This is a genomic window from Bradyrhizobium sp. NAS80.1 (assembly GCF_001908205.1).
In the GTDB taxonomy this organism is placed as follows: domain Bacteria; phylum Pseudomonadota; class Alphaproteobacteria; order Rhizobiales; family Xanthobacteraceae; genus Bradyrhizobium.
Genome location: NZ_LGHL01000111.1, coordinates 1 through 56,897, shown reverse-complemented (window position 1 = coordinate 56,897; position 56,897 = coordinate 1). Strand labels below are relative to the sequence as shown.

51 protein-coding genes and 2 pseudogenes are annotated in these 56,897 nt (G+C 63.9%); 35 read left to right on the top strand and 18 right to left on the bottom strand.

Annotation, left to right across the window (positions count from 1 at the left end):
* Positions 1-115: 115 nt before the first annotated feature.
* The gene (locus tag AC629_RS24240) at positions 116-1,252 is read right to left on the bottom strand and encodes a hypothetical protein (protein ID WP_084807473.1); all 1,137 of its coding nucleotides are present in this window, start codon (positions 1,250-1,252) and stop codon (positions 116-118) included.
* Positions 1,253-1,254: 2 nt separating this feature from the next.
* Positions 1,255-1,956 (bottom strand): FecR family protein, encoded by a 702-nt coding sequence (locus tag AC629_RS24235; protein WP_084807460.1) that lies wholly within the window; start codon positions 1,954-1,956, stop codon positions 1,255-1,257.
* Between the two features lie 200 nt (positions 1,957-2,156).
* Between AC629_RS24235 and AC629_RS24230 the strand changes: the two genes are divergently transcribed.
* A complete protein-coding gene (locus tag AC629_RS24230) occupies positions 2,157-3,437 on the top strand; it encodes a phospholipid carrier-dependent glycosyltransferase (protein WP_084807472.1) in 1,281 nt (426 codons plus the stop codon).
* A 51-nt stretch (positions 3,438-3,488) separates the two neighbouring features.
* On the opposite strand, the gene AC629_RS24225 is transcribed toward AC629_RS24230, so the two are convergent.
* Positions 3,489-4,130 carry an OmpA family protein gene (locus AC629_RS24225; RefSeq protein ID WP_084807471.1) on the bottom strand — a complete coding sequence of 214 codons (642 nt, stop codon included), beginning with the start codon at positions 4,128-4,130 and terminating at the stop codon, positions 3,489-3,491.
* A 294-nt stretch (positions 4,131-4,424) separates the two neighbouring features.
* Between AC629_RS24225 and AC629_RS24220 the strand changes: the two genes are divergently transcribed.
* Positions 4,425-4,670: a hypothetical protein gene (locus AC629_RS24220; protein ID WP_084807459.1), complete on the top strand. Its 246-nt coding sequence runs from the start codon at positions 4,425-4,427 to the stop codon at positions 4,668-4,670.
* Between the two features lie 117 nt (positions 4,671-4,787).
* Positions 4,788-5,948 carry a winged helix-turn-helix domain-containing protein gene (locus AC629_RS24215; protein WP_084807458.1) on the top strand — a complete coding sequence of 387 codons (1,161 nt, stop codon included), beginning with the start codon at positions 4,788-4,790 and terminating at the stop codon, positions 5,946-5,948.
* Here the strand turns inward: AC629_RS24215 and AC629_RS45575 are convergent.
* Positions 5,933-6,088, bottom strand: coding sequence for a hypothetical protein (locus AC629_RS45575; RefSeq protein WP_245331985.1), 156 nt, complete (start codon positions 6,086-6,088; stop codon positions 5,933-5,935). The genes AC629_RS24215 and AC629_RS45575 overlap by 16 nt on opposite strands.
* Before the next feature lie 80 nt (positions 6,089-6,168).
* Between AC629_RS45575 and AC629_RS24210 the strand changes: the two genes are divergently transcribed.
* The 10 genes and pseudogenes from AC629_RS24210 to AC629_RS24165 all read left to right on the top strand — a co-directional run bounded on the left by AC629_RS24210 (position 6,169) and on the right by AC629_RS24165 (position 20,416).
* Positions 6,169-7,512 (top strand): MFS transporter, encoded by a 1,344-nt coding sequence (locus tag AC629_RS24210; protein ID WP_084807457.1) that lies wholly within the window; start codon positions 6,169-6,171, stop codon positions 7,510-7,512.
* A 240-nt stretch (positions 7,513-7,752) separates the two neighbouring features.
* Positions 7,753-8,859 carry an efflux RND transporter periplasmic adaptor subunit gene (locus tag AC629_RS24205; protein ID WP_084807456.1) on the top strand — a complete coding sequence of 369 codons (1,107 nt, stop codon included), beginning with the start codon at positions 7,753-7,755 and terminating at the stop codon, positions 8,857-8,859.
* Between the two features lie 179 nt (positions 8,860-9,038).
* A pseudogene (locus tag AC629_RS24200) lies at positions 9,039-12,177 on the top strand (efflux RND transporter permease subunit).
* A gap of 31 nt (positions 12,178-12,208) precedes the next feature.
* A complete protein-coding gene (locus AC629_RS24195) occupies positions 12,209-12,808 on the top strand; it encodes a TetR/AcrR family transcriptional regulator (RefSeq protein ID WP_084807455.1) in 600 nt (199 codons plus the stop codon).
* Positions 12,809-12,976: 168 nt separating this feature from the next.
* Entirely contained in the window at positions 12,977-13,600 is a 624-nt protein-coding gene (locus AC629_RS24190) for a flavin reductase family protein (RefSeq protein ID WP_084807470.1), read from the top strand.
* A 336-nt stretch (positions 13,601-13,936) separates the two neighbouring features.
* Positions 13,937-16,204: an acyl-CoA dehydrogenase gene (locus tag AC629_RS24185; protein ID WP_084807454.1), complete on the top strand. Its 2,268-nt coding sequence runs from the start codon at positions 13,937-13,939 to the stop codon at positions 16,202-16,204.
* On the top strand, positions 16,204-17,487 hold the full coding sequence (locus AC629_RS24180; protein ID WP_084807453.1) for an acetyl-CoA C-acetyltransferase: 1,284 nt from the start codon (positions 16,204-16,206) through the stop codon (positions 17,485-17,487). The genes AC629_RS24185 and AC629_RS24180 overlap by 1 nt, the downstream gene beginning before the upstream one ends.
* A gap of 2 nt (positions 17,488-17,489) precedes the next feature.
* A complete protein-coding gene (locus tag AC629_RS24175) occupies positions 17,490-19,583 on the top strand; it encodes a 3-hydroxyacyl-CoA dehydrogenase NAD-binding domain-containing protein (protein WP_084807452.1) in 2,094 nt (697 codons plus the stop codon).
* A gap of 7 nt (positions 19,584-19,590) precedes the next feature.
* Positions 19,591-20,001: an acyl-CoA thioesterase gene (locus tag AC629_RS24170; RefSeq protein WP_084807451.1), complete on the top strand. Its 411-nt coding sequence runs from the start codon at positions 19,591-19,593 to the stop codon at positions 19,999-20,001.
* 223 nt (positions 20,002-20,224) lie between these two features.
* On the top strand, positions 20,225-20,416 hold the full coding sequence (locus tag AC629_RS24165) for a hypothetical protein (RefSeq protein ID WP_084807450.1): 192 nt from the start codon (positions 20,225-20,227) through the stop codon (positions 20,414-20,416).
* A gap of 123 nt (positions 20,417-20,539) precedes the next feature.
* On the opposite strand, the gene AC629_RS24160 is transcribed toward AC629_RS24165, so the two are convergent.
* Complete coding sequence (locus AC629_RS24160) at positions 20,540-21,007, bottom strand: nuclear transport factor 2 family protein (RefSeq protein WP_084807469.1); 468 nt, start codon at positions 21,005-21,007, stop codon at positions 20,540-20,542.
* A gap of 154 nt (positions 21,008-21,161) precedes the next feature.
* Between AC629_RS24160 and AC629_RS24155 the strand changes: the two genes are divergently transcribed.
* The 9 genes from AC629_RS24155 to AC629_RS24115 all read left to right on the top strand — a co-directional run bounded on the left by AC629_RS24155 (position 21,162) and on the right by AC629_RS24115 (position 30,877).
* Positions 21,162-21,836 carry an HAD family hydrolase gene (locus AC629_RS24155; protein ID WP_084807449.1) on the top strand — a complete coding sequence of 225 codons (675 nt, stop codon included), beginning with the start codon at positions 21,162-21,164 and terminating at the stop codon, positions 21,834-21,836.
* Positions 21,837-21,915: 79 nt separating this feature from the next.
* Positions 21,916-22,764: a DeoR/GlpR family DNA-binding transcription regulator gene (locus AC629_RS24150; protein WP_084807448.1), complete on the top strand. Its 849-nt coding sequence runs from the start codon at positions 21,916-21,918 to the stop codon at positions 22,762-22,764.
* A 339-nt stretch (positions 22,765-23,103) separates the two neighbouring features.
* Positions 23,104-24,654 (top strand): glycerol-3-phosphate dehydrogenase, encoded by a 1,551-nt coding sequence (gene glpD / locus AC629_RS24145; RefSeq protein ID WP_084807447.1) that lies wholly within the window; start codon positions 23,104-23,106, stop codon positions 24,652-24,654.
* Positions 24,651-25,727: an ABC transporter ATP-binding protein gene (locus AC629_RS24140; RefSeq protein ID WP_084807446.1), complete on the top strand. Its 1,077-nt coding sequence runs from the start codon at positions 24,651-24,653 to the stop codon at positions 25,725-25,727. The genes glpD and AC629_RS24140 overlap by 4 nt, the downstream gene beginning before the upstream one ends.
* Positions 25,728-25,739: 12 nt before the next feature.
* Positions 25,740-26,825: an ABC transporter ATP-binding protein gene (locus AC629_RS24135; RefSeq protein ID WP_084807445.1), complete on the top strand. Its 1,086-nt coding sequence runs from the start codon at positions 25,740-25,742 to the stop codon at positions 26,823-26,825.
* Entirely contained in the window at positions 26,825-27,799 is a 975-nt protein-coding gene (locus AC629_RS24130; RefSeq protein ID WP_084807444.1) for a carbohydrate ABC transporter permease, read from the top strand. The genes AC629_RS24135 and AC629_RS24130 overlap by 1 nt, the downstream gene beginning before the upstream one ends.
* A complete protein-coding gene (locus tag AC629_RS24125; RefSeq protein ID WP_084807443.1) occupies positions 27,799-28,605 on the top strand; it encodes a carbohydrate ABC transporter permease in 807 nt (268 codons plus the stop codon). The genes AC629_RS24130 and AC629_RS24125 overlap by 1 nt, the downstream gene beginning before the upstream one ends.
* A 69-nt stretch (positions 28,606-28,674) precedes the next feature.
* Positions 28,675-29,004 (top strand): DUF2160 domain-containing protein, encoded by a 330-nt coding sequence (locus AC629_RS24120; RefSeq protein WP_084807442.1) that lies wholly within the window; start codon positions 28,675-28,677, stop codon positions 29,002-29,004.
* 130 nt (positions 29,005-29,134) lie between these two features.
* On the top strand, positions 29,135-30,877 hold the full coding sequence (locus AC629_RS24115) for an ABC transporter substrate-binding protein (RefSeq protein ID WP_084807468.1): 1,743 nt from the start codon (positions 29,135-29,137) through the stop codon (positions 30,875-30,877).
* Positions 30,878-31,124: 247 nt separating this feature from the next.
* Here AC629_RS24115 and AC629_RS24110 read toward each other — a convergent pair whose 3' ends face one another.
* From AC629_RS24110 to AC629_RS24100, 3 genes are all read right to left on the bottom strand, one after another.
* Positions 31,125-32,225: an alkene reductase gene (locus tag AC629_RS24110; protein WP_084807441.1), complete on the bottom strand. Its 1,101-nt coding sequence runs from the start codon at positions 32,223-32,225 to the stop codon at positions 31,125-31,127.
* Positions 32,226-32,404: 179 nt separating this feature from the next.
* Positions 32,405-32,908, bottom strand: a complete 504-nt coding sequence (locus AC629_RS24105; RefSeq protein ID WP_084807440.1) for a DUF1993 domain-containing protein — start codon at positions 32,906-32,908, stop codon at positions 32,405-32,407.
* A 107-nt stretch (positions 32,909-33,015) separates the two neighbouring features.
* Entirely contained in the window at positions 33,016-34,317 is a 1,302-nt protein-coding gene (locus AC629_RS24100; RefSeq protein ID WP_084807439.1) for a lytic murein transglycosylase, read from the bottom strand.
* A 184-nt stretch (positions 34,318-34,501) separates the two neighbouring features.
* On the opposite strand from AC629_RS24100, the gene htpX reads away from it, so the two are divergent.
* Both htpX and AC629_RS24090 read left to right on the top strand, forming a co-directional pair.
* Positions 34,502-35,458, top strand: coding sequence for a zinc metalloprotease HtpX (gene htpX / locus AC629_RS24095; RefSeq protein ID WP_084807467.1), 957 nt, complete (start codon positions 34,502-34,504; stop codon positions 35,456-35,458).
* A 150-nt stretch (positions 35,459-35,608) separates the two neighbouring features.
* Positions 35,609-36,241, top strand: coding sequence for a tetratricopeptide repeat protein (locus tag AC629_RS24090; RefSeq protein ID WP_084807438.1), 633 nt, complete (start codon positions 35,609-35,611; stop codon positions 36,239-36,241).
* Between the two features lie 16 nt (positions 36,242-36,257).
* On the opposite strand, the gene AC629_RS24085 is transcribed toward AC629_RS24090, so the two are convergent.
* Together AC629_RS24085 and AC629_RS24080 are read right to left on the bottom strand one after the other, a co-directional pair.
* A complete protein-coding gene (locus AC629_RS24085; protein WP_084807437.1) occupies positions 36,258-36,611 on the bottom strand; it encodes a hypothetical protein in 354 nt (117 codons plus the stop codon).
* 186 nt (positions 36,612-36,797) lie between these two features.
* A complete protein-coding gene (locus AC629_RS24080) occupies positions 36,798-37,607 on the bottom strand; it encodes a hypothetical protein (RefSeq protein ID WP_084807436.1) in 810 nt (269 codons plus the stop codon).
* Positions 37,608-37,975: 368 nt separating this feature from the next.
* Here AC629_RS24080 and AC629_RS24075 point away from each other — a divergent pair, with 368 nt between their 5' ends.
* Positions 37,976-38,269 (top strand): antibiotic biosynthesis monooxygenase, encoded by a 294-nt coding sequence (locus AC629_RS24075; protein ID WP_074120044.1) that lies wholly within the window; start codon positions 37,976-37,978, stop codon positions 38,267-38,269.
* 223 nt (positions 38,270-38,492) lie between these two features.
* Here the strand turns inward: AC629_RS24075 and AC629_RS24070 are convergent.
* A pseudogene (locus tag AC629_RS24070) lies at positions 38,493-39,939 on the bottom strand (helix-turn-helix domain-containing protein).
* A gap of 494 nt (positions 39,940-40,433) precedes the next feature.
* On the opposite strand from AC629_RS24070, the gene AC629_RS24065 reads away from it, so the two are divergent.
* The 3 genes from AC629_RS24065 to AC629_RS24055 all read left to right on the top strand — a co-directional run bounded on the left by AC629_RS24065 (position 40,434) and on the right by AC629_RS24055 (position 43,043).
* Positions 40,434-42,065, top strand: a complete 1,632-nt coding sequence (locus AC629_RS24065) for an isocitrate lyase (RefSeq protein WP_084807435.1) — start codon at positions 40,434-40,436, stop codon at positions 42,063-42,065.
* 16 nt (positions 42,066-42,081) lie between these two features.
* A complete protein-coding gene (locus AC629_RS24060) occupies positions 42,082-42,294 on the top strand; it encodes a DUF4170 domain-containing protein (protein ID WP_074120036.1) in 213 nt (70 codons plus the stop codon).
* 194 nt (positions 42,295-42,488) lie between these two features.
* Positions 42,489-43,043 carry a hypothetical protein gene (locus AC629_RS24055; RefSeq protein WP_084807434.1) on the top strand — a complete coding sequence of 185 codons (555 nt, stop codon included), beginning with the start codon at positions 42,489-42,491 and terminating at the stop codon, positions 43,041-43,043.
* Positions 43,044-43,184: 141 nt separating this feature from the next.
* On the opposite strand, the gene AC629_RS24050 is transcribed toward AC629_RS24055, so the two are convergent.
* A complete protein-coding gene (locus tag AC629_RS24050) occupies positions 43,185-44,066 on the bottom strand; it encodes a metallophosphoesterase family protein (RefSeq protein WP_084807433.1) in 882 nt (293 codons plus the stop codon).
* 80 nt (positions 44,067-44,146) lie between these two features.
* Between AC629_RS24050 and AC629_RS24045 the strand changes: the two genes are divergently transcribed.
* Complete coding sequence (locus AC629_RS24045; protein WP_084807432.1) at positions 44,147-44,638, top strand: NUDIX domain-containing protein; 492 nt, start codon at positions 44,147-44,149, stop codon at positions 44,636-44,638.
* 128 nt (positions 44,639-44,766) lie between these two features.
* Positions 44,767-45,282 (top strand): GNAT family N-acetyltransferase, encoded by a 516-nt coding sequence (locus tag AC629_RS24040; RefSeq protein ID WP_084807431.1) that lies wholly within the window; start codon positions 44,767-44,769, stop codon positions 45,280-45,282.
* A gap of 115 nt (positions 45,283-45,397) precedes the next feature.
* Here AC629_RS24040 and AC629_RS24035 read toward each other — a convergent pair whose 3' ends face one another.
* On the bottom strand, positions 45,398-45,925 hold the full coding sequence (locus tag AC629_RS24035; protein WP_084807430.1) for a P-loop nucleotide/nucleoside kinase family protein: 528 nt from the start codon (positions 45,923-45,925) through the stop codon (positions 45,398-45,400).
* A gap of 153 nt (positions 45,926-46,078) precedes the next feature.
* Between AC629_RS24035 and AC629_RS24030 the strand changes: the two genes are divergently transcribed.
* On the top strand, positions 46,079-46,432 hold the full coding sequence (locus tag AC629_RS24030; protein ID WP_084807466.1) for a DUF2200 domain-containing protein: 354 nt from the start codon (positions 46,079-46,081) through the stop codon (positions 46,430-46,432).
* A gap of 156 nt (positions 46,433-46,588) precedes the next feature.
* Here AC629_RS24030 and AC629_RS24025 read toward each other — a convergent pair whose 3' ends face one another.
* The 4 genes from AC629_RS24025 to aspD form a co-directional block, all read right to left on the bottom strand.
* Positions 46,589-46,918, bottom strand: coding sequence for an asparaginase domain-containing protein (locus AC629_RS24025; protein ID WP_084807429.1), 330 nt, complete (start codon positions 46,916-46,918; stop codon positions 46,589-46,591).
* Positions 46,919-46,963: 45 nt separating this feature from the next.
* The gene (locus tag AC629_RS24020; protein ID WP_349531234.1) at positions 46,964-47,269 is read right to left on the bottom strand and encodes a hypothetical protein; all 306 of its coding nucleotides are present in this window, start codon (positions 47,267-47,269) and stop codon (positions 46,964-46,966) included.
* Positions 47,270-47,390: 121 nt separating this feature from the next.
* On the bottom strand, positions 47,391-47,612 hold the full coding sequence (locus tag AC629_RS24015; protein WP_084807427.1) for a hypothetical protein: 222 nt from the start codon (positions 47,610-47,612) through the stop codon (positions 47,391-47,393).
* Positions 47,613-47,708: 96 nt separating this feature from the next.
* Positions 47,709-49,325 carry an aspartate 4-decarboxylase gene (aspD, locus tag AC629_RS24010; protein WP_084807426.1) on the bottom strand — a complete coding sequence of 539 codons (1,617 nt, stop codon included), beginning with the start codon at positions 49,323-49,325 and terminating at the stop codon, positions 47,709-47,711.
* Positions 49,326-49,681: 356 nt separating this feature from the next.
* On the opposite strand from aspD, the gene aspT (AC629_RS24005) reads away from it, so the two are divergent.
* The 4 genes from aspT (AC629_RS24005) to AC629_RS23990 all read left to right on the top strand — a co-directional run bounded on the left by aspT (AC629_RS24005) (position 49,682) and on the right by AC629_RS23990 (position 54,637).
* Positions 49,682-51,373: an aspartate-alanine antiporter gene (gene aspT, locus AC629_RS24005; RefSeq protein ID WP_084807425.1), complete on the top strand. Its 1,692-nt coding sequence runs from the start codon at positions 49,682-49,684 to the stop codon at positions 51,371-51,373.
* Between the two features lie 16 nt (positions 51,374-51,389).
* Entirely contained in the window at positions 51,390-53,084 is a 1,695-nt protein-coding gene (aspT, locus tag AC629_RS24000) for an aspartate-alanine antiporter (protein ID WP_084807424.1), read from the top strand.
* A 205-nt stretch (positions 53,085-53,289) separates the two neighbouring features.
* On the top strand, positions 53,290-54,273 hold the full coding sequence (locus AC629_RS23995) for a lytic transglycosylase domain-containing protein (protein WP_168195573.1): 984 nt from the start codon (positions 53,290-53,292) through the stop codon (positions 54,271-54,273).
* A gap of 106 nt (positions 54,274-54,379) precedes the next feature.
* Positions 54,380-54,637 carry a hypothetical protein gene (locus AC629_RS23990; RefSeq protein WP_084807422.1) on the top strand — a complete coding sequence of 86 codons (258 nt, stop codon included), beginning with the start codon at positions 54,380-54,382 and terminating at the stop codon, positions 54,635-54,637.
* 112 nt (positions 54,638-54,749) lie between these two features.
* On the opposite strand, the gene AC629_RS23985 is transcribed toward AC629_RS23990, so the two are convergent.
* On the bottom strand, positions 54,750-56,897 hold a 2,148-nt coding region (locus AC629_RS23985; protein ID WP_084807421.1), incomplete at its 5' end, for a TonB-dependent receptor.

The following is a 56,897-nucleotide window of genomic DNA, read 5'->3' as shown; positions in this document are numbered from 1 at the left end:
ATAAGCCGCGGCGTACTGGATGCCCCGGCGGAGCCTGTCATCGGGCTCGCCAAAGGCGAGACCCGGTGGCGGGGCATGACAGCGCAAGTTGAGGCTGCTTTACACGAGCCGTCTGCTAATAATTGATCCGTAGCCCCACGCCGCCATGAATGGTATTTCCAACCGGCTGCGGGCCCAGCGTGCCGTTGGCGAAGAGGTCCACGATCCAGCCCTTGGTCACGCGGAAGCCGAGACGGCCGCCATATTCGAACCAGCCCTGGTTGCCCATCGTCGGCACCACCATGCCGTCGCCAGTCACGGTGGCAACGATGCCGCTGTGACTGGCGAACGACTGCACCCAGCCGCCATTGATGTTGGTCTCCAGGTTGCTGCCGATGAGATGCGTCCACTGGCCGCCGATCTTGACCAGGCTGGTGCGGTCGGTGCCGGTCGCAATCGTGGCGTCGAACGGATTGAACGCCACCGCGGCGTCAGTGTAGCCGGACACACGCTGCCAGAGCTGCCAGACCTCGATCGAGGCCGCGACCTCGTCGCGGGGTGACAACCGGCTCATCCAGCCCGCACGGCCGTAGACGGCGTAATTCGAGGCGTTTGTCGAGCTCGTGACGCTCACCGGGCCGAGGCTGGTGTCGTAGCTGCGGGTGTAGCGCGCCTTCTCCCACGGCGTCAGGATCGTGCCGACGTCGAAGAACGGGCGTGAGGAGCCCCAGTCGGTGAAGTCGTAGCGCAACGCGAAGGCGCCGATCGGCGCGCTGGTGATGTTGTAGCCGCCCTCGTTGTATTGCGTGTAGGCGATGCCCGCGAGCAGCGACAGGTTGTTGGTCAGCTCCTTGCGGCCATGGATGCCGGCCGAGAACGAGCCAGCCGAGCCGAACGCGCTGATGCAGTCGCTGCAATTGACCTGCTCATTGACGCCGAGCAGCACCGTGCCGAGCACCCTGTTGGTGATCATCTGGTTGAAGCGCTGGTTGGCGAGGCCACCGATCGAATTGCCGCTGGAATCGGCGCCGGTCGGGGCCGGTGGTGGGCTCGAGCTTGGCGAGGACGTCGGATACGGGCTCGGCGACGGTGACGGATAGGGGCTGGGAGAGGGGGAAGGTGAAGGCGACGGGGAGGGCGTCGGCTCGCCGCACTCGGCCCCGCAACCGGTCTGTGCTGCCGCCGGCTTGGCATCGAATACGACGAAAGCAAACGCAGCGAATGCGGCCATTGTGGCTGCAATAATGAAGCGCCTGACGTTGAATTTCGTCATTGTCACCGCCCGCACAGCATACCGTCGTCGTGGACGGCGGGCGTGATGGTCGGAGACGCGTCGGCATATTGGTTGACCGAGCACAGCCCGGCGCTTGCGGCGCAGTTCGCGGCAAACGTCCAGGGCGGCGTATTGGTTTTGGTGATGCTGACCTTGCCGCCGGTCGAGGTGATCACCGCGGTGTCGCCGGGCTGGGTGAGCTGCACGCACTGGGAGTTCGTCGCGCAAACGCTGGCCGTACCGTCCTGGAGCACGACGACGGAGCGTCCGCGCTGGGAGAGGATGTCGAGCGTGGTGCCGCGCACGCCGATGGTCGCGAGCGGCGTCGTAATCTTGTAGGCGGTCTTCTCCGAATGTCCGGTGACGAAACGGAGTGCGCCGGTGGTCATGCGGATCGCGACGTCGCGATAGCTGTGCTCGTCGTTGAAGACGGTGCGGTCGAGCTTGAGCGTGGCGCTCGGCCCCAGCGACAGATTGGTGCTGTCGGCCATGACGAAGCGCGCCGCGCTGTCAGCACCGGTGCGGACGGTCTCGTCGCGCAGCATGCTGTCGCCGACGCTGATCGGCGTCGTGGTTGCAGCCACGCGCACCACTTCGTTCTGGATCACGACGGCTTCGCCGACGCGCGTCTGCGCCAGCGCGCAAGGCGCCGCGCACAATGCGGCTGACAAGAGTGTGGGGAAAAACAAGAAACGCAAATTCATTTCGCAACCGATCGATGTGTCCCTGATCGTACCGGATCTCGCGCGCTTCGATGTGACGAAATTATCACTAGCGGCGCGGGACGTGCGTTATCCTTAGTGACAGTTGCGGCAGAATGCGTTCAATGAGAAGTGCGATTTTCGTTTTTGTCCACGGTGACGCAAATTTGCCACGCAAAACCTCATCAAAACAGCCGCTCGAATTGTCCGCCGTTCCGAGGGTGTCGCGGAGCGCAGTGATTGCTGTCGCGATTTTCCTGATCACGCATCTCGCGCTGCTCATCGGCCTGACGACGCCAGAGAAGTTCGTTTTCGACGAGGTGCATTACGTGCCGGCAGCGCGGCAGATGCTGGCGCCCGCGATGTCGCAGCCGATGCTCAATCCGATGCACCCGCCGTTGGCCAAAGAGCTGATCGCGACGTCGATCGCGGCTTTCGGCGACAACGCGTTTGGCTGGCGCTATCCCGCGACATTGTTCGGCGCACTCGCGATCGTCGCGATCTACCTGTGCGGTCTCGCGCTGTTCTCCGCGCAAGCGCCCGCGATCGCCGCTGCGATGATCGCGGCCTTCAACCAGATGGCTTACGTGCAGGCGCGTATCGCGATGCTCGACATCTTTGCGCTCGGCTTCGGCCTGCTCGCGATGGCCGCCTTCATGCACGGATTTCGAAAGGAGCGGCCGCATGCACGGTTCGCGCTGGCGGGGGCTCTGTTCGGTCTTGCTGCGGCCTGCAAGTGGAGCGGCCTGTTTCCGCTCGGCGTCTGCATCGTCATCGTCGCGGCGATCCGCCTGATGCAGGGTTGGCGCACGCTGTTTGCCGACGCGAAGCCAGACGACTGGTACCGGCCCGATCTGTGGCCCGGTTTCAGGTTGCATCACGCCGTGGTCTGCTTTGCCGTCCTGCCGGCCGCAACCTATCTTGCCGCCTTCGTCCCGCTCTACGGATTGTCGCTGTCGGATCTGATCGAGGCGCAGCGCCGTATCTTTGCCGACAACACCACCACCGCGATTGCCGGCCACACCTATATGAGCTCGTGGCCATCCTGGCCGCTCCTCGCCCGCCCGGTGTGGTTCCTGTTCGACAAGACGGCGCAGGACAGCATCTCCGCGATCGTCTTCCTCGGCAATCCGCTCGTGCTGTGGCCGGCGCTGCCCGCGCTCGCCATCGTACTGCGCGACTTCATCGTCGCGCGCCGCTGGGATGCCTTCCTGATCGCGGCGTTCTATTTCGGCTCCTGGCTCGCCTGGGCGTTGCTGCCGCGGACGCTCGGCTTCATCTATTATTATCTGCCGGCAGCGACTGTCGCATCGCTTGCACTGGTCTATGTGCTACGAAGGGAAGGGGTACCTCGCTGGCTGCTGTGGGCCTATGTCGGCGTCGCCGCCATCGGCTTTGCCGTGATGTTACCGATCTCGGCGGCCTTCGTCGGTACGTCGATGCAGACCTTCAACCGACTGATGCTGTTCCAGAGCTGGATCTGACAGCAGAAAACCGCCCGCCACTCACGTGGCAGGCGGTTGTCGATTGTGGCGTTATTTCGACGCGGTCTTGGTGTCCATGTTCACGACCTGGACGCGACGGTTGATCGGGTCGGCGCCGTTGGCGGCATCCTTCAGCTTGGTCTTGCCGTAGCCGACGGTGACGAGATCGGTGCCGTTGAGGCCGTAGTTCTGCACCAGGTACTTCTTGATGGTGTCGGCGCGCCGTTCGGAGAGCCCTTGATTGTACTCTTCGCCGCCGATCGCATCGGTATGGCCGGCGACCACGAAGGTCGAGCCCTTGAGCGCCGGATCGGACAGGGCCTTGCCGAGCGCCTGCACCGACGGCACCGACGTCTTGGCGATGTCGGCCGAGTTGTAGTCAAACTGGATTTCCAGATCGATCTTCGGCTTGGACGCCGCAAGCTCGGCGATCTGCTCGCGCTCGCCCATCGAGAGCGAACGAGTCGAGCGATTGCGCACGGTGTTCAGGAATGTCGCCTCCTTGGCTTGCGCGGTCGGATCGGCCTGCGGGCCGACGGACAGGCCGCGGGTCACCGGCTTCGGCTTCAGCGCATCCAGGATCTGGCTGGTGGAGACATTGTTGTCGCCGGCCAAGGCCAGGCCCGCCGTCATCGACAGCGCGGCCGAAAGGGTGATCGCCTTCAGTCCAAAATACTTGGTAAAATGGGTCATTGTCGTATCCTCGCTGTATCGCCTGATGACGATTTGATGCTGCGAGCATAGGGCAGGTTCAAAGGCCGTCATGTGATTTTGGTCACGGTGGAAGCGGGGGCTTCCGCTGCCAGGCGGAGGGGCGCGGGAGGGCTTCCTGCGAGCCTGATGTCGCGACCGGCAGCGTCGGGGAGCGCCCAAAAGCCGCACGCTAGGACGAGCGAAAGTCTCTTCTCTACGAAGCCTTGTCTCGGAAAAATGGTTGCTGCGTTGGCCGGCATAAAGCCGGCTTCGTTTTCCGGAGGATGAAACTTGATGAAGACCCTGTTGCTCGCAGCCGCATTCGCAGCACTTGCTCTGTCTCCCGCATCCGCTGCCAAGATGTCGTGCACCAGCGCGAACATGGCAAAGCTCGTTGTCGGGATGGGCGGTGAAGACACGCCGGGCAAGATCGCGGCAAGGAAGTCGATGGCCTCGGCCAATTCCGACATGAGCAAAGGCAACATGCGCAGCGCCTGCAAGCACTACATGAACGCCGAGAAGGCGATGGCGATGAAGTAGGCCTCGGCCGCATCATCCGGCCGTGCTGTCAGCAGTTGGCAGCGCGGCCTTTTCTTGTGATCGCTTCTTTGCAGCCTCCTTTTTCCCGGCGCGAATCTCGCTACATTGCACCTTGCAATGTCACGCGCGCCCGAACCCCTTCCACTCACCACGACGCAGGCCCGGCAGATCTGGCTGCATGCCCAGCGGCTGGATGAGCGCGCGCCGTTCGGCGAGGGGGCGCAGGCCGTTGCGGATGCGATCGCCCATCTCGGTTATGTGCAGATCGACACCATCAACGTGATCGAGCGCAGCCACCACCACATCCTGTTCAGCCGCATCCCGTCGTACCGGCGTGCCGATCTGCGCCACGCCCAGAGCGTCGACAGAAGCGTTTTCGAATACTGGACGCATGCGCTGTCCTACATCCCGGCCAGCGACTTCCGCTTCTTCCTTCCGGCGATGCGCGAGCATCGCCGTGACGGGCACAAATGGTATGCCTCGGTCACGCCGGCCGACATGCGCAAGGTGATGCGGCTGGTGCGCGCAGGCCCGCTGACGATCCGCGACATCGAGGACGACGTGCTCACCGAGAAGGAGCACCTGTGGCAGAGCCGAAAACCCTCAAAGCGGGCGTTGCAGCTTGCCTTCTATACCGGCGTCGTGACCATCAGCGCGCGCCAGGGCATGCTCAAGACCTATGAGCTGATGACGAGGCATTTCGGCTGGGACAAGCTGCCGAAGCCGGCCTCGACAAAGGACATCACCGCCTATCAGCTCGACCGCGCGCTGCGGTCGCAAGGCGTGGTGAGCCTGGATTCGATCTGCCATCTCGATGCGCCGCGCAAGAAGGCGGTAGCTAACCTGATCGCCTCGCGCGTCCGCCGCGGCGAGCTCGTGCCGGTCGCGATCGAGGACGCCGGCAAGCAGGAGCATTGGGCCACGCCTGCGGCGCTGGAGCCGGGCGAGGTGTCGCCCGAACTCGTCCACATCCTCTCGCCGTTCGACCCCCTGATCATCCAGCGCAAGCGCACCAACCTCTTCTTCGGCTACAACCATCTGTTCGAAGCCTATGTGCCGAAGGCCAAGCGCAAGCTCGGCTATTTCGCGCTGCCGGTGCTGGTCGGCGACGAAATCGTCGCCGCGCTCGACCTCAAGACCGACCGGCAAAGCAAGAAGCTCTTGATGCAGAAATGGACCTGGGTCGGGCAGGGGAAGAGGACAGCGGGGCGCAAGGAGCTCAAGCGGAAGATCGAGGACGAGCTCGATCGCTTCGAGCGTTTTCAATTGGCGGAGTGAACCACGAAGGCGGGAAGCGCGAGCGGAAAGCCGTACCACCGCAAGCACAACCCGCAGGCGATCACGACCAGCGCCAGGGCGGCGCGGGGCAGCAACCGCTGTCGCAGCGCAATGGGGTCCACCGGCTGCGCCCCGTGCATTGCTTGCTCCATTGACTCTTTGCCCGCGATGCTGAAAACCGCCCACTAGCCCATAAAAGCAGCAACCCCGGGGGGAGGCCATGAGCCAGACCACGACCTATGCCGGTTCCGCCGGCACAGCCAAGAACTCTAACAAGAGCGAAATCGAGACCTCGACCATCCGCGCCATTTCCTGGCGCCTGATCCCGTTTCTGGTGCTGGCCTACTTCTTCTCCTATCTCGACCGGGTCAATCTCGGCTTCGCCGCGCTGACCATGAATGCTGAGCTGAAGTTCACGCCGCTGATCTTCTCCTGGGGCGCCGGCATCTTCTTCATCGGCTATTTCATCTTCGAGGTGCCGAGCAATTTGGCGCTGGAGAAGTTCGGCGCCAGCCGTTGGATCGCGCGCATCATGGTGACCTGGGGCATCATCTCGGCGCTGATGGCGCTCGTGAACGGCGTGACGAGCTTCTACGTGCTGCGCTTCGTGCTGGGCGTCGCCGAAGCCGGCTTCTTCCCCGGCATCATCCTCTATCTCACCTACTGGTACCCGGCCGAATATCGCGCGCGCTTCCTCGCCGCCTTCGCCGTCGCCGTGCCGGTCTCGACCGTGATCGGCGCGCCGATCTCGGGCCTGTTGCTCGGGCTCGACGGCGTGATGGGTCTGAAGGGCTGGCAGTGGCTGTTCATTCTCGAAGGCATCCCGTCGGTGCTGCTCGGCATCGTCACCTGGTTCTATCTCACCGATCGGCCGGAGAAGGCGGACTGGCTGACGGCTGAACAGAAGGGCTGGCTCAAGGCGAAGCTCGATTCCGAGATCGCGGCCAAGCAGGCCGTAAAGCATCTCTCGCTCGGCCAAGCCCTGTCCTCGCCGAAGGTGATCACGCTGAGCCTGATCTATTTCGGCTTCGTGGCCGCACTCTACGGCATGCAGTTCTGGCTGCCCCAAATCGTCAAGGCGTTCGGCCTCACCAATGCGCAGACCGGCTTCGTCACCGCGATCCCGTACCTGTTCGGCACCATCGCCATGATCCTGTGGGCACGGCACTCGGACGCGACGCGCGAGCGGGTGTTCCACGTCGGCGCGCCGTTGATCCTGATCGCGATCGCGCTTGCCGTCTCCAGCTACATCACCGACCCCACCATGACGATGGTGGCGCTGACGGTTGCTGCGATCGGCGTGTTCTGCGTCTTCGGCGTGTTCTGGACGTTGCCGACCGCCTGGCTCTCCGGCATGGCCGCCGCCGGCGCCATCGCCATGATCAACTCGATCGGCAACCTTGCCGGCTTCGCCGGGCCCTACCTGATCGGCTGGGTCAAGGAAGCCACCGGCCAGACCTCGACCGGCCTCCTCGTCCTCGCCGTCCTGCCCCTGATCGCCGGCATCCTGGCCTTCATCGGCGGCCACGAGACCAAGCACGAGTTCGTCGAACAGGGTCGGTGAGATCTCGAAATCAAGGGTGGGCAAAGCGAAGCGTGCCCACCGATAGTTTTGCGTATCGATATTGCGCGGTGGTGGGCACGGCGCTGGCGCGCCTCTGCCCACCCAACGGCGTCCGTCTCGGGCTTTCTTCCAATCCTTACCACCCCTTAACGATCACGCTTTCCTGATGACTGACGATTATTGACTTTTATCAGTGATTATTCGACATTCCTCGCAGTCGAGATGCAGGAGTGTCCTCCGATGTTGGTCCGGTCAATTTTATCGAGCTATTCCAAGCTCTTGGCAGGTGCGTCGCTGGCCCTGATGGCGGTTTCGCTGGCTGGGTGCAATGACACCGTTGCCCAGAAGGCCGAGCCGCCGCGGCCGGTTCTAGTCGCGACCGCGCACTATGATGCCGAGACGCCCGAGCGTAGCTTCGTCGGCACCGTCAGGCCCCGGATCGAAAGCGATCTCGGCTTCCGCGTCGCCGGCAAGGTCGCCAAGCGCCTGGTCGAGGTCGGCCAGACCGTCGAGGTTGGTCAGCCGCTCGCGACCCTCGACGAGGTCGATCTGAAGCTTCAGGCTGAGCAGGCCGTTGCCGAGCAGACCGCCGCGACCGGTGTGCTGGCCCAGGCCGCCGCCGCCGAGCAGCGCGCCAAGGATCTGAAGGCCAAGGGCTGGACCACCGACGCCCAGCTCGACCAGAGCCGCGCTTCCGCCGACGAGGCCCGCGCGCGCCTCGACCGCGCCGTGCGCTCGGTCGAGCTGACCAAGAATTCCCTTTCCTACGCGACGCTTGTTGCCGACGCCCGTGGCGTCGTCACCGCAACGCTGATCGAGCCCGGCCAGGTGGTCGCCGCGGGCCAGGCCTCGATCCGTGTCGCCCGCTTTGCCGAGAAGGAAGCGGTCGTCGCGATCCCTGAGACGCTGGTTGGACGCGCTAAGTCGGGCGTCGCCAGCGTCACTCTTTGGTCGGAGCCGGACAAGAAATATACGGCCAGGCTGCGCGAGATCGCGCCGGCAGCCGATCCGGCCACGCGCACCTATCTTGCGAAATTCTCGCTGCCCGAGGCCGACGACAAGGTCGCGCTCGGCATGACCGCGACCCTGACGCTGTCGGACGCCGCCACTCAGCGCGTCGCGCGACTGCCGCTGTCGGCGCTGTTCAACGAAGGCGGCAAGCCGTCCTTTTACGTCGTCGACGACAACGGCGCGGTCACGCTGAAGCCGGTGACGGTGAAGTCCTACGAGAGCAACGACGTCGTCATTACCGGCGGAGTCGAAGAGGGCGCCAAGATCGTCGCGCTTGGCGTGCAGAAGCTCGATCCGAACCAGAGGGTGCGGATCGTCTCGTCGCTGTCTTTCTAACGAGCGTTTACGAGTCCGTCGTTGCGAGGTGAGTTTCGGCCCGAGCGCAAATGCGAAGGCTGAAGCGGCGAAGCGATCCAGAACCTGCCCAGCCCCCTGGATTGCTTCGCTGCCTGGCAATGACCGGTTGAACAGGGCGGCTGTCGTTTTTGCAACTGGATCGTCTTTCGGAGAGTGCGATGAAGCGCTTCAACCTTTCGGCCTGGGCCGTCAGCCATCCGACGCTGGTTCTCTTCCTGATGATCGTGCTCGGCGCCGCCGGCCTCTTCTCCTATGAGAAGCTCGGGCGCGCCGAGGATCCGTTCTTCACGGTGAAGGTGGTCAACGTCTCCGTGATGTGGCCGGGCGCGACCGCGCAGGAAATGCAGACGCAGGTCGCCGATCCCATCGAGAAGAAGCTGCAGGAGCTGCCCTACTTCGAGAAGGTGCAGACCTATTCCAAGCCCGCCTTCACCGCGCTCCAGGTCACCTTCCGCGACAACACGCCGCCGAAGGATGTGCCCTATCTCTTCTACCTCCTGCGCAAGAAGCTGGTCGACGTGCAGGGCCAGCTGCCCGCAGGGATTCTGGGACCCGTCGTCAACGACGAATTCTCCGACGTCGATTCCATCCTCTACATGATGACCGGCGACGGCGCCGACTATGCCCAGCTCAAGAAGGTCTCGGAAGGCTTCCGTCAGCGCCTCCTGAAGGTGCCCGGCGTGACCAAGGTCGACGTCTACGGCAACCAGGATGAGCGCATCTTCGTCGAATTCAGCCACGCCAAGCTCGCCACCCTCGGCATCACGCCGCAGGCGCTGTTCGATTCGCTCGCCAAGCAGAACAACGTGACCCCGGCCGGCACGGTCGAGACCTCGTCGCAGCGCGTGCCGCTGCGCGTGACCGGGGCGCTCGATGGCGCCAAGGCGGTGGCCGAAACGCCGGTCGAGAGCAACGGCCGCGTCTTCCGCCTCGGCGACATCGCCACCGTCACCCATGGCTTTGTCGATCCGCCGAGCTTCGTCGTGCGCCAGGAAGGCAAGCCCGCGATCGGCATCGGCGTCGTCACCGCCAAGGGCGCCAACATCCTCGACCTCGGCAAGGAGGTCGAGAAAGCGACCGCGGAATTCATGCAGGCGGTGCCGCAGGGCATCGACGTCCGGCTCATCGCCGACCAGCCCAAGGTGGTCGAGCACGCCGTCGGCGAGTTCGTGCATTCCTTCATGGAAGCACTCGTCATCGTGCTGTTCGTCTCGTTCCTGGCGCTCGGCTGGCGCACCGGCATCGTGGTCGCGCTATCGGTGCCGCTGGTGCTCGGCATCGTCTTCATCGTCATGAACGCGATGTCGCTCGACCTACACCGCATCACGCTTGGCGCGCTGATCATCGCGCTCGGCCTGCTCGTCGACGACGCCATCATCGCGGTCGAGATGATGGTGGTGAAGATGGAGCAGGGCTGGGACCGGATGCGCGCGGCGTCCTTTGCCTGGGAATCCACTGCGTTTCCGATGCTCACGGGAACGCTGGTCACGGCCGCTGGCTTCCTCCCCATCGGCTTTGCCAATTCCGCGGTCGGCGAATATGCCGGCAGCATCTTCTGGATCGTGGCGATCGCGCTGGTCGCCTCCTGGTTCGTGGCGGTGATCTTCACGCCCTATATCGGCGTCAAGCTGCTGCCGGAGATGAAGGCGCACCACAATCACGATCCGCATGCGGTCTACGAGACCCGCATGTACCGAGGCCTGCGCGCCATCGTGCAGTGGTGCGTCAATCACCGCATCACCGTGGTGGCGGCGACCGTCGGCGTCTTCATCGCCTCGATCGTCGGCTTCGGCCATGTCCAGCAGCAGTTCTTCCCGCTGTCCGAGCGGCCCGAGCTGTTCTTCCAGCTCCGCCTGCCTGAGGGCACAGCCTTCAACGTGACCGAGAAGGCCGTGAAGAAGGCCGAGACGCTGCTGAAGGACGACAAGGACATCGAGACCTATACGGCCTATGTCGGCCAGGGCTCGCCGCGCTTCTGGCTCGGCCTCAACCCGCAGCTTCCGAACGAGGCGTTCGCCGAAATCGTCATCGTCGCCAAGGGCGTCGAGGCGCGTGAGCGCGTCAAGGCCAAGATCGAGAACGCGGTCGCCGATGGCATGCTGACCGAGGCCCGCGTGCGCGTCGACCGCTTCAACTTCGGTCCGCCGGTCGGCTTCCCCGTCCAGTTCCGCGTGATCGGCCCCGACGCCAACAAGGTGCGCGAGATCGCCTATCAGGTTCGCGACGTCATGCGGCAGAACAAGAACGTCAAGGACGTCCAGCTCGACTGGAACGAGCAGTCACCGTATCTCAAGCTCGTCGTCGACCAGGATCGCGCCCGCGCCATGGGCCTCACCCCGCAGGATGTGTCGCAGGCACTCGCGATGCTGATCTCGGGCGCGCAGGTCACGACCATCCGTGACGGTATCGAGAAGGTCGGCGTGGTCGCCCGTGCGATCCCGTCCGAGCGTCTCGACCTCGGCGGCGTCGGCGACCTCACCATCACCTCGCGCAACGGCGTTGCGGTGCCGCTGCAGCAGATCGCCAAGATCGAGTATTCCCACGAGGAGCCGATCATGTGGCGGCGCAACCGCGACATGGCGATCACCGTGCGCTCCGACGTCGTCGACGGCGTGCAGGCGCCCGACGTCACCAACCAGATCACGCCGAAGCTGCAGGCCATCAAGGACTACCTCGAGCCGGCCTACCGCATCGAGCCGGGCGGTGCGTTCGAGGAATCCGCCAAGGGCAATGCCTCGATCTTCGTCCTCTTTCCGATGATGGTCATGGTGATGCTGACGCTGCTGATGATTCAGCTCCAGAGCTTCTCACGCCTGTTGCTGGTGTTCCTGACCGCGCCGCTCGGCATCGTCGGCGCCTCCCTCGGGCTCAACGTCGCCAACGCCCCGTTCGGCTTCGTGGCGCTGCTCGGCCTGATCGCGCTCGCCGGCATGATCATGCGCAACACGGTCATCCTGGTCGACCAGATCGAGACTGACGTCTCGCACGGCTTGACCCGGCGCGAGGCGATCGTGGAGGCGACAGTCCGCCGTGCCCGCCCCGTCGGTGCTGACGGCGCTCGCGGCGATCCTTGCCATGATCCCGCTGTCGCGCTCGGCCTTCTGGGGCCCGATGGCGATCACCATCATGGGCGGCTTGTTCGTTGCGACCTTCCTCACGCTGCTGTACCTGCCGGGCCTCTATGCCCTGTGGTTCCGCAAGAGCCTGGATGAGGCGGGCACCAGCCAGCAACCTACCGCGCCGCAGCATGGGAGCGATGAAGATCCTGCAATTCCGCTTGCTGAAGCGGCTGAATAAATGAAGAGTGCTGACTAACGAGTCCTGACAGATGACACTGGTTTCGGAACATATCGAAGGCGACACCCGGGAGCGCATCCTCGAGGTGGCCGAGCGGCTGTTCCGGCAGATCGGCTACCTCAAGACCACGGTCGGGGACATCGCCAAAGAGCTCAAGATGAGCCCCGCCAACGTCTATCGCTTCTTCGAGTCGAAGAAGGCGATCCATCAGGCGGTGGCACGCAGCTTGATGGGCGAGGTCGAGCTTGAGGCGCAGCGGATCGTGGCGAGGCCCGGTCCGGTGTTGGAGCGCTTCCGCGAGTTGCTCACCACCATCCATCGCATGAACACCGAGCGCTATGTCGGCGACTCCAAGCTGCATGAGATGGTCGAGATCGCGATGCAGGAGGACTGGGACGTCTGCGTCGCCCATATGGAGTGCATTGCCGGGGTGATCGGCCAGATGATCGCGCAGGGAGCCGCCTCCGGCGAGTTCGAGGCGCCGGACCTGGAGCTGGCCTCGCTCTGCGCCTGCACCGCCATGATGCGCTTCTTCCACCCCCAGATGATCGCCCAGTGCGCCACCAAGCCGGGCCCGTCCATCGACCAGATGATCGATTTCGTCATCGCGGGTCTGTCGCCGCGCCACTGACGGGCCGGGGAATTTCTCCTATAAACGCCTTCGCCGTCTTTGACGGGCAATACGGACCGGTTCATTCCGTCATTGCGAGGAGCGCAGCGACGAAGCAATCCAGGCCGTTTCAGCGGAAGGGCTCTGGATTGCTTCGCTTCGCTCGCAATGACGAAAGGAAACAGCGGCGTGACCGACAAAGATCTACACTTCTACGAGCCCTCCAAGGGCCACGGCCTCAAGCACGATCCCTTCAACGCCATCATCGCGCCGCGGCCGATCGGCTGGATCTCCTCCCGCGACACCAGGGGCCACGTCAATCTCGCGCCCTACAGCTTCTTTAACGCGTTCTGCTACGTACCGCCGATCATCGGCTTCTCCTCCACCAACTGGAAGGACTCGGTCGAGAACATCCAGCAGACCGGCGAGTTCGTCTGGAATCTCGCCACGATGGATCTGGCCAAGCACATGAACGCGACCGCCGCGCATGTCGCGCCTGAGGTCGACGAGTTCGAGATTGCAGGGCTCACGGCTGTGCCCGGCAAGCTGGTCAACGTCCCGCGCGTCGGCGAGAGCCCGGTCGCCTTCGAGTGCAAGGTGTCCGACATCGTCCGTCTCAAGGGCGCCGACGGTAAGGAGGCTGATGCCTGGCTGACGCTGGGCGAGGTGGTCGCCGTCCATATCGACAAGGCCATGATCAAGGACGGTGTCTACCAGACCGCCACCGCCCGCCCCATCGTCCGCGCCGGCCGCCGCGGCGACTATTTCGAGATCAAGCCGGAAAACATGTTCGAGATGGTCCGGCCGGACTGATCCGGGCGCGCCTGTAGCCGGATGCGGTGCGCTCTTTCCCGGCCATCGCTCCCTCAATCTCGTCATTCCGGGGCGCACCGCAAGGCGCGAGCCCGGAATCCATACTCCCGATGGTGGTTATGGATTCCGGGCTCGACGCTTGCGCGTCGCCCCGGAATGACGGCGAGTAGGCGCCGCGACTCTTCCCCTCCCGGAACTGCCACCGTACCCCGGCCGTTATGGTTCCTGGGCGGCCCGGCCGCGTCAATTCGATTCTTTTTGCAGGCGAAGTGTTCACTTCCGCCAGCCACTTTCCGCTAAAATGCCCGGCAACCGCGCCGATGCATGAGGCCCGCCATGAGCTTCCGCCGCGACACCATCACAAAACCGATCTTCTCCTGGGCCCGCGGCGTGCTGCCGGCGATGTCCGACACCGAGCGCGAGGCGCTGGAGGCCGGTGACGTCTGGTGGGATGCCGATCTCTTCACTGGCAATCCTGATTGGTCGAAACTGCTGAGGGTCCCGCAGGCGAGGCTGACCGATGAGGAGCAGGCCTTCCTCAATGGGCCCGTCGACGAGCTCTGCGCCATGCTCGACGAGTGGAAGATCTTCTGGGAATGGCGGGACCTGCCGCAGGACGTCTGGCACTTCGTCAAGCGCGAGAAATTCTTCGGCATGATCATTCCGAAGGAATTCGGCGGCCTCGGCTTCTCGCCTTATGCGCATTCGGAAGTCGTGCGCAAGATCTCGACCAGATCGATCGCAGCGGCCGTCACCGTGATGGTGCCGAATTCGCTCGGGCCCGGCGAGCTCTTGATGCGCTTCGGCACCAGGGAGCAGCAGGAGCGCTGGCTGCCGCGTCTTGCCGACGGCCGCGACATTCCCTGCTTCGGCCTCACCAGCCCCGAGGCCGGCTCCGACGCCGCCTCGATGGTCGACGCCGGCATCATCTGCAGAGGCATTTTCGAGGGCCGCGAGGTCGTCGGCCTCAGGCTCAATTGGCACAAGCGCTACATCACGCTCGGCCCCGTCGCGACGCTCCTTGGCCTCGCCTTCAAGGCCTATGATCCCGAACGTCTCGTTGGGAGCCAGGAAGAGCTCGGTATCACCGTGGCGCTGATCCCGACCAATCTGCCCGGTGTCGAGATCGGCCATCGCCATCTGCCGTCGATGCAGGCCTTCCAGAACGGCCCGAATTGGGGCCGCGACGTCTTCATCCCGCTCGACTATGTCATCGGCGGCCAGGAAAGGCTGGGCCAAGGCTGGAAGATGCTGATGACGGCGCTCGCCGCCGGCCGCGGCATCTCGCTACCGTCGTTGTCGGCGGCAGGAGCCGTCTATGCCGCGCGCACCACCGGCGCCTATGCCCGCATCCGCGAGCAGTTCGGCATCTCCATCTCCAAGTTCGAGGGCGTCGAGGAGCCGCTCGCGCGCATCGTCGCGACCGCCTATCAGCTCGACGCGGCACGTCGGCTCACCTGCGCGGCGCTGAATGCCGGCGTTCATCCCGCGGTGATCTCCGGCATCATGAAGCTGCACGCGACCGAGCGGATGCGGACCGCGGTCGACGACGCCATGGACATCCATGGTGGCAAGGCCGTGATCGACGGGCCGCAAAACTATCTCGGCAATCTGCACCGCGCCGTCCCTGTCGGCATCACGGTGGAGGGGGCCAACATTCTCACCCGCAACCTCATCGTGTTCGGGCAGGGCGCGATCCGCGCGCATCCCTATCTGCTCGACGAGATGAATGCGCTCGCGGACAGCGACCGCGAGCGCGGACTGACCGCCTTCGACAGTGCGTTCTGGAAGCATGTCGGCTACAGCGTCAAGACGCTGTTTCGCGCCTTCGGTCGGAGCTGGACCTTTGGTGCGTTTGCGCCGGCGCCTGACGCGGGCGAGGCGACAGAGTTCTATCGGCAGCTCTCGCGCTATTCCGCGACCTTCGCGCTCTGCGCCGACATGGCGCTGCTCACGCTCGGCGGCGCATTGAAGCGCAAGGAGATGCTGTCGGCGCGCTTCGGCGACATCCTGTCCGAGCTGTATCTGTTGTCGGCGGCGCTGAAGCGCTGGCAGGACGAGGGCCGGCAGAAGGAGGACTTTGCCGCGCTCGAATGGTGCATGGCGACCGGCTTCAGGACGATCGAGAACAGGCTCGCCGAAATCCTCGCCAATCTGCCGAACCGCTTTGTCGCAGGCTTCCTCAAGTTCGTGGTTCAGCCCTTCGGTGCCCACGTGCTTGGTCCGTCCGACCGCGTCGTGCACCAATGCGCTAGCCTTGTGCTGGAGCCGTCGGCGGCGCGCGAGCGCCTCACGCCCGATCTTGCCCATGTCGACGACGACGGCGGCTTTGCCCGGCTGGAGCGCGCGTTCAAGCTGGCCACCAGCACGGACGCGATCGCCAAGCGCGTGCGCGCCGCGCATATCCGGGACTGGAAGGAGGGAGTGACCAAGGGCGTGATCACACAGGCCGAGGGCGAGCAGCTTGCCGCGGCCCGCGAAGCTGTCACAAAAGTGATCGAGGTCGATGATTTTGCGCCGGAGGCGCTGTCGCCGATTTACAAGAAAACCGGCGACGTGCATCAGTTCTTCCAGGAACTCGGTGAACAGAGGGCGGCGAGCTGATGGCACGACCGGTATTCATCGTCGACGGCAGCCGGACACCGTTTCTGAAAGCGCGCTCCGGGCCGGGTCCGTTCACGCCGGTCGATCTCGCCGTGCAGTGCGGCCGGCCGCTGCTGGCGCGCCAGCCGTTTGCGCCTGATGATTTCGACCAGGTCATCCTCGGCTGTGTCAACGTGATCGCGGACGAGATGAATCCCGCCCGTGTCGCCGCGCTCCGGCTCGGCATGGGCGAGGACATGGTCGCTTTCACGATGCAGATCAATTGCGGCTCCGGCATGCAGTCGATCGACACCGCCTACCGCTACATCCGCGAAGGCCATGCCGACATGATCCTCGCTGGTGGCACCGAGGCGCTCAGCCACGCGCCACTGGTCTGGCCGAACGCCGGCGTGCGCTGGTTCGCTGGCCTTGCGACCGCCAAGGGCGTGGCCGCGAAGCTGACCGCCGCCTTTAAATTGCGGCCGCGCTACCTCAAGCCGATCATCGGCCTCGAGCGCGGGCTGACCGATCCGATCACCGATTTGAACATGGGCCAGACCGCTGAGGTCGTCGGCCATCTCTTCGGTATCACCCGCGCGCAATCCGACGCCTACGCCGCTGAGAGCCATCGCCGGCTCGCGCATGCGCAAGCCGAAGGTTTTCTGAAGGGCGAGGTCGAGACCGCCTTCTCCCGCGACGGCAAGTTTTTCGACCACGATGACGGCGTACGCCCGGACTCCACGGCCGAGACGCTGGCGAAATTGAAGCCGGTGTTCGAGCGCCCGTGGGGCCAGGTCACCGCCGGAAATTCCTCGCAGATCACCGACGGCGCCTCCTGGGTGATCCTCGCCTCCGACGAGGCGGTGGCAAAATACAAGCTGACACCGAAGGCGGTCATCATCGACAGCAACTGGGCCGCGCTCGATCCGAGCATCATGGGGCTCGGCCCGGTGATGTCGGCGACACCGCTGCTCCAGCGCAATGACCTCACCATCAAGGACGTCGAGACCTGGGAATTGAACGAGGCGTTCGCCACCCAGGTGCTCGGCTGTCTCGCCGCCTGGAACGACGACAAATTCTGCCGCGAGATTTTAGGGCTCGACGGTGCCGCCGGCGAGATCGACCGTGAAAAACTCAACGTCGATGGCGGCGCGATCTCGCTCGGCCATCCCGTCGGCACCTCCGGCAACCGCATCGTGCTGCATCTCGTCAACGCCATGAGGCGGCTCGGCACGCGGCGTGGCGTTGCCACCGAATGCATCGGTGGTGGGCTCGGCGGTGCCATGCTGATCGAGGCGGTGTAACCATGGACAAGGTCATGACCGCGCTCGGCGACCGCGTGCTGACGCTCGGGCCTCAGCCCGCGGCAGACGGTCCCTACAGGCACTTCAAGCTGACCCGCGATGCCGACGGGGTCGCCTGGCTCCTGTTTGACCGTGCCCACGCCAGCGCCAACACTCTCTCCTCGGATGTGATGGAGGAGTTCGACGCCGCGCTCGCAGCGATCGAGACCGAGCGGCCCGCTGGTCTCGTGATCCGCTCCGCAAAACCGTCCGGCTTCATTGCCGGCGCCGACGTCAACGAATTCCGTGGCGCCAGCGATCCCGAGATGGTGGAAACGCGCATCCGCGCCGCGCATGCGGTGGTCGATCATCTGGAAGTCCTGAAGCTGCCGACTGTCGCCGTCATCCACGGCTTCTGTCTCGGCGGCGGCCTCGAAGTCGCGCTCGCCTGCCAGTCGCGCATCGCCATCGATGGCGCGCGCTTCGGCTTCCCCGAGGTGATGCTCGGACTGCATCCCGGGCTCGGCGGCACCGCGCGTTTCACTGCGCTGGTCAATCCGACCCAGTCGATGGCACTGATGCTGACCGGCCGCACCATCGATGCGCGCCGCGCCAAAGCGCTCGGTCTTGTCGACGCCGTGACGCAGGAGCGCCACGTCCGCAATGCAGTGAAGGACGTGCTGTTCGGTCGGTTGAAGCGGGCCAAACCGGGCCTGCTCACGCGTGCAGCCAGTCTCGGGCCGGTGCGCGGGCTGCTTGCCAAGCGGATGCGCTCCGAGGCCGCGAAGGCTGCACCCCGTGAGCATTATCCGGCGCCTTACGCGCTGATCGATCTCTGGGAGGCCAATGGCGGCAGCAAGGCTGCGATGCTCAAGGCCGAGCAGGCTTCCTTCGCCAAATTGATGGTGACGTCGACCGCGCAGAACCTGATCCGCGTGTTCTTTCTGCGTGAGCAGATGAAGAAGGCCGCCGGCAGCGGCAACACCATCAGGCACGTCCACGTCATCGGCGCCGGCGCCATGGGCGGCGACATCGCGGCCTGGTGCGCGGGGCAGGGGCTGCGCGTCTCGCTCGCCGATATGAAGGCCGAGCCGATTGCGGGGGCCGTGAACCGCGCCGCCGAGCTCTACGGCAAGATCATCCGCAAGCCGACCGAGGTGCGCGACGCACTCGACCGCCTCATCCCCGAGTTGGACGGCGAGGGCGTCCGCAACGCCGATCTCATCATCGAGGCGGTGCCGGAAAAGCTCGAGCTGAAGCGAAAGGTCTATGCCGGCCTCGAGCCGCAGATGAAGCCGGGTGCGATCCTCGCGACCAACACGTCGAGCATTCCGCTTCAGGACTTGCGAACGACGTTGGTGCGGCCGGAGCGGCTGGTTGGCCTGCATTTCTTCAACCCGGTGTCGCGGCTGCAGCTTGTCGAGGTCGTCAGTCACGACGGCAACGATTCGCAGGTGCTGAAGAAGGCGCTCGCTTTCGTCGGTGCGATCGATCGGTTGCCGCTTGCCGTGAAGAGCTCGCCCGGCTTCCTCGTCAACCGCGCGCTGACGCCTTACATGCTGGAAGCAATCGTGATGCTGGACGAGAAGACCGACCAGCGTCTGATCGACGCCGCGGCCGAACAGTTCGGCATGCCGATGGGGCCGATCGAGCTTGCCGACCAGGTCGGGCTCGATATTTGCCTCGACGTCGGCGACATGCTGCGCACCAAGTTCGGCGATCTGTTGCCGCCGACGCCGGCCTGGCTACGCGAGAAGGTCGCCAAGGGCGAGCTCGGCCGCAAGACCGGCAAGGGCTTTTACGTCTGGAAGGACGGCAAGGCGGAAAAGGCACCGTTGCCGGAAACCGGCCCGCGCGTCACCGACCAGATGATCGATCGCCTGGTTCTGCCGATGTCCAACGTCTGCGTCGCCGCACTTCGCGAAGGCATCGTCGACGATGCCGATGCGGTCGATGGCGCCATGATCTTCGGCACCGGCTACGCGCCCTTCCGCGGCGGCCCGTTGAACTACGCGCGCACGCGCGGCGTGGAGAACATCGTTTCCACCTTGCGTGCGCTGGCCGAGCGGTTCGGCGGACGTTTCGCGCCCGATCCGGGCTGGGACAATTTCAAGTGAGAGACACATGACTCAAAAGGCCAACAAAGAGCCGCGAGGCGATCTTTGCATCCGCACGCTCGCAATGCCTGCCGACACCAATGCGAACGGCGACATCTTTGGCGGCTGGCTGCTGAGCCAGATGGACGTCGGTGGCGGCGTGTTCGCATCCAAGGTCGCGAAGTCGCGCACTGTCACGGTGGCGATCGAGGCGATGAATTTCCGCAAGGCGGTCTATGTTGGCGATCTCGTCTCCGTCTACGCCAATCTCGTCCGTGTCGGGCGCACGTCGCTCACCGTGCATCTCGAAGCCTGGGCGCTGCGTCGCGGCGAGGAGCATCCGTTCCCCGTCACCGACGGCAATTTTACCTATGTCTCGATCGACGAGCACGGGCGCCCGCAGGAGGTTCGCTCGACTGACACGCAGATCGCGACGTAATCGCGCGCGGCGTCGTTCCCCATGTCACGAAGGTGTGTGGCGTTAGCCAAACAAGGCGCGCATGAGTCAACGCGTCGCGCCTTTGCCAAGAACAAGTCATAAAACGGATGAGGTCCCGGCGTACTCAATTTGCGTGTCGATTCGGGGTGGAAACCGGTTGATTTGCCCTAGGAACCTTTGGGCAGACATGCCGTTGTCTGCCCGCACTAAGGAATCAACGGGCATGCCGGACAGCTACATCATCGAAGTGAATTCGCAGACCGCGGGTATCGTGGTCCGCTCTCCGGGAGGCTACTGCTTCTTCGCCTCATCCCACCGCTTCAATCGCCTTGAAGGCCAGCTCTTCCGCAACGCACGCGAAGCCGAGCGCGCTGCGCGCAAGCTGATTAGCGGCGATTTGGAGGAGGCGGCGTAGTAGATCGACAAGTCATTCCGGGGCGTGCAAAGCGCGAACCCGGAATCTATCTTGCTGCGGAGCTCGTCGATGAATGGATTCCGGGCCCGCGCCTTTCGGCGCGTCCCGGAATGACGTCCTTGATCACAACTTCGTCGCGGCGCGCGAGAGCAGCTTCCACTCGTCGCCCTGCTTCTGCCAGTTCATCAGGATGTGAAGGTTGGTCGGCACTTTTTTCCCATCGGCCGCCATCTCCTGTTCCGCGACCCAGTGGAAGCGCACAATCGCGGCGGGGCCGACGACCTTGATTGTCGGGTCCTTGTATTCGATCGACAGGAATTTCGACTTGCCGTCGGTGGCGTTCGCGATGAAGGTCGCCTTGTCCTCGACCTTGCCGCTGGAGTGGCTGTAGCTGAGATCGTCCCAGCACAGCGCGCCGAGCGCCTTGGGGTCGGCCGCGATCTGGGCGAGGCGGAAGGCCTCGACTTTCTTCGCGACGGCTTCTTCGTCGGCCGAGGCGGCGAGTGCCGATGCTGTGAGAGCGAGCGCGGAGACCGCAAGAGTCGAAAGAGCCAAGCCCGATATAGATAACTCGCGCCGGTTGATCGTCATCGTTTCCTCCTTTTTGATCTTGCGCGGAGTGTTGCAGCCGCGCGCGACTTTGTCGAGTGTCACGTCGATGTCATGCGCGTGCGTCATTGCGCGATTGGAGCTGTATTGATACGCCTTTCGCATTGATGCGCCGCGCATTCGGGAAAGTACGGAAATGATAGATTCTACCGGCAGGGCTTTGCTGTTCGACATCGATGGCACGCTCGCCAACACCGACCCGCTTCACCTCAAGGCGTTCAACCAGGTGCTCGGTCCGCGCGGCCATGTCTTCGATCACGCGCGCTTCTCGAAGGAGCTGCAGGGCTTCTCCAACGCGTCGATCGGTGAGCGTTTCCTGGCGGACGAAGCGCTTGAGCGGCGGGCCGCGATCCTCGGCGAGAAGGAGGAAATCTTTCGCACGCTCGTGGCGGGGCAGATCGAGCCTGTGCCGGGCCTGATGGCGGTGCTCGACCAGGGAGATAGCGCCGGCATTCCGATGGTCGCCGTGACCAACGCGCCGCGCCTCAACGCGGAGCTCCTGCTCTCTGGCCTCGGCATCACGCACCGCTTCAAGGCGATCGTGATCGGCGACGAGCTACCGCACGGCAAGCCGCATCCGTTGCCTTATCAGGAAGGACTGCGCTTCGTCGACGCCAGCGCGGCAGCTTCGATCGCGTTCGAGGATTCCCGGTCCGGCGTCCAATCGGCTACCGCGGCCGGCATTCCGACCGTCGGCATCCGGACGAGCCTCAGCCATGCTGACCTTGTCGCCGCCGGAGCGGTCGCCTCCGCGAGCGCCTTCGACGATCCGGACCTGCTCGCTCGCCTCGCTGCCGCGATGGCGTGGTGAGGGGGCTTCATCCGTTAACCGCATTGACCGAACGCGCGAACCGCCGCACCATGTCTCTTTCTGATTTGAGGCCATCGTCGTGACCGGATTGACCCATCGCCAAGCCGAAATCCTCAACATCGCGCGCACTTCGGGCCGCGTCATGGTCGAGGAGCTCGCGCGCCGGTTCGAGGTCTCGGCGCAGACCATCCGCAAGGATCTCAACGATCTCTGCGAACGCCGCTCGCTGACCCGCATCCATGGCGGCGCGATCATTGCCTCCGGCGTCGAAAACCTCGCCTACGAGGCGAGGCGCTTCGTCGCGGCCGACGAGAAGAAGGCGATCGGGGCTGCCGCCGCTTCACTGATCCCGAACGGCTGCTCGCTTTTCATCAACATCGGCACCACGACCGAGGAGGTGGCGAGCGCGCTGACCTCGCATGAGGATCTCCTCGTCATCACCAACAATCTCAATGTCGCGATGCTGCTCTATCGCCATCCCCGCATCGAGGTGGTGGTTGCCGGCGGCACGGTGCGGCGCGCCGACGGCGCCGTGGTCGGTTCGACCGCGACGCAGCTCATCGGCCAGTTCAAGGTCGACTACGCCATCATCGGCGCCTCCGCGATCGACGAGGAGGGCGCGCTGCTCGACTTCGACTATCGCGAGGTGCAGGTGGCGCAGGCCATCATCGCCAACGCCCGCAGCGTCATGCTGGTGGCGGACTCGACCAAGCTGCGCCGCAGCGCGCCCGTCCGCATCGCGCATATGACGCAGATCCAGACCTTCGTGACCGACCAGGAGCTTCCCGAACGCCTTGCCACGATCTGCCACAGCAAGGGCATCGAGGTGGTCGAGGCGATGCCGAAGGCGGCTGGGGATGTCGAGGACCCTCAGGCCGAGGCGCAGGACGCCGCCCCCGGAGCGGCGCCGGTGGTGAGGCTGCGATAGCGGGCGCTTGGGGCGCGAAAGCTTCCACATCGTCATGGCCGGGCGTAGCCGTTCGAAGGACGGCGTCGCTTCCGCTCGCCTATGTCCCGGCCATCCACGCCTTGCTCAGCAGGACGAAGAACGTGGATGCCCGGGACAAGCCCGGGCATGACGGCTTCGGCCGAATGCGTCGGCGGCCCTCCAGGGCCGTATGCTGCTGCCTACTCCTTCACCTCGCTGCCCACAGAAAATGTTCCACTTTCGCTTCCGTTCGCCTCTCTTTCATCTTGCTTTCGTTTTTGGGTGTGATCTAATCAAAAACGAAAGTAACCGCTCGGAGGAACGGGCGGTCGCCGGGGGATGCGTCTGTTGGAGCGTATTTTCGACCTCGCCATCATCGGAGGCGGTGTTAACGGCTGTGGCATCGCGCGTGACGCGGTAGGCCGCGGCAACACGGTTTTCCTTTGCGAAATGAACGATTTGGCGAGCGGGACGTCGTCCTGGTCGACCAAGCTGGTACATGGCGGCCTGCGCTATCTCGAATATTACGAGTTCCGCTTGGTCCGCGAGGCGCTGATCGAGCGCGAGATCCTCTGGGGCATCGCGCCCCACATCATCCACCCCCTTCGTTTCGTTTTGCCGCATCACGCCGGCCTGCGGCCCGCCTGGCTGCTGCGTCTCGGTCTCTTCCTCTATGACCACATCGGCGGCCGGCATCTGTTGCCGGCGACGCGCTCGGTCGATCTCCGGCGCGACGAGGTCGGCCGCCCGCTGATCCCAAACCGCTACAGCCGCGCATTCGAATATTCCGACTGCTTCGTCGATGACGCCCGCCTCGTCGTGCTCAACGCGCGCGATGCCGCGGACAAAGGCGCCGAGATCCGCACCCGCACCCGCGCCACCGACATCCGCCAGTCCGATGGCATCTGGACCGTCAACATGGTCGACACGCTGACCGGCGCGCGCTCGTCCATTCAGGCCCGCGCGCTGGTCAATGCCGGCGGCCCCTGGGTCGAGGACGTGCTCGGCCGCGGCGTCGGCGTGAACGCGAAAGCCAAGGTTCGCCTGGTGCAGGGCTCGCACATCGTGGTCAAGAAGCTCTACGACCACGATCGCGCCTACATGTTCCAGAACGCGGATGGCCGCATCATCTTCGTCATTCCGTATCAGGACGACTTCACGCTGATCGGCACCACCGATCGCGACTATGACGGCGATCCCTCCAAGGTGAAGGCGACGGCCGAGGAGATCCAGTATCTCTGCGCCGCCGCAAGCGAATATCTGGCCAAGCCGGTGACGCCCGAGGAGGTGGTCTGGACCTATTCCGGCGTGCGGCCGCTCTACGACGACGGCGCCAGCGAAGCCAAGGCCGCGACCCGCGACTACGTGTTCGAGCTCGATACGCCCGGCGGCGCACCGCTGCTCTCGATCTATGGCGGCAAGATCACGACCTATCGCCGCCTCGCCGAAGAGGCGCTGGAACGGCTCGCGCCGTATCTTCGCAGTGCGAAAGCACGCGAGGGCTGGACCGGAAAATGGCCGCTGCCCGGCGGCGACATGGGGGTGTCCGACGTCGATGGCCTGATCGCCGAGCTCCAGCGCGGCTATCCCTTCCTCAGCCACGAGCATGCGCGGCGCCTTGCGCGCGCGTACGGCACAAGGGCCATCAAGCTGCTCGGCGATGCCAAATCGGCCGCCGATCTGGGCAAGGCTTTCGGGGCGACGCTGACCGAGCGCGAGGTCCGCTATCTCATGGCCAACGAATGGGCCGTCACGGCCGAGGACATCGTCTGGCGCCGCTCCAAGCTCGGCCTGCGACTATCTGCCGACGAGATCGCGGCACTGAACGACTGGATCGTAACCCACGGTGTGCCGCAAAGTCCCCTCCTGGAAGCAGGAGGACGCTCATGAGCGTGACACTCGATCAGGTAACGCGGACTGTCGACGGGATCCCGCATATCCGCGACGTCTCGCTGACGCTCGAGAGCGGCACCCTCAACGTGCTGCTTGGGCCGACGCTGTCCGGCAAGACCTCGATCATGCGGCTGCTGGCCGGCCTCGACAAGCCGACGTCGGGCAGGGTGCTGGTCAATGGCAGGGACGTCACCGGAGCCGACGTGCGCCAGCGCTCGGTAGCGATGGTCTATCAGCAGTTCATCAATTACCCCTCGCTCACGGTCTATGAAAACATCGCCTCGCCCTTGCGCGTGCAGGGCAAGCCGCGCGAGGAGATCGAGAAGCGCGTGGCGGAGGCCGCAAGACTGCTGCGGCTCGAGCCGTTTCTCAAGCGCACGCCGCTCCAGCTTTCAGGCGGCCAGCAGCAGCGCACCGCGATCGCGCGGGCGCTCGTGAAGGGCGCGGATCTCGTGCTGCTCGACGAGCCGCTCGCCAATCTCGACTACAAGCTCCGCGAGGAGCTGCGCGCCGAGTTGCCGCGCATCTTCGAGGCCTCGGGCGCGATCTTCGTCTACGCCACCACCGAGCCGAGCGAGGCGCTGCTGCTCGGCGGCAACACGGTCTGCATGTGGGAGGGCCAGGCGCTGCAGATCGGCGAGACCGCCAACGTCTACCGCCGGCCGCAGACCCTGCGGGTCGCGCAGGTGTTCTCCGATCCGCCGCTCAACCTCGTCGGCATCGAGAAGAAGAACGGCTGCGTGCAGTATGCCGGCGGCACGGCGTCGCCGGCCTCGGGCCTCTATTCATCGCTGGCCGACGGCGCCTATCGTGTCGGCTTTCGCGCGCATCAGCTCGGGCTTGCCAATGGCGAGGCCGACCGTCATGCCTTCCACGCCACGGTGACGGTGACCGAGATCACCGGTTCGGAGAGTTTCGTGCATCTGACCCGCGACGGCTTGAACTGGGTTGCGGTCTTGCACGGCGTGCACGAATTCGAGCCCGGCCAGACCATCGACGCTGTGCTCGATCCGAATGATGTCTTCGTGTTCGACGCGGCTGATCGCCTCGTTGCGGCACCTGGTTCTTGAGGGGGATGCGACATGGCCCGCATTGACCTCGTCGATCTCGCCCATTCCTACGGCGGCAATGATGCTGCCCCGGAAAGCTTTGCGCTGAAGCCGGTGACGATGACCTGGCGACAGGGCGGCGCCTACGCGTTGCTCGGGCCGTCCGGCTGCGGCAAGACCACGCTGCTCAACGTCATCTCCGGCATCATCACCCCGTCGCGGGGGAAAATCCTGTTCGACGGCAAGGACATCACACCGCTGTCAACCCAGAAGCGCAACATCGCCCAGGTGTTCCAGTTTCCGGTGATCTACGACACGATGACGGTGGGGCAGAACCTGGCGTTTCCGCTGAAGAACCGCGGCGTACCGAAGGCCGAGATCGACAAGCGCGTCGCCGAGATCGGCCGCCTGCTCGACCTCGAACCCTATCTGAACCGCAAGGCGACGCGGCTCACCGCGGACGCCAAGCAGAAGATCTCGCTCGGCCGCGGTCTCGTCCGATCCGACGTCGCCGCCGTGCTGTTCGACGAGCCGCTGACGGTGATCGATCCCGAGCTGAAATGGCAGCTCCGCTCCAAGCTGAAGGCGCTGCATCGCGAGCTCGATCTCACGATGATCTACGTCACGCATGACCAGACCGAGGCGCTGACCTTCGCCGACACCGTGGTCGTCATGCATGACGGCCGCGTGGTGCAGAGTGGCACGCCGGCCGAGCTGTTCGACAAGCCGGCCCATACGTTCGTCGGTTATTTCATCGGCTCGCCCGGCATGAACATCCTGCCGGCCGAGGTGAGGGGACGCGAGGCGCGGATCGATGGCCATGCCATCACGCTCAACCGCAGCTACGACAATCTGCCTGCTGGCGCCAAGATCGAGATCGGCGTGCGGCCTGAATTCGTGGAGGTCGTCACGTCCGCGCCCGGCCTGCTCAGCGCAAAGATCGAACGCATCGACGATCTCGGCCGCATCCGCTTCGCGCGTACGCGCCTCGGCGACGCAAAGCTCGCCGCGCGCGCGCCGGCGGGCTTCACCAGCTCAGACGGTACGGCCGGGCTGAAATTCGATCCGTCGCATATCCACGTCTATGCCGACAGCCTTCTGGTGGAGGGAGCCGCCTGATGGACAAGACCATCAACCAAAAAGCCTGGTTCCTGGTGCTGCCGGTATTCCTGGTGGTCGCCTTCTCGGCGGTTCTACCGCTGATGACGGTGGTGAACTATTCGATGCAGGACACGTTCGGCAACAACCAGTTCTTCTGGAACGGCGTCGGCTGGTTCAAGGAGCTGCTCGATCCCTCGACCGATCTCGGCGGCCGCTTTTTTGCTTCGCTCGGCCGCAACCTGTTCTTCTCACTTGTGATCCTTGCCATCGAGGTGCCGCTCGGCATCGTCGTGGCGTTGTCGATGCCGCGCCAGGGCTGGACGGTCGCGGCCTGCCTCGTCATCCTCGCGCTGCCGCTGCTGATCCCGTGGAACGTGGTCGGCACCATCTGGCAGATCTTTGGCCGGCCTGACATCGGCCTGCTCGGCTATACGCTCAATGCAATGGGCCTCGACTACAACTACGTGTCCAACCCCATCGACGCCTGGGTCACCGTCATCGTGATGGACGTCTGGCACTGGACCAGCCTCGTTGCGCTGCTCTGCTATGCCGGCCTGAAGTCGATCCCGGAGGCCTATTACCAGGCGGCGCAGATCGACGGCGCCTCGCGCTGGGCCGTGTTCAAGGCGATCCAGCTGCCGAAGATGAATCGCGTGCTGCTGATCGCGGTGCTGCTGCGCTTCATGGACAGTTTCATGATCTATACCGAGCCGTTCGTGGTGACGGGCGGCGGGCCCGGCAACTCGACCACCTTCGTGTCGATCGAGCTCGTCAAGATCGCGCTCGGCCAGTTCGACCTCGGCAAGGCGGCCGCGCTCTCGCTGGTCTACAACCTGATCATCCTGATCGTCTGCTGGATCTTCTACACCGTCATGACCAATGCCGGCGTCGAGCGGAAGGCCCAGGCGGAAGAGGAGCCGGCGGCGGAGCGCATGCCCGCTGGCGTGCTGCAGCCCGCCATGGCGCTCAAGCAGAAGGAAGGGGTGGCCTGATGCACTCGATTCCCGGACGTCGCGTCATCATGGCGCTGTTCCTGCTCTTCCTGCTGTTGCCGATCTACTGGCTCGTCAACATGAGCTTCAAGACCAACGCCGAGATCGTCTCGACGATGACGCTGTGGCCGCATACGCCGACGCTCCAGCACTACAGGCGCATCTTCACCGACGAGAGCTGGTATTCCGGCTACATCAACTCGCTGGAATACGTCGTCCTTAATACCGTCATCTCGATCTCGGTGGCGCTGCCGGCGGCCTACGCTTTCTCGCGCTACCGTTTCCTTGGCGACAAGCATCTGTTCTTCTGGCTGTTGTCGAACCGCATGGCGCCGGCCGCGGTCTACGCGCTGCCGTTCTTCAACCTCTATTCGGCGATCGGCCTGTTCGATACGCCGTGGGCGGTCGCGCTCGCGCACTGCATCTTCAACGTTCCGCTCGCGGTGTGGATCCTCGAAGGCTTCGTGTCCGGTGTGCCGCGCGAGATCGACGAGACCGCGTTCCTCGACGGCTATTCCTTCCCGCGCTTCTTCATCAAGATCCTGGTGCCGCTGATCGCGAGCGGCATCGGCGTCGCCGCCTTCTTCTGCTTCATGTTCTCCTGGGTCGAGCTGCTGCTTGCGCGCACGCTGACCTCGGTGCACGCCAAGCCGATCGCCGCGATTATGACGCGCACGGTGTCGGCGGCCGGCATGGACTGGGGCCTGCTGGCTGCTGCCGGCGTACTCACTATCATTCCGGGCGCGCTCGTGATCTGGTTCGTCCGCAATTACATCGCGAGCGGTTTCGCGCTCGGTCGGGTCTAGGGAGAGGGCGCATGATCCCGAAAAGTGGAATCCGGTTTTCGGACCAGATCATGCGCAAGGAGTAAGAGCATGGAATCCATCGCATGGATGGCCTGGACGCTGCCGACAGCGATCTTCTTCGCCGCGCTCGCCTGCACGCTTCTCGTGATGACCTGGCTCGCCGCGGTCTATCCCGAAGCCGAGCGCGTCGGTGTCCTCCGCATTCCGACCACGCGCGGCGATCGCCTTTTTGTCTCGCTGATTACCGCAGCCGTCATCCACCTCCTGTGGATCGGTCTCGTCGGCACGGACGCGATCGCCACGCTGCCGATCGGCGAGGATGGCTTTGAGATTTCGAGCCTGTGGCTCGCAAGTGGGATTTCGCTGGCCACGGCCGTGCTCATTTTTCGCACGGTCTGAAGCCCGCGAAGGGACGGCCAGATCCGGGGGCAACCCGGGCCTGTATAAAAGTTTGTCGCTGCAACGGAGGAACAACATGCGACAGTTTAGGAGAAGGAAAGGTCCATTGACCAAGAATAGCTTTCTGACCATGTCCAGTGCCGCCGCGATTTTGGCGGTGTCGTTCGCCGTCTCGGCGCCGGTTCGCGCCGCCGACGACGCCACGATCCAGAAGTGGATTGCGGAGTTCCAGCCCTCGACGCTGTCGAAGGACGAGCAGAAGAAGGAGCTGGAGTGGTTCGCAAAGGCGGCCGAGCCCTTCAAGGGCATGGAGATCAACGTCGTCTCCGAGACCATCACGACCCACGAATACGAATCGCAGACGCTGGCCAAGGCGTTCTCCGAGCTCACCGGCATCAAGCTCAAGCACGACATCATCCAGGAAGGTGACGTCGTCGAGAAGCTGCAGACCCAGATGCAGTCCGGCAAGAACGTCTATGACGGCTGGATCAACGACTCCGACCTGATCGGCACCCACTTCCGCTACAACCAGACCATCGCCCTGTCGGACTACATGACCGGCGAGGGCAAGGAAGTCACCGACCCGATGCTCGACGTCAACGACTTCATCGGCAAGTCGTTCGGCACCGCGCCGGACGGCAAGCTCTACCAGCTGCCCGACCAGCAGTTCGCGAACCTCTATTGGTTCCGCTACGACTGGTTCACCAACCCCGACTATAAGGCCAAGTTCAAGGCCAAATATGGCTACGACCTCGGCGTGCCCGTGAACTGGTCCGCCTATGAGGACATCGCCGAGTTCTTCACCAACGACATCAAGGAGATCAACGGCGTCAAGGTCTACGGCCATATGGACTATGGCAAGAAGGACCCGTCGCTCGGCTGGCGTTTCACCGACGCCTGGCTCTCGATGGCGGGCAATGGTGACAAGGGCATCCCGAACGGTCTGCCGGTCGACGAATGGGGCATCCGCATGGAAGGCTGCCGTCCCGTCGGCTCCAGCGTTGAGCGCGGTGGCGACACCAACGGTCCGGCTGCGGTCTACTCGATCACCAAGTACCTCGACTGGATGAAGAAGTATGCTCCGCCGCAGGCGCAAGGCATGACCTTCTCCGAGTCGGGCCCGGTGCCTGCGCAGGGCAACATCGCCCAGCAGATCTTCTGGTACACCGCCTTCACCGCCGACATGGTGAAGCCTGGCATTGCCGTGATGAACGCGGACGGTACGCCGAAGTGGCGTATGGCTCCGTCGCCGCACGGCGCGTACTGGAAGGAAGGCATGAAGCTCGGCTACCAGGACGCGGGCTCGCTCACGCTCCTGAAGTCGACCCCGGCGGATCGCCGCAAGGCAGCCTGGCTCTATCTCCAGTTCATCGTCTCCAAGACGGTGTCGCTGAAGAAGAGCCATGTCGGTCTCACCTTCATCCGTGAATCCGACATCTGGGACAAGTCGTTCACCGAGCGTGCGCCGAAGCTCGGCGGCCTGATCGAGTTCTACCGCTCGCCCGCGCGCGTGCAGTGGACCCCGACCGGCAACAACGTGCCTGACTATCCGAAGCTCGCGCAGCTCTGGTGGCAGAACATCGGCGATGCGTCGTCCGGTACGAAGACGCCGCAGCAGGCGATGGATGCACTCGCGGCCGCTCAGGACTCCGTCATGGAGCGCCTGGAGAAGTCGGGCGTGCAGGGCGCCTGCGGTCCGAAGCTGCACAAGAAGGAAACGGCCGAATACTGGTTCGCCAAGGCCCAGAAGGACGGCACCATCGCGCCGCAGCGCAAGCTTGCCAACGAGAAGCCGAAGGGCGAGACGGTCGACTACGACACGCTGATCAAGTCGTGGCCGGCAACCCCGCCCAAGCGCGCGGAAGCCAAGTAAGCGGCGCGCAAAGCGTCATCAAACACGAAAGGCCGGGAGCGATCCCGGCCTTTTTCTTTTGCGCTTGTGGTGCGTGGTGCGAGTGCGCCTCACACATTCGGTGTCATTGCCCGCCTTGTGCGCGATTGCGCACTGGGGCGGGCAATCCAGTATTCCAGAGGCGGTTGTAATTGAACCGAGAGGCCGCAGCGTACTGGATGCCCCGCCTTCGCGGGGCATGACAGCCATTGTGTGGATGGATACTCCCTTACTCCGCCGGCTCAGCCGCCAGCGTCGGATAATCCGTATACCCCTTCGCGCCGCCGCCGTAGAACGTGCTCTTGTCCCACTCGTTCAGCGCCGCGCCCTTCTTCAGCCGCTCGACGAGGTCGGGGTTGGAGATGAACGGCTTGCCGAAGGCGATGAGGTCGGCCGCGCCTGCGTCCAGCACCTTGTTCGCCAGATCGACATCGTAGCCGTTGTTGGCGATGTAGGTGCCGGAGAAACGCTTGCGCAGGCTCGCATAGTCGAACGGGGCGATGTCGCGCGGGCCGCCCGTGGCGCCTTCGACGACGTGGAGATAGACCAGCTTGAGCGCGCTGAGGCCGTCGACGATGTGGTCGAACAGCGGTTGCGGATTGGAGTCGGAGAGGTCGTTGGCCGGTGTCACCGGCGAGATGCGGATGCCGGTACGGTCGGCGCCGGCCTCGGCGGCAACGGCCTTGGAGACCTCGAGCATCAGCCGCGCGCGGTTCTCGACGGAGCCGCCATACGCATCGGTGCGCTTGTTGGCGCCATCCCTGGCGAACTGGTCGAGCAGATAGCCGTTGGCGCCGTGGATCTCGACGCCGTCGAATCCGGCTTCCAGCGCATTCTTCGTGGCGCGCTTGAAGTCGTCGATAATCCCGGGAATCTCAGAGAGCTCGAGCGCGCGGGGCTCGGAGACGTCGGCGAAGGTGCCGTTGACGAAAGTCTTGCCCTTGGCGCGGATCGCACTCGGGGCCACCGGGGCTGCGCCATTCGCCTGGAGCGCGACATGTGAGATCCGGCCGACATGCCAGAGCTGGATGTAGATCTTTCCGCCGCGCTCATGCACGCGATCGGTGACCTTGCGCCAGCCGGCGACCTGGTCCCTGGAATAGATGCCGGGCGTGTCCTGGTAGCCCTGGCCCTGCTGCGAGACCTGGCTTGCTTCGGTCACGAGGAGGCCCGCGGAAGCGCGCTGGCCGTAATAGTCGGTGGCGAGCGGGCTCGGCACGAACGAGCCGGGCGCCGCGCGGTTGCGCGTCAGCGGCGCCATCACCAGGCGGTTGGCCAGCGTGATCGGGCCAAGCTTGTAGGTCTCAAACAATTTGGTCGGACGGCTCATGGGAATGCTTCCAGGCGGTGAAAGGTCAGCAACACTTGTGCATCGCCACAACCAGCGCAAGGGAGGAGCCATACGGAAAGTGCAGGCGCGCTGCGCGGCACGGCCTGGGGAGCAGATTTCATTCGCATTTTCGGCTGCGGCAGTGGGTTTCCGCTGCCGCAGCCGTGCGAATTGACAAGTCAGTTCGTGCCGAGGAAGTCACGCTTGCCGATCTCGACGCCGTTGTGGCGCAAGATGCCGTGGGCGGTCGCGGCGTGGAAATAGAAGTTCGGCAGCGAGAACGCGCTCAGGAACTGCTGGCCCTTCAGGGTGAAGGATTGGTCGGGGCCGGCCGGGAAGGTGACGTCCTTGGTCTCGGCGCCCTCGAACTGCTCGGGCTTGAACGACTTCACGTAGTCGATGGTCTTCGCCAGCCGCTGCTTCAATTCCGCGAAGTTGGTTTCTGTATCCGGGGTGGAAGGCACTTCGCTATGCGTCAGCCGCGCGCAGCCCTTGGCGGCGAAATCGCTGACGAGCTGGATCTGCTTCGACAGCGGCAGCATGTCCGGGAAGAGGCGGGAGCCGAGCAGAACGCTCGGGTCGACCTTTTTGGCCGTGCAATGCGCCTCGGCTTTCGTGAGCAGGCCGGTCAGGCTGTTCAGCATTTGCAAGTACGCGGGGACGACGGCGTCGTAGAAGGACATTTGATGCTCGCTTCAATGGTGGGAATCTCAGGAAAAACCTGAGTTCCAGACATGGGAGCGGCATGGCAAAATACAATCGCCGGAAAGGCCCGCGCAGGCCAAAAATTCTAACGGATCGTCGCCTGGGGCTGTGCCTGCGCCGTGCCCCCGCGCATGCGGGCGAGCAGCTCGGCGGTGGGCCAGGAATCCGCGGGCAGGCCGTATTTGATCTGCATCGCCTTCACGGCAGCACGGCTCTGCTGTCCCAACACGCCATCGACCTTGCCGACGTTAAAGCCGGCACGGACCAGGAGCTGCTGCAATTGCTTCAGTTCATTGGACGGCAGTTGCGCGACCGGCGTGGACGGCTTGCGCATCGGGGCCGCGCCCGCGATGCGCGAAGCGAGATAGCCCGCCGTGGTCGAATAGATCAGCGAGTTGTTCCACTCGGTGTAGGCCGCAAAATTCGGATAGGCCATGAAGGCCGGTCCGTTGCGTCCCATTGGCAGCAGCACGGAGGCAGCGAGATTGTCGTTCGGCAGCGGCCGGCCGTCGGGATAGGTGACCCCTAACTGCGCCCATTTCGAGCGCGGCTGCTGCACCGTGAGATCGGTCTGATCCCACGGCAGGTTTTGCGGCACCTTGATCTCCTCAAGCCACGGCTCGCCGCGCCGCCACTTCAAGCCGTTGGCGATGTAGTTCGCGGTGGAGCCGATGACGTCGGGCTCGCTGCGCAACAGATCGCGCCGTCCGTCGCCGTCATAATCGACGGCGTAGTTGACGTAGTGCACGGGCAGGAACTGGGTCTGCCCTAGCTCGCCGGCCCAGGAGCCGATCATCTCGTCGGGCGTGAGATCGCCTCGGTCAATGATCTTCAGCGCGGCGATGGTCTCGTTCACGAACATCTCGGAGCGACGGCAGTCATAAGCCAGCGACACCAGCGATTTCAGCGTCGGCAGATTGCCCATGTTGGCGCCGAAGTCGCTCTCCAGTCCCCAGAACGCGGCGATCACCGCCGGCGGCACGCCGTATTCCTTTTCGGCGCGTGCGAACGCCGCGGCGTGTTTCTTGATGTGCTGCTGGCCGTTCTGCATGCGGTAGGGCGCAGCCATGCGGCCGGCGAATTCGGTGAAGAGCTGGCCGAACACGCGCTGGCCGCGGTCGCGGTTGACGATGCCCTGGTCGTAGACGAGGTAGGGCGAGGCCTCCGCGATCGTGTGCTGCGATACGCCGGCGGCAATCGCCTGTTGTTTCACGTCAGCCAGGAAGCGATCGAAGCTTGCTCCGTTATGGCACGACGCTGCTCGCGGCGACGCAGCGGTGGCCCTGGGCGCCGCGGGTCTGACGGGCGGCGGAAGCACTTGCGCGGAGGCGGTGGCGGAGCATGCGAGGAGGGTGATGGCCGCGATCGCAAATCGGGTCTGGAGCATGAGGTTTCCGGAGGGGGGAAGACGTTCGGATTCTTGACGAAGTTTAATGGAATGATCGAGCTCAAACCAGTGCCGCGGCTGCGCGACGCACCTTGAAATCTTGCGCCCGGGCCGGGGGCATCCCTACCTCATGTTTGCCGGCCTGCAACGCCTTCAGCGCCCGCGGCCGCCTTGGGAGACGGTCATGAACTATCTTCGTACCGCAATGCTGCTTGCAGGCCTCACCGCCCTGTTCATGGGCGTCGGCTATCTGATCGGCGGCGCCTCAGGCGCCATGATCGCGCTCGTCATTGCCGCCGCGACCAATCTCTTCACCTACTGGAACTCCGACCGCATGGTGCTCTCGATGTACGGCGCCCATGAGGTCGACCGTTCGACTGCGCCGGAGCTGGTCGGGCTCGTCGCGGAGCTTGCAGGGCGCGCTGGCCTGCCGATGCCGCGCGTGTTCCTGATGGACCAGCCGCAGCCCAACGCGTTCGCAACCGGGCGCAACCCCGAGAACGCCGCGGTCGCCGTCACCACTGGCCTGATGCGCCAGCTCAGCCGCGAGGAGCTGGCCGGCGTGATCGCGCACGAGCTCGCGCATATTAAGCATCACGACACGCTGCTGATGACGATCACCGCGACCGTCGCCGGCGCGATCTCCATGCTGGCGCAGTTCGGCATGTTCTTCGGTGGCCATCGCAACAACAGCGGGCCGGGAATCGTCGGCTCGATCCTGTTGATGATCCTCGCCCCGCTCGCCGCCATGCTGGTGCAGATGGCGATCAGCCGCACGCGCGAATATGCCGCGGACGATCTCGGCGGGCGCATCGTCGGCCAGCCGATGTGGCTGGCCTCGGCGCTCATGAAGATCGAGGGCGCCGCACATCAGGTCCCGAACTATGAGGCGGAGCGAAATCCAGCGACCGCGCACATGTTCATCATCAATCCGCTGTCGGGCCACGGCGTGGACAACCTCTTCGCCACGCATCCGTCGACGCAGAACCGGATCGCTGCGCTTCAGCACCTCGCATCCGAGCTCGGCGCGCGTGCCGCGCCGTCGGTCGGCGCCAACGAGAACTATCCGCCGCAAGGCCCGTGGGGCAGCTCGTCTTCGCGAGGCCCGTCACGAGGGCCTTCGCGGGGTCCCTGGGGCTGACGTGGAACCGGCTGTTCTGCCCTGCTGGAAATTGCGTCCTGCTTTGTGACCTGGCGCACACAGCACCGTCCCGGCCGGTGTTAACACCTCGGCGAGATCAATCCTTTGAAAGGGGATCTGTGGCCGGCCCGTCGCCGGTCACCGTCGAAGATGACCAGAGCTGCCGTACCATTTCTGATCGTCCTGGGCGTGCTCATCGGCCTGTCCACGCACACGGTCGTCAATTGCGGAGACGAGGACGAGCCCGACATCTGTTCGGCCGTGATCGGCTTCTCGCCGCTGCGTGGCTCGCTGATCGCTTTTGCCTATGAAGGGCGTGGCCGGATCGCGCTGCGCCACGGCGACTGGCAGCGGGCGATCGCGGATTTCGACGAGGCGATCCACCTCAATCCCAACCGCGCCGCGCTCTATCGCGACCGGGCGCAGGCGCGCCTGCTGAACGGCGACCTCGAGCTCGCCATCGAAGACTATGACCAAGCCATCGCGCATGATCCCAGGCTCGCGGCGCCCTATCACCAGCGTGGTCTCGCACTGGCCGCCACGGGCGATCTCGATCGCGCCATCCTGAGCTACAACACCGCGATCCGCCTCGATCCGTCGGATGCACAGGCCCGCCTCGACCGCGGCCAGGCATTCCTCGCCCGCGGCCAGGCCGACGACGCGCGCGCCGATTTCGAAGCCGCGCTGGCGCTGCCGGCCGGCAAGGACGGCCGGACCCATGAGGCAGCACGTGCGAAACTCGCCGAACTCGTGAGCGCCGAGTTCTCCGCGCCGCGGCGGTGAGAGCCCCCCCGCGGAGTTACTTCGCTTTCTTGGCTTTCGCCTTCTTCGCCTTGGCCGCCTTCTTCACTGGCTTTTCCTTCGCCTTCTTTTCAGGCTTTGCCGCGACGGGCGTGCTGACGGCGATGCGCATCGAGCGGGCGTAGCTGTCGGCGACGTTGTCGGCGGACATCTGCAGGCGCTTGGCGGCGGCGGTGGCCTGCTCCATGGTGGCCTTGGCCATCATCTTGAAGCGGTCGCCGGTCTCCTTGCCCTTGGCCTTGGCCGCAAGGCCGTTGAAGCGATCCCGCCGCTCCTTGGCGCGGGTCATCAGGCCCGTATGCAGCTGTCTGGCCAGTTGCCGGATCACGACATCCAGGTCGGCGTCCGCCATGTTCTTCTATCCTCTTCGAAAACAGTATCGATGCGGGCGGGACTATGCAGATCAGGCCCCGCCTTGGCAATTCCCGGCTGTGCGTCATCCGCAGCTTCCGGTCTACAAAACAAGAAAGCCGCGCTCCTCGCGCGGCTCCTGGCGAAGTTGTTGACGTGGTTTGGCGCTTGGTGCGCTGTTTCCGCCTCACTTCAGCGAGGCGACCGGGCCGCTTGTCGCTGCCGGGTCGGGGTCGAAGCCGAACACGCCGACCAGATATTTGTAGTAGTCCGGCATCTTCTCCTTGAGCGCTTCGCGCGACTTGGGATCGTGGAACTCGCTCTTTCCGGCCAGGAAGATGCTGGCGGTCACGGCAAAGAATTCCATGTGGTTCTTCATCGCATAGGTCTCTTTGGGCAAGAGGTCCTTGGACTTGGCAAGGACATAATAGCTGAGCACGCCCTTGTTGGCGTAACCGTCCGGCAGCAGCCGCGCGTGATAGGCGTGCAGCAGCTCGTGCAGCAGCACCGCCTCTTTTTCGTAACGCATCATGTCCGGCCGCAGCATGATCACGCCGAGCCCCGAATCGACCGCGAGGTCGACGGCGTTCGGATTGGTCCAGCGCTGCTTGTCATGGTCCCACACCGTCAGCGTCCGCGGCACGCGGCGCTCGACGTTCGGGGTGACGCGGCCGTAGCACGCGGTCGCGGCGCCTTCGTCGAGGCAGGCCAGCTCGCTTGCGATGATCGGGACGGTGCGGAAGAAGCGCAGCACGCGCGGCGAGAGGCCCGCACCTTCGACGACGTCGATCTGGCTCTTCAGGTTGTCGGTGAGCTTGTCGACATCCTTGCGGTCGGAATTCTCCGACAGGTCGTACATGTAGCCGCGGTAGCTCTGGAAGCCCGGCGGCAACGGCTGCGCTGCGTCGGCGGACGCCGTATCGAGCGACCCGGCATTGGATGGATTGGCGAAAAGCGCGCCGACAATGGTTGCGGTCAGCAGCAACGCAGTGCGCATGATGAACCCCCTGATGTCACTTGACGCGGCAGAATAGGCTAGCGTTGTTTGCGAAAAGTGAGTGGGGCGAGACTAAGGCGCCGATGTTGCGGCGTGCTTAACCGTTGGTTGCAGATCGCGCAGGCGGATTAGTCCCGGGTTAACCAAGGCCGATGCTCCACCACCGTCATCCTGAGGCGCCGGAGCGAAGCGGAGGCCTCGAAGGACGACGGCCCGTCTGCATCCGGGCCGTTCCGTACTTCGAGGCTCTCCGCGCGCTGCTTCGCATCGCACGGCTCGCACCTCAGGATGACGGGATGGGCGCTGGGGTGTAGATTCTATCCGCGGGCACCAAGCCCGAACAATCAGACACCCGGAAGGAGGATGCCATGTATGCCGCCATCCGTCAGGCCAAGGCGAAAAGCGGGAGCGCGGAAGAGTTGGCGCGCCGCATTAAGGACGGCGCCGTCCCGATCATCAGTGATGTCGATGGTTTTCGCGCTTATTACGTGGTCTATGCCGGCGACGATACCGTCACCGCGATCTCGATCTTCGACAAGTTCGAACAGGCAGAGGAGGCAAACAAGCGCGCCATCGCCTGGATCGAGAAGGATCTGGGATCGCTGCTCGCCGGACATGCGAGCGCGGCTGCGGGGCCGGTGATCGTGCATACGCTGGCGTAGGCGTTAGGCATCACTCGATCGGCACTCTCAATGGCGACGTTGAAGCGACTGTGTGCTCAGTCGGCAGTCTCGTGCCCCGGACGCAGTGCAGCGCCTCTTCGGCGGTGCGCTGCAGAGCCGGGGCCCACGTGGTGCGGCATGTGTGGTTCGCTGGGTCCCGGCTCTGCGCAGCAACGCGAAGCGCGTTGCAGCGCGTCCGGGACACGAGACGTGCATCCGCCCCTCACAACTCCCGTGCATTCGAGAATGCGAACGAGCTTACCCGCCGCGTCGTCTCGTCCAGGATCAGCGTGCGCGTGATCGGTGGCTCGGCGCGCTGGGCGCAGTTTTCGCGCTCGCAGAGACGGCAGTTGACGCCGATCGGCGTTCCCTCGGCCTTCTCCAGGTCCATGCCGGCGGCGTAGACGAGGCGCGATGCGTGGCGGATCTCGCAGCCGAGGCCGATGGCAAAGCGTGGCTGCGGCAGCGGATGCGGCGCCACCGGCCGCCGCACCATCTGCGCGATCGAGAAATAGCGCGTGCCGTCGGGGGAGCTCGATCACCTGCTTCAGGAGGCGATCAGGCGTGTCGAAGGTCGAGTGCACGTTCCACAGTGGACAGGTGCCGCCGAACTTCGAGAACGGGAACGTGCCGGACGAAAAGCGCTTCGACACGTTGCCGGCATTGTCGACGCGCAGGAGGAAGAACGGAATGCCGCGCGCGTTCGGCCGCTGCAGGGTGGTGAGCCGATGGCAGACCTGCTCGAAGCCGGAATTGAAGCGCTGCGCCAGCACGTGGATGTCGTAATTGAGGGCTTCCGCTGCGGCCAGGAAGGCGGGGTAGGGCATCATGACGGCCGCCGCAAAGTAGTTGCCGAGCGTGATGCGGAACAGCCGCCGCGGCGCGTCGTCGAGCGGGCCGGCGCGGCCGATGATCGTCTCCAGATGCTGCGCGCATTCGCCTAAGCCGAGCTGGAAGGCGAGCTGGAACGCGCGTCCGGGTGGATCGACCAGCTCGGAGATCAGGAGCTGGCGGCGGTGGCGATCGAAACGCCTGAGGGTCTCTCGCATCACGTCGACCGGCATGATGCGTGTCTGGATCGAATGCTTCTCGCGCAGCCTCGCCACCAGCGCCGCGTAAAGCCCTTCGGCCGGCACGTTCAGTTCATCGCGAAGTGTCTCCGCGGCCTGCTCGAGCTCCGGAAAATAGTTCCGGTTGGCCTCGATCAGCTCGCGCACGCGCTCGACCGGATTGGCCTCATAGCGCGTGCCGACGTCGCGGTCGGCCATCTGTGCCGCCGCCAGGGTCTCGCCCTGGCGCGCCTCGGTATAGGCGGCGTAGAGCCGTTGCAATGCATGGGTGACGCCGGGACAGAGCTCGGCGAGGTCGCGCAGTTCCTGCTTGGGAACGTCGATCTGGCGGAACAGGGGATCGGAGAAGATCTCGTTGAGCTCGGCGAAGAAACGGTCCTCGTCGGCGGTCGCGAGGTCACGCAGGTCGAGGTCGTAGGTCTCTGCCAGCCGCAGCAGGATCTGCGCCGTCACCGGGCGCTGGTTGCGCTCGATCAGATTGACGTAGCTCGGCGAGATCCCGAGCCCCTCGGCGATCTGGGTCTGTGACAGCCCCAATTGCTGCCGGATCCTGCGGAAGCGCGGGCCGACGAACAGTTTCTTCCCGGACTCGGCGGCCATCAGCGGCTCCTCTCTTTGCCTCTCCCCGCGCGCGGGGAGAGGCAAAGGCCGCCTTTGGCGGCCGTTCTGAAGAACGCCGAAGCGAAGCTTCGGCTATGGCGCATCGCAGATGCGATCCGGGTGAGGGGGAGTCTCCACAGGGGAGGTGAGTATCGGACTCGCGGAGAGAGCCCCTCACCCCAACCCTCCCAGCGCGAGCGAAGCTCGTCGCGCCCCCGTAAGAACGGGGAGAGGGAGAAAACTGCGGACTCGACGGGCATTTTCAGCGTCTCCAGAGGCGTTAAGGACAGCCTTGCTGACCTAGTTGTTTTACAAGATTTACAAAATAACATCTGTTACATGTTTCGATGTTACATGACATCACCATTCAATTACAAGGCCCCTATACGAACTTCTCTTTCTCGCGTTTAGCTCAAGGCACGCATTTCGCAATGCACTGTCAAAAATGTCGACGACAAAACCGGTCGTTTTGTCGTCATCGAAAGGATCAGGCCATGAACTACCAGCCACGCGGAATCAGCACCCTCCAGGGCCCGGCTTCGTATCAGAGCGAGGTCGATGCGGCTCAGGCGCTCCTCGACACCAAGCCGACGTGGAACGGGGTGACGGCCGAGGCCATCGCACGCATGCGTCTGCAGAACCGCTTCAAGACCGGCCTCGACGTCGCCCGCTATACCGCGGCGCTGATGCGGGCCGACATGGCCGCCTATGACGGCGACCCCACCAAGTACACGCAGTCGCTGGGCTGCTGGCATGGCTTCATCGCCCAGCAGAAGCTGATCTCGGTGAAGAAGCATTTCGGCACGACCGATCGCCGCTATCTCTACCTTTCCGGCTGGATGATCGCGGCTCTGCGCTCCGAGTTCGGCCCGCTGCCGGACCAGTCAATGCACGAGAAGACCTCGGTGCCGGCTCTGATCGAGGAGCTCTACACCTTCCTGCGTCAGGCTGACTCCCGCGAGCTGAACGATATCTTCCGCAGCTTAGATGCCGCCCGCAAGGAAGGCGACAAGGCGAAGGAAAAGGCGCTGATCGAGAAGATCGACAACTTCCAGACCCATGTCGTGCCCGTCATTGCCGACATCGACGCCGGCTTCGGCAACGCTGAGGCGACCTACCTGCTCGCCAAGAAGATGATCGAAGCGGGCGCCTGCGCGCTCCAGATCGAGAACCAGGTCTCGGACGAGAAGCAGTGCGGCCACCAGGACGGCAAGGTCACCGTGCCGCACGACGTCTTCCTCGCGAAGATCCGTGCCTGCCGCCACGCGTTCCTCGAACTGGGCGTCGAAGACGGCGTCGTCGTGACCCGCACCGACTCGCTCGGCGCCGGCCTCACGCAGCAGATCGCCGTCAGCCACAAGCCCGGTGACATCGGCGACCAGTACAACAGCTTCCTGGATTGCGAGGAAGTGACGGCGGAGAACGCCCGCAACGGTGATGTCATCATCAACCGCAACGGCAAGATGATGCGTCCGAAGCGGCTGTCTTCCAATCTCTATCAGTTCCGCCCGGGCACCGGTGAAGACCGCTGCGTGCTGGACTGCGTCACCTCGCTGCAGAACGGCGCCGACCTGCTCTGGATCGAGACCGAGAAGCCGCATATCGAGCAGATCGCCAAGATGGTCGATCGGATCCGCAAGGTGGTTCCGAATGCGAAGCTCGCCTACAACAATTCGCCGTCGTTCAACTGGACCCTCAACTTCCGTTGGCAGGTCTACGACGCGATGAAGGAAGCCGGCAAGGACGTCAGCAAGTACAACCGTGCCGAGCTGATGAAGGCGGAATACGACGACACCGAGTTGGCGAAGGAAGCCGACGAGCGCATCCGCACCTTCCAGGCGGACTCAGCGAAGCGTGCCGGCATCTTCCACCACCTGATCACGCTGCCGACCTATCACACGGCCGCTCTGTCGACCGACAACCTCGCCAGGGAATATTTCGGCGAGCAGGGCATGCTCGGCTACGTGAAGAACGTCCAGCGCGCCGAGATCCGTCAGGGCATTGCCTGTGTGAAGCATCAGAACATGGCCGGCTCCGACATCGGCGACGATCACAAGGAGTACTTCGCCGGCGAGGCTGCCCTGAAGGCGGGCGGCGCCCACAACACGATGAACCAGTTCGGCTAATGACAGGAGACTGACAATGACCACAGGCAGCAATTTCTGGGTGATCGGCGGCGAGTTCGGTTCGATGAACTTCCACAAGCTCGTGGAAGGCTCAGCCCAGGTCAAAGGTCCCTTCAAGTCCCGCAAGGAAGCCGAGGACTGCTGGAAGGAAGTCTCGGAAGAGAGCCGCCACAAGGCCGGCGTCCGCTTCTCGATCGTGGAGGAGCCGCACCGCGCCCCGGCAGCCTGACAACGGCTCGGCCGAACTGAACTGAAGAAGACGTCCAAGGACAACGGTCCCATCCAGGCGCGGCCTGGGTGGGGCCGTCTGTTTTTGGCACAGGTAAGAGGCCTGTGGGCACTGTAAGTATCTGGAATTGTGCGGCCTTTGCGGACGCTGTGGTTACTGATAGGTTAACTCCAGCGTTTAGGACGAGGCCGACAATGTCAGAGCCCGAGACCAGCGGGACCCATCCCAGCGAGCCGCGCCCGGTGCGGTTGCGCGATGCGCTGCTGCGCGCCCGGATCGAGGCCGCCGACCGGACCGGCGTCGTCGTCGACCTCAGGGATGCCGAGGTGGCGCGGCTCGAGATCCTCAACGATGCGCTCGATCCCCTGTTCGCGCAGGTGCCGGAGCAGATCGACCTGTTCGACCGCGGCATCAGCCAGGGCGATACGCCCAGACTCTGGATCGACGTCGTCGCACACATCGTGATGGGGCGCGACAAGCGGATGTACCGCTTCGTCCAGGACACCCGCTTCGGCCGCATCGTGCTCGCCGAATCGCACGACACCGCTGTTATCGTCGAGGCCGTCACCGATTATGTCGCGCGCCGCATGATCGAGCGTGAGCATGCGATGGTGGTCCTGCCCGAGCCGAAGCCTGCGGCCGCGGAGCCGCCGCGCCGCTCGCGCGTCTGGCCCTTCGTCTTCGGATTCATCCTCGGTGCCGCCGCCTTGTTCGGCATCGCCGTGCTCGCGGCTTTGCGGAGCTGGTGATCAGTTGCTCCGTCATTCCGGGGCATGCGAAGCATGAGCCCGGAATCCATCGGGCGGCAGCGCATGGCGATGAATGGATTCTCTGATGCGCAATTGCCCATCATAGCTCGCGCCTTTGGCGCGCCCCGGAATGACAGCGAGCTAAATCAACCGCGCCTGCTTGATCTGCTGGATCTGAAATCCAGACCCGAGGCCCCGCACCGTCTGCTCGCAGCGCCAGCCGGCATTGTCCTTGTCGATCGCGAACAGATTATACGCCGCCGCCGGGTAGCGTCCGTGCGCGAGCGCGGACGCCGACGGTACGCCGATCGCGGGAATCTTGCCGTTGGGGCCCTCGAACCACATCGTCGAATGAATGTGGTCGTGCCCGTGCAGGATCAGCTCGACGCCGTGACGCCTCAGCAGCGCCAGCAGATCGGCTGCATCGGTCATCCGCTTGTGACGCGCGTCGGACTTCAGGGGATGATGCACCAGCAGCACGCGGAAGACATCCTCGGCCGCGAGCCGTTCGAGGATTTGTTCGAGAGACGCAAGCTGATCGCGCCCGAGCGTGCCCGTCGCCATCAGCGGCAGGGTCGGCACCGCCGTGGACAAGCTGACAAGCGCGATCGGCCCGCGCTGGCGGACGGCCGGAAAGCCGATGCTGCCGTCATCGCTCGCAAGATAGGGCGCAAAGGTCTCGCCGAAGCGATGAGTGGTGGCGCGGACATAGGCGTCGTGATTGCCGGGAATCGTGGTGACGCGGTCGGGCGGCCCGACGCCGTCGAGCCAGGCGCGAGCCGGCGCGAACTCCGCCTCCAGCGCCAAATTGACGAGATCGCCGGTTACGGCGATGTGGTCCGGCGCCTGCGCCCGGACGTCGGTGACGAGCGCGTCGAGCACCTCGCGGCGCTGGTACTTGTGGCGGTTGCGCGTCCAGTTGACGTAGCCGAGCGCGCGCTTGCCCGCGAGCTCGATCAGCCGCGGCTTCGGCAGCGGCGGCAGATGCGGATCGGACAGATGGGCGAGCGTGTAGGGGGCCATGACGCGCGATTGCCTCGCTATTCCTATTCTGTAATGGCAAGGTCGCGACACCAGCGCAAGCGGGGCGTCAAGGGAGCCTGATGGGGGATCGTCTGAACAGCGTCCGACGGACATTCGAACCGCTGCTGCGGCGAATCTTCCACGCCTATTTCCTGCTCGTTCGCGGCATGACTCTCGGCGTCCGCGCCGTGGTGCTGGACGCCGACAACAGGGTGTTCCTGGTCAGGCACAGCTACATCACCGGCTGGTATCTGCCCGGCGGCGGCGTCGACCTCGGCGAGACCATGGAGCAGGCGATGCGGCGCGAGCTCAAGGAGGAGGGGGACATCGATCTGACCGGAGACGCCGTGCTGCATGGCATCTTCCTCAACAGCCACGTCTCCCGCCGCGACCACGTCGCGGTCTACGTCGTCAGGCACTACAGGCAGGATCGCCTGCCCACGCCCAACCGCGAGATCGTCGAATGCGGATTCTTCGCGGCCTCGGCATTGCCCGAGGGGACCACGCCCGGCACGCGGCTGCGGATCGTGGAGGTGCTGGACGGCAGGCCGCCGATCGCGACCTGGCGGTAACCAGTTCAGCCGCTGGATGCCGCACGGGGCCGATGGACCGCGGCCCTCCGAGGTGTTATCCCGCTTCCGACATTGACGCGTTTTCTGAACGCGAACCTGTTCCACTTCGCTCGAAGACGCATGTTGACATGACTGATCTCTCGCTCACCATCCTTCCCGAAGCTCCCGGCGACGCCCAGGCGATTGAACGGCTGCACGAACGCACCTTCGGCCCCGGCCGTTTCGTGCTCAGCGCCTACCGCATCCGCGAGCATGTCGATCATCTGCTCGACGTGTCCTTCACGGCCCACATCGGCACGCTGCTGGTCGGCTCGGTCAGGCAATTGCCGGTGCTGGTCGGCGACACGCCGGCCCTGCTGCTCGGGCCGCTCACCGTCGAGCCGCCGTTCCGCGACCGCGGCATCGGCCGTCTGCTGATGGAGCGTGCGCTGAAGGACGCGAAGGAGAAGGGACACCGCCTGGTGCTGCTGGTCGGCGACGAGCCCTATTACAGCCGCGTCGGCTTCAAGCCGGTGCCGAAGGGCCGTGTCACCATGCCGGGCCCGGTCGACGCCGCGCGCGTCCTGGTGTTCGAACTCGTCGACGGCGCGTTTGAGGGCGTGTCGGGGCCGGTGAGCCCCGACTGGAGCAAGGCGCGGGGCTGAGAGGGCGCGCATAAGTCTGGTGGTGACGATCGCTGCGGCGAACGGAAGGTCCTCCGCGTAGCCCGGATAGAGCCAACGGGTCGGCGCGCAGCGCCGCCGGTCCGGGCTACGAGGCCTAACTCGACATCAGGCTTTTGATCGTCTCGGCACTTTCCTGCGGGGTCAGATGGCTCACATCGAGGGTGAGCGAGGGTTGAGGCATGGACGCCATGCAGGCGTCGAACTGCGGTCGAAGCGCGCGGAGCAGCGACGGATCACGCATCTTGCCAAATGCAGCGCGTCCGGGGTCGACCAGGCGTCGCTCCTGCTCTTCGTAAGGCAGGTCCAGTGCCACAAAGATGATCTGGCCGCCGTTTCCTTCGATCAACGCGCGCACCCGATCCGGAAAATCCCGAGCCACGGTCGGCTCGGGCGCGAACGTGAAGATCAAGGATCGGTTCTGCCTGGCCGCCTCGTCAAACACCGTCATCCAGAACTGTTCGCGCAAGCGCGAGAACGCCTCTGTCCCGAACGGAAACACCGCGCCAACGGCATCGACGACGAGATGATTGTGGAATAATGCGACATTCGTTCGCGCCGCAAGCTCGCGCGCGATGGTCAGCTTCCCCGACGCGACTTGCCCGAAAATAAAGATCAGCTGCATCTGCTCTCGATATCATGAGCGGTGACCACCTTCCATGGGAAGTCCATGCGGGAATTGTGAGGCCCGCGGAAACGTGATGATGTCCACCCGTGGAGACGGGACGACCCGTTCGACCCAGAGCTAATGCCTTTCATGGTGACCGCCGGAGTGCCGATGGCAAAACATCGTATCTATACAACGAGCTTCGCAAGCGTTTACCCGCTCTACGTCGCGAAAGCAGAGAAAAAGGGGCGGACGAAAGCAGAAGTTGATCAGATCATCTGTTGGTTGACAGATTATCGTCGTGAGGATCTGGAAACCCAACGAGATGAACAGGCTGACCTTGAGACATTCTTTACGAACGCACCTCAAATAAACCCTTCGCGAACGCTGATCAAAGGCACGGTATGCGGTGTGCGAGTGGAGGATATCAAGGAAACCACTATGCGAGAAATTCGCTACCTGGATAAACTGATCGACGAGCTGGCGAAGGGAAAAACAATAGACAAAATTCTGCGAAAGAAATGATGTTATGCGATCGGCCTTCGTCCAGCATATCGCGCATTTCTGTCTCCGTTGGTCTACGGCGACCCTTTGCTCGTCTCCGGTCGATTGCTGCTTTTGGACCGGGCTCGGTCCACTACCAGGTAGCGGTAAAGGCCTGCTGGAGCGCGGCGGGAGAGGTCACTGGGATCCGATCGACGAGATTTGTTCGGCAGTCAGCTTTGCCATTTTATCGAGACCTGGGACCGACTGGACCAGCTGTTCTCCGGTAATCTGGCCAGATTTGTACGCGCCGCTCGCACGGGGATCTGCCTGACCCGCGATTGTTCCTCCCGTCGCAAGCACGAGAACACGCGGCAGGTTGGTGGCCGGCCCCGCATCTTTGCCTGTCTCTGCGGCATGTGCCGCCACGCTGATCATGAATGAGAGTGCGAGGCAAACCACTTGAATGGAGAGCATCGATATCCGGCTTTGCCGGCGGATCGCGTGTCTGTCAGCGCGCTTTTTCATCGAATTGACCTCGGCACCGGCAGGAGACGACGACGATCCGCGCCGTCATCCGCGGGTTTGTCGAAAATGATGATTTCTGGGGGTGAACCACCTGGCCAGGGCGCGCACCTCGTCTTCGCATGTTTCCAGGGCGATCTTCTGAGCCAGCATCACGTCGCCGATTGGCAGATCAACAATCGTCGTGAAACACAGCCCCTCCCGGAGGCGACCGCTTTTGTCGATCTCGCATACATTGGCCGAGGTGCCAGTATAGATCCTGTACTGGTTTCCGGTGTTTCCTCCGACGACGTCGAAGTAACCCTTGCTTGCGAACTGCTCCCGCTGCGCCTGCGACAGCCATTCTCGCAGCATCCGTAGCGACCGTCCCTCGGGCGTGGCCTCGGCACCGTGGCTTATGAAAAGGGCTCTCGTCGCCCTCATGCGGGAGCGGCTACTCGATGGAGTAGGTCGAAACCCGAACATGACGGAGCGACTACCCGCCGACTAGTCTGGGAAAAAAGAGTGTTTCTTCCGCCGAGGGGTCGAACGACCGGACTTTCGATACCTGACCTGGACCGGTCCGGACCGCCGCGGTGAAGCCAACGCCGGTCAATTCGTAAAAGCGCCGTTCCGCCTGGGCCAGTTCCTCTGCGTCGTCGGAGTTGAAGGAGTAGCGGCTATCGCCGTTGCGGTCCATCACGAGCTGGATTGGCATGATCACCCTCCTATGATTGCTATTGTCGCACATCCTCGATCCAAGAGTGTCGCACGGGCAACGCCCTGTCAGGGCGTCGCGGTAGCCGCGTTTCCTTTAGCTTCCCCCCTTAGACGCTTCGTATGTGTCGCGGTATCCTCTGGCAATCGACCGAACGCCCCGTCCGATATCGTCGTAGACGTCGTCCGGCAGGTTCGCCAGGGAAATACGGAGCGACCATTCGGGGGCATCGAAGCCGCCACCGTTCAGCAGCACGATCCCGTGGGCTTCCGCCAAGCGGAACGCAAGATCGAGCGGATGGATGTGCTTCTTCAGATAATCGACGGCTTCGTCTCCGATGTTCTTTCGGGCCCAGAACTCGAAATCGATCAGGGCGTAATAAGCGTCGTAGTTTGGATTGGGCGACAGCTTGTCGGCGAGTCCCAGGCCATCGAGCAGCGCCCACAGCCGCTTGTTGACGATTTCCATGCAGGCGGCCTGATAGGCCTTCTTCGTGTCCATCATCTCCGAGAGCGAGAAAAGGCTCATCATCACCTGCTGCGGCAGCGACAGGCCCGCAGTGTGATTGAGCGCGACGTCGCGACTGTCGGCAACGATTCGATCGATGAATTTCAGCTTGCGCGGCTCCAGCGTCAGCGGCCCGTAACGCTTGTCGAGCGCCTTCACGGCGTCGTCGGGCAGCTTCGCAATCATCTTGTCGAAGATGTTGTCTTCATGAATGGCGATGGCGCCGAGCCGCCATCCCGTGCAGCCGAAATATTTCGAATAGGAATAGACGCCAATGGTGTTGTGCGGGAGCTCGCCCAGCAGTGAGCGGAAACCGTGAACGAAGGTACCGTAGACGTCGTCGGTGAGCAGCATGAGATCGGGGCGCTTGGTCCTGACCAGATGGCCCAGCTTCGCGATCGTCTCCGGGCTCACCCCCATCCCGGAGGGATTGGCGGGATTGACGATGAAGAACGCCTTGATCTTCGGATCCTCCAGCTTCCTGATTTCCTCGTCGGTGAACTGGAATTTGTTTTCCTGCGGCGCCCTGATCTGGACAACCTTGAGGTCGTAATCCTCCAGGTGCGTCATCTCGATGTAGGGCGTGAAGATCGGCGTTCCCAGCGCGATGGTGTCGCCGGGAAGCAATAGGCGGTTGGCCTTGAGCGACTTGAACAGGTAGCACATCGCCGCCGTGCCGCCCTCGACCGCATAGATGTCGAACTTGCCGGCCGGTGGCGGCTCACCGCAAACGGCCCACATCAGATATTCGTGCACGATCTTTTCGTTGTGCACCAGCATACGGTCCGGCACCGGATAGTTGTCGCCGATGATGGAATCGACGAGCTCGTGGACGAAGGCGTCCGGGTCGAAGCCGAATTTCTTGACCGCAAAGGGCAGCATCTCCGAAAGGAAGCCCGCGCCCGGCATGTCAGAGGCCTTGGCGAGCCAAGCCTCAAACCGAGCGGCAATGCCCTTCGCCTGAGGCATGCCGCCAATTCCGGCCGGGTGCTCCATGACCCGCTTGCTTTCGGTGATTGCGAACTGTCCCAGCAGGAAGAAGCCTTCGCGCGGCGTGGTGGCCACCCAGTTCGGATTGCCGCGGCCGGCGTTCAGGAACGCGGATTGGGTCCGTCTCGACGTCGCCTTGGCGAGATTGATCAGCTCGTCCTTGATCTCGAACGGGCTCAGCGCCTCGAATTTTTTCAGCGTCAAGAGATCGGCCATATGACACTCCCAAACTGTGCGATCTGTTGGGGCGAGGTGGACGAGGCTCCCGCGCCCGCGCAATCGCGCTCAGAATGATCGGCGGTTGGCGGTGTCCCTTGATCTACCTCAAGGCTTAGGCGGGAATGACGCTCCGAATCGCCGCCGTGCCGCAACGCAGCGCGACGATGTCGTCGGTGGGACCTCGGAGGCCGCGCAGCTCAGCCGTCACGCTTGACATAAATCAAACATCTCCCGTCCGACCCGCCGCCTCATGTTGATCGATACTGCTTGAGCGCTCGTCGTCGGGTCTTCGATCCGCGACGTCGCGCCGGAGCGAGCGGGCGCGCGCCGACGGCACGAACGGGGGTGACATCATGATCGACTGGTTCTTTCAGACGCTCAAGAGCTATCCGGAAATCGCGATCTTCCTATCCTTGGCCCTCGGCTACTATTTCGGATCCTTCACTTATAAGGGCCTGGGACTGGGGGCTGTCACGGCAACGTTGATCGCCGCTGTTATCATCGGCCAGATCGGGATCACGATTACAGGTCCGCTCAAGCCGTTCTTCTTCCTGATGTTCCTGTTTGCCATCGGCTACGGCGTCGGGCCGCAATTCGTGCGCGGCATCGCGCACGACGGTATTCCCCAGGCGATTTTCGCTGCCGTCGTATGCGTGTTCTGCTTGCTCGCCCCGTATGTCGCGGCGAAGATCGCCGGTTACGATGTCGGTTCGGCCGCCGGACTTTATGCCGGTTCGCAGACGATTTCGGCGTCAATGGGTCTGGCGACCGATGCCATCAACCGCCTCGGGCTCTCGCCGGAAGAAACCAAGAAGATCCTCGACGGCATGCCCGTCGCCTACGCGGTCACCTATATTTTTGGTACCGTCGGATCCGCGATCGTCCTTGCTCTGTTTGGCCCGGCCCTGCTCGGCATCGATCTCGAAGCCGCGTGCAAGAGATATGAGGAGGAGCAGGGCGGCAAGAAGCAGTTGGGCGGTCCCGGCACCGCGTGGCACCAGTTCGAGGTCCGTGCATTCCGCGTTCGCGAGCGCGGCCCGGCGGTCGGGAAAACGGTGCAGGAGGCCGAGGCGCTGGTCCCCGATCAACGGGTGTTCATTCTGCGGCTACGGCAGGACGGGAAGATCATCGATGCGATGTCCGATGCCGTGATTCATGCGGGTGATGTCGTGGCCGTGGCAGGCCGGCGCGACGTACTCGTCCAGCTGATCGGCGAACAAGCGGAGGAAGTCGACGATCGCGAGCTGCTCGCCATGCCGATCGAAGGCGTCGATGTCTACGTGACCAGCAAGGACGTCGACGGTAAGACGCTGGAGGAGGTAGCGAAGAGCCCGGCATCGCGCGGCGTGTTCCTGCGCAAGATCACGAGGGGCGCGATCGCGGTCGAGATCCCCATCCTTCCCAACACCAAGCTGAATCGGGGCGACATCGTCACCATCGTTGGACGCACGCCCGATGTCGCGGCCGCGACGAAGATGCTTGGCCGGCCGGATCGGGCAACCGACGTCGCCGACGTTGCTTTCATCGGTGCCGCCATCGCTATCGGCGCGCTGGTCGGCGCGATCGTCTACAAGATTGGCAGCGTTCCCCTCACGCTGTCCACCTCCGGTGGAGCGCTGATCTCGGGCCTGTTCTTCGGCTGGCTGCGCTCCGTACACCCGACCTTCGGCCGGATTCCCTCACCAACCGTCTGGTTCATGAATTCCGTCGGCCTGAACGTGTTCATTGCCATCGTTGGTATCTCGTCGGGACCGGGCTTCGTTGCCGGCCTGAAGGCGCTTGGCATCGGGCTGTTCCTGTGGGGCGTCGTGGCGACGACGGTGCCGCTGATCCTCGCAATGTATGTCGGCAAATACCTGTTCCGCTTCCATGACGCCATCGTGCTCGGGTGCTGTTCCGGCGCACGGACCACCACTGCCTCGCTCGGCATGATCAACGATCGCGCCAAGAGCCAGATTCCGGGTCTCGGCTATACCGTCACCTACGCGGTCGGAAACACACTGCTGACGATCTGGGGCATGGTGCTCGTCATGCTGATGACGTAGAAACCGGCCGCTTGAGATGCTGACCTGGCTGGAGCAGTTTCTCCTCCGTTATCCGGAGCTCGCGTTATTCCTGGTGATCGCCGCAGGCTACTGGATCGGAAGCTTCAAGATCGGCGCCTTCAGTCTTGGCCCGGTCACGGGCTCGTTGTTCGCCGGCCTGGTGGTCGGCGACTTCGCGCGTGTCCCCGTTTCCAGCATGACCAAATCCTTCCTGTTTCTGCTGTTTCTGTTCGGAGTCGGCTACTCCGTCGGTCCGCAATTCGTGCAGGCGATGAAGCGCGACGGGCTGAAACCGATGCTGCTCGCCGTCGTCGTGTGCTTCACCGGCCTTGCGGCCGCAATCGTCGTAGGGAGGATACTGGGGCTCGATCCCGGCCTTGCGGCGGGGCTGATGTCGGGGGCGCTCAGTCAAAGCGCGGCGATGGGAACGGCAACCGACGCGATCAACGGCCTCTCGGTGCCCGAGGCGCAGCGTGCCCTGTATGTCTCACATATCGCGGTCGCTGATGCGGTCTGTTACATCTTCGGCTATGCGGGCGTGATCATGTGGTGCACGGTGGTCGCACCGGCGCTCCTGAAGATCGACCTGCGGGAAGAGGCGCTCAAGCTCGAGCAGTCGCTGGGAATGAGCCGCACCAAGCCGGGTCTGGCGTCCGCTTGGCGAAAATTCGAGCTGCGGGCCTATCGGCTGGACGAGGACTCTTCCCTCGCCGGATCGACGGTCGCGGCCGCCGAAGCCCGCCTGCCGGAGCACCGCCTGTTCATCCATCGGATCCGCCGTGGAGAACGCATCCTCCAGGCGGAGCCGGATACTATCCTAGGGCCGGGCGACGTCATCACGATATCGGCGCCGCGCCAGATCATCGTGGAACTGATCGGCGCCCGCGCCGAGGAGGTTGAGGACAGGGAGCTGCTCGACATTCCCTTGATCGCCGCTGACGTTTTCCTGATCAACGCCAAGCTCGCGGGCATGAACCTGCAGGACGCCTCGCAGCAGGACTGGACACGCGGCCTCTATTTGCGTTCGTGGAGCAGGGGAGGCCAGGAGCTTCCGATTGCGCCCGGCGTGGTTCTGCAGCGTGGTGACCTGCTGCGCATCGTCGGCCCCGAACCGGTCGTGGAGAACGCGGCGAAGCATATCGGTGTCATCGTTGCTCCCAGCACCAGCATCGATTTCGTGGTGCTGGGGCTTGCCATCTTCTTCGGCGGCATCGTTGGCGTTCTCGTGAGTTTTCCTGTCGGCAGCATCAAGATCGCGCTGAGCACGAGCGTCGGCACGCTGCTTGCCGGGCTTCTGGTTGGCTACCTCCGCACGCTCAATCCACGCTTCGGCCGGATTCCGGACGGCGCCATCAGCCTGATGACGTCACTCGGACTAGCTGCGTTTGTCGGGCTCACCGGGATCCACGCCGGGCCGATCTTTCTCTCCTCCTTGCGGGAATCGGGCATCGGCCTGCTGCTCGGCGGCATGGTCGTGACGCTGTTGCCGCAGATTGTCGGATTCTGCTTCGGTCATTTCGTCTTGCGCATGAACCCAATCCTTTTGCTCGGCGGGTTGACCGGTGCGCAAACGGTAACGGCGGCAATGGCCGCTCTCCAGGAGCGATCGGGAAGCCCGGTGCCCGTGCTCGGCTATACGCCGGCGTATCCAGTCGCGAACATCCTGCTCACAACCTGGGGCTCTGTCATGGTTCTTGTGTTTGCGGCCTGAGCCGACGCAGCACAGTCTATTGTTGGCAACGGAGATGGGGCGGAACGCACTCCCTGTTTCGGCGTTGTGCGTTGCATAGACCCCACTTCGCCTTCCCTGAAGTCCCGATCTTGATCAATCGGGTTCCGGAGAACGCGCTGATCGTTCTGGGGCAGGATTTATGAGGTTGCCTTCCCACGAGCCCGGCCGGGCGGAAGCGATCGTCATGAAGTCTGATCTTGGTCAAACTCCATCGCCTGCCGGCTTCGGCCGAGCTTCCGGCTTCCTGCTGAGACTGCTCCTGTCCACGACGGTGGCGATCGGGTTCCCCACACTTGCATCGGGCGCGGGCGATGATCCCCCTGCGGTGCAACTGCAGCCATCTGCTGAAAATCCCCAATCAGAAGAAACTTCTCCGACGAAACGAAGTGACGAACCGGAGCCGAATGCTCCGTCCACGGCACCAAACCTGTGTGAGGCGCTCGCTGCGGCTGCAACCACAAATGACCTGCCGGTCGACTTCTTGACTCGCCTGATCTGGCAGGAAAGTCACTTCAGGCCCGACGCGATCAGCCGGAAAGGTGCGCAGGGCATAGCTCAGTTCATGCCGGCGACCGCAAGGTTGAGCGGCCTTGAAGACCCGTTCAATCCGCTGGAAGCGATTGCGAAGTCCGGTGAACTCTTGCACAGCCTTCGTCTCGCATTTGGAAATCTCGGCCTTGCGGCAGCCGCGTACAACGCCGGGTCTGGACGTGTCCGCGATTGGCTTGGCGCCCGGCGGCCGCTTCCCTTGGAAACGCGGGCCTATGTGCGGCTTGTGACAGGTCGCTCCGTTGAAGAATGGGCCGGAGGCCAAACCGCACCGGTTGAGATGCCCCCGGTCGAAGTTATTCCGTGCAATTTACCAGCCATCATTTTGATGCAGCCCAAGCCGGATGAATCTCCGCCGCGACCTGAAACCGTCAAGCCATGGGGTGTGGAAGTGGTCGGCGGGCCCACTCCGGCCAAGGCGCTTGCCAGGTACCGTGAGTGGCTACCGAAGTATGCGGCGATCGTTGCCGATCGCGAGCCTCACGTCGTTGTACACGGGATCATTGGCCAGATGGGCGCCGCGCGGGTCCGGGTCGGCGAAGATACCCGGGGCGGAGCCGAAAAATTATGCGCGACGCTGAAGGCAGTCGGTACGTATTGCGACGTGCTGCGCAACTGAATGCGCCGCCGCCGTATGCGCGCCGCGAGATCCTGGCATCCGTCTTGCTGAAGTGTGTGCAAAGCACCGCACCGCAAGCGGGGCTGTTTCAGATTGAGGCGATCACATGCAACCAACGTCCCGTTTCGATGCGACTGCGTCCCTGCACCTCCATGCTCTCATTTCCGACCTGGACTGGCGCGGTCGGATGCTCGAGGCCGATATCAAGGAGGAGGAACGTAAGGCCGGCAATGCCGACCCGGGCAGCGCGACCTATCCCATGCTTGCCGTGACGCTGCGGACTCGCCTGGACAATCTGCGCGCCTCGATCGCCATGTTGAAGAGCCGGCTCGAAGATGCACCCGGAAGGGCGCGCGCCGCCTGAGCGGATTTGACGCGTTCTGCTAAGCGCCCTGAGCCGGAGGTGCACCCCCGGCTCGGCTCGAAAGCGGGCCTGATCGAGAGCCCGTTCCGATTCCATCGGAACGGAACTGGCTCTAGAACTTGAAGTTCGCAAACGCACGCACGCCGATGCCGGGCATCAGGACCTGGTCCTTGGTGTAGGACACCGAGTTGCGGATGCTCTGGTTGAGGAGATTGTTGCCGGTGATGCCGGCCATCATCTCGCGCGCACCGAACCAGTTGGGGTCGAGCTTGGTCTTGTAGCTCACCTCGGCCTTCAGCAGGTTGTAGCCGGGCGTCGGTGTCTCCGCGATCACGGCGACATTGTTCTGCGCGAAGGCGTGCAACAGGTTGATGCGCATCAGCCAGTTGTCGTCGCGCCAGAACACGCCGCCGCCCATCCGCAAGGGCGGAATGCGCGGCACGTTTGTGCCGTCGGTGAAGGTGGCACGAACCACGTCGAGCTGGTTCTCGATGCCCCAGATGCCGCCGCGGAACGCGCCGACATCGAGCTGCGATTGGAACTCGCCGCCGCGGAAGATGGCATCACGCTGCGAATATCTCGCTTGCTGCAGCTCAAGCTGGTCCGGATTGGCGATGTCCACACAAGCCGCATTGTCGCACGTATTGCCGGTCAATCGGCGAAATATGAAGCCGTTGAACTTCGTGTAGTAGCCGGTGAGTTCGAATCGGAACGGCCCTGTCGCCCGCCGCAACCCGACCTCGATCGATTTCGCCGTTTCGATGCCGAGGTCTGGATTGCCAATATCGAAGGTAGCGGTCGCGTCATGCGCGCCGCGCGAAAAGAGCTCTGCCGGTTTCGGCGCTCGTTCGACGTATTGACCGGTAATGCTGGCGACCAGACCCCACGGCAGATTCTGGAGCAGGCCAATGCTCGCACTTTTCGGCGTGAAGTTCGGATTCCGCGACGTGGCAGGACCAATACTGGCAGGGTCGATGTTAACGTCGAACACGGGAGGTATGAATGCCGGCGTTGTCCCGGAGAGATTGACATGCTCGATGCGTCCGGCAATCTGGGCCTTGGTGGTCTCGCTGAATTTCAGCTCGTTGAAGACGTAACCGGCGATCCTGTTGTTCTTGTTCGGATCCCACAATCCGTTGAGCGGGCTACCGGGATCGTCGGGGCTCGGTGCCGTCAGTTCCTGGTGGCCGGCCTGCAGGCCAAAGGCGGTCGTCACCTCGGCGAAGCGCGCGTTGAACGGCATCAACTGCACCTCGGTGCGGATCTCCTGCTCCTTGTTGGTGAAGGTCTGCCGCACGCCGTCGCTGTTGGGATCGGCGGGATCGGCAAGGCCGAGCTCGTTGTGCCGGTAGTCGGTCGCCCCGGCCCAGAAGCGGACGGCGTCGATCGCGGCGGCGTCGGGGTGGTACTCGCCCTTGACGTTGATCTTGGTCTGGTGGCCGTCGATCCGCGTGTCGTGGTCGGCGCCGTCGATGCCGGGGATGTGGTAGAGCGAGTCGTTCTGCGTGATCGCCGCGCCGATATAGCCGCCCTGGAAGAAGTAGGAGCCGCCGATCGAGGCGCCGTCCGAGCGCGTAGCCGAGTTGGGCTGGCGGCCGTACACGGGCCGCGACGGACCGGTCAGATAAGGATAGCTCGGAATGAAATAGTCGGAGGTCGTGCGGCCATAGGCGTCGGCGTGGAAAGCAAAGTTGCCGCCGCCGGTATCGAGCAGCACTCCGCTTTCGGCGCCACGGTCGACCGAGCTGAAAGCGGTGCGCGTCTCGGCCGTGACGCAGGGCGACGTCGCCGCAGTTGCGAGCGGAGCCTTGGTCGGCAGGCCGTAAGCCTGGAACGATGGAGCGCAGGAAGGCAGCGCATCCGGAATCCGGTTGTTGGTGGCGCTGACGACGCCGCCGATCGAGGTCGAGCCGTAGCGGAGCGCGGCCGGCCCGCGCATCACTTCGACCTGGTTGGTCGCAAGCGGATCGATCGGGACGAAATGATCTTCGCCGAGATCGGAGGCGCCGCCGCCATTGGTGCCGTTCTCGACGATGCCGACGCGGTTGACATCGAGGCCGCGGATGACCGGCCGGCTGGAGGCGCCGGGCGCGAAGCTCGAGCCGGTGATGCCGGGCTTGGAGAACAGGAGATCGCCGAGCTGGCCGCCGCCCTCGCGGCGAATCTCCTCGTTCGACACCACGGTGACGGTGGCGAACTGGTTGGTCACGATCGGCAGCACGCCCTGCTGAGGCGCGGCGGCGGGGGCCGCGGCCGCCGG

Bases quoted from the DNA above. Each gene is read 5' to 3' on its own strand.
- AC629_RS24240 (WP_084807473.1), bottom strand. From the start codon at position 1,252: ATGACGAAATTCAACGTCAGGCGCTTCATTATTGCAGCCACAATGGCC.
- AC629_RS24235 (WP_084807460.1), bottom strand. From the start codon at position 1,956: ATGAATTTGCGTTTCTTGTTTTTCCCCACACTCTTGTCAGCCGCATTG.
- AC629_RS24225 (WP_084807471.1), bottom strand. From the start codon at position 4,130: ATGACCCATTTTACCAAGTATTTTGGACTGAAGGCGATCACCCTTTCG.
- AC629_RS24220 (WP_084807459.1), top strand. From the start codon at position 4,425: ATGAAGACCCTGTTGCTCGCAGCCGCATTCGCAGCACTTGCTCTGTCT.
- AC629_RS24215 (WP_084807458.1), top strand. From the start codon at position 4,788: ATGTCACGCGCGCCCGAACCCCTTCCACTCACCACGACGCAGGCCCGG.
- AC629_RS45575 (WP_245331985.1), bottom strand. From the start codon at position 6,088: ATGCACGGGGCGCAGCCGGTGGACCCCATTGCGCTGCGACAGCGGTTG.
- AC629_RS24210 (WP_084807457.1), top strand. From the start codon at position 6,169: ATGAGCCAGACCACGACCTATGCCGGTTCCGCCGGCACAGCCAAGAAC.
- AC629_RS24205 (WP_084807456.1), top strand. From the start codon at position 7,753: ATGTTGGTCCGGTCAATTTTATCGAGCTATTCCAAGCTCTTGGCAGGT.
- AC629_RS24195 (WP_084807455.1), top strand. From the start codon at position 12,209: ATGACACTGGTTTCGGAACATATCGAAGGCGACACCCGGGAGCGCATC.
- AC629_RS24185 (WP_084807454.1), top strand. From the start codon at position 13,937: ATGAGCTTCCGCCGCGACACCATCACAAAACCGATCTTCTCCTGGGCC.
- AC629_RS24180 (WP_084807453.1), top strand. From the start codon at position 16,204: ATGGCACGACCGGTATTCATCGTCGACGGCAGCCGGACACCGTTTCTG.
- AC629_RS24175 (WP_084807452.1), top strand. From the start codon at position 17,490: ATGGACAAGGTCATGACCGCGCTCGGCGACCGCGTGCTGACGCTCGGG.
- AC629_RS24170 (WP_084807451.1), top strand. From the start codon at position 19,591: ATGACTCAAAAGGCCAACAAAGAGCCGCGAGGCGATCTTTGCATCCGC.
- AC629_RS24165 (WP_084807450.1), top strand. From the start codon at position 20,225: ATGCCGGACAGCTACATCATCGAAGTGAATTCGCAGACCGCGGGTATC.
- AC629_RS24160 (WP_084807469.1), bottom strand. From the start codon at position 21,007: ATGACGATCAACCGGCGCGAGTTATCTATATCGGGCTTGGCTCTTTCG.
- AC629_RS24155 (WP_084807449.1), top strand. From the start codon at position 21,162: ATGATAGATTCTACCGGCAGGGCTTTGCTGTTCGACATCGATGGCACG.
- glpD (WP_084807447.1), top strand. From the start codon at position 23,104: ATGCGTCTGTTGGAGCGTATTTTCGACCTCGCCATCATCGGAGGCGGT.
- AC629_RS24140 (WP_084807446.1), top strand. From the start codon at position 24,651: ATGAGCGTGACACTCGATCAGGTAACGCGGACTGTCGACGGGATCCCG.
- AC629_RS24135 (WP_084807445.1), top strand. From the start codon at position 25,740: ATGGCCCGCATTGACCTCGTCGATCTCGCCCATTCCTACGGCGGCAAT.
- AC629_RS24130 (WP_084807444.1), top strand. From the start codon at position 26,825: ATGGACAAGACCATCAACCAAAAAGCCTGGTTCCTGGTGCTGCCGGTA.
- AC629_RS24125 (WP_084807443.1), top strand. From the start codon at position 27,799: ATGCACTCGATTCCCGGACGTCGCGTCATCATGGCGCTGTTCCTGCTC.
- AC629_RS24120 (WP_084807442.1), top strand. From the start codon at position 28,675: ATGGAATCCATCGCATGGATGGCCTGGACGCTGCCGACAGCGATCTTC.
- AC629_RS24115 (WP_084807468.1), top strand. From the start codon at position 29,135: ATGTCCAGTGCCGCCGCGATTTTGGCGGTGTCGTTCGCCGTCTCGGCG.
- AC629_RS24110 (WP_084807441.1), bottom strand. From the start codon at position 32,225: ATGAGCCGTCCGACCAAATTGTTTGAGACCTACAAGCTTGGCCCGATC.
- AC629_RS24105 (WP_084807440.1), bottom strand. From the start codon at position 32,908: ATGTCCTTCTACGACGCCGTCGTCCCCGCGTACTTGCAAATGCTGAAC.
- AC629_RS24100 (WP_084807439.1), bottom strand. From the start codon at position 34,317: ATGCTCCAGACCCGATTTGCGATCGCGGCCATCACCCTCCTCGCATGC.
- htpX (WP_084807467.1), top strand. From the start codon at position 34,502: ATGAACTATCTTCGTACCGCAATGCTGCTTGCAGGCCTCACCGCCCTG.
- AC629_RS24090 (WP_084807438.1), top strand. From the start codon at position 35,609: ATGACCAGAGCTGCCGTACCATTTCTGATCGTCCTGGGCGTGCTCATC.
- AC629_RS24085 (WP_084807437.1), bottom strand. From the start codon at position 36,611: ATGGCGGACGCCGACCTGGATGTCGTGATCCGGCAACTGGCCAGACAG.
- AC629_RS24080 (WP_084807436.1), bottom strand. From the start codon at position 37,607: ATGCGCACTGCGTTGCTGCTGACCGCAACCATTGTCGGCGCGCTTTTC.
- AC629_RS24075 (WP_074120044.1), top strand. From the start codon at position 37,976: ATGTATGCCGCCATCCGTCAGGCCAAGGCGAAAAGCGGGAGCGCGGAA.
- AC629_RS24065 (WP_084807435.1), top strand. From the start codon at position 40,434: ATGAACTACCAGCCACGCGGAATCAGCACCCTCCAGGGCCCGGCTTCG.
- AC629_RS24060 (WP_074120036.1), top strand. From the start codon at position 42,082: ATGACCACAGGCAGCAATTTCTGGGTGATCGGCGGCGAGTTCGGTTCG.
- AC629_RS24055 (WP_084807434.1), top strand. From the start codon at position 42,489: ATGTCAGAGCCCGAGACCAGCGGGACCCATCCCAGCGAGCCGCGCCCG.
- AC629_RS24050 (WP_084807433.1), bottom strand. From the start codon at position 44,066: ATGGCCCCCTACACGCTCGCCCATCTGTCCGATCCGCATCTGCCGCCG.
- AC629_RS24045 (WP_084807432.1), top strand. From the start codon at position 44,147: ATGGGGGATCGTCTGAACAGCGTCCGACGGACATTCGAACCGCTGCTG.
- AC629_RS24040 (WP_084807431.1), top strand. From the start codon at position 44,767: ATGACTGATCTCTCGCTCACCATCCTTCCCGAAGCTCCCGGCGACGCC.
- AC629_RS24035 (WP_084807430.1), bottom strand. From the start codon at position 45,925: ATGCAGCTGATCTTTATTTTCGGGCAAGTCGCGTCGGGGAAGCTGACC.
- AC629_RS24030 (WP_084807466.1), top strand. From the start codon at position 46,079: ATGGCAAAACATCGTATCTATACAACGAGCTTCGCAAGCGTTTACCCG.
- AC629_RS24025 (WP_084807429.1), bottom strand. From the start codon at position 46,918: ATGAAAAAGCGCGCTGACAGACACGCGATCCGCCGGCAAAGCCGGATA.
- AC629_RS24020 (WP_349531234.1), bottom strand. From the start codon at position 47,269: ATGCTGCGAGAATGGCTGTCGCAGGCGCAGCGGGAGCAGTTCGCAAGC.
- AC629_RS24015 (WP_084807427.1), bottom strand. From the start codon at position 47,612: ATGCCAATCCAGCTCGTGATGGACCGCAACGGCGATAGCCGCTACTCC.
- aspD (WP_084807426.1), bottom strand. From the start codon at position 49,325: ATGGCCGATCTCTTGACGCTGAAAAAATTCGAGGCGCTGAGCCCGTTC.
- aspT (WP_084807425.1), top strand. From the start codon at position 49,682: ATGATCGACTGGTTCTTTCAGACGCTCAAGAGCTATCCGGAAATCGCG.
- aspT (WP_084807424.1), top strand. From the start codon at position 51,390: ATGCTGACCTGGCTGGAGCAGTTTCTCCTCCGTTATCCGGAGCTCGCG.
- AC629_RS23995 (WP_168195573.1), top strand. From the start codon at position 53,290: ATGAAGTCTGATCTTGGTCAAACTCCATCGCCTGCCGGCTTCGGCCGA.
- AC629_RS23990 (WP_084807422.1), top strand. From the start codon at position 54,380: ATGCAACCAACGTCCCGTTTCGATGCGACTGCGTCCCTGCACCTCCAT.